This window comes from Psychrobacter sp. NZS113 (assembly GCF_015864825.1).
Classification (GTDB): Bacteria; Pseudomonadota; Gammaproteobacteria; order Pseudomonadales; family Moraxellaceae; genus Psychrobacter.
This window is the reverse complement of the sequence record NZ_JADYWL010000004.1, coordinates 1-57,671: the sequence shown is the minus strand read 5'-3', so window position 1 is coordinate 57,671 and position 57,671 is coordinate 1. Positions and strand designations below refer to the sequence as shown.

Here is a 57,671-nt window from a genome sequence, read left to right as displayed (position 1 = left end):
GACGACTGTCGTTGATTTATACGCTGGTATGTGTGAATCTGGCGCATGCGTGTCTAAGTCAAATAAATCATTACATTCAGGGTAGTAGGCGGCAACAGCATTGGATGCAATGTCCATTTCAGTCAATACCAGTGGCCCTAGTGTACGCGGCTGGCTAGTGCCATTTGGGTTGCCTTGTCGAGATACCATGACACTATCACCTGCGTGCCAGCCCAAGCGGCCAATTTCATCGGGATGCATAAACAAAACATCACGGCGATTGGTTTGACGATAGCGATCTTCAAATCCGAAAATCATAGTATTAAATTGATCATGGCTACGGACGCTGGTCAATTGCCAAATCTTCTGTCCATTATTTTGACCATCATCAACGCTGCCATCTTTTCTCGCATTGTCTTCAAGACGTGACGTTGTTTCTGCCATCTGTGCGGCGACATAAGTAATTGGGTATTGTGGTACTTCAAACTGTGCTTTGCCACTGTCAGTATTCCATACACGATGGCGAGCGGCATGATATAAATGAAAGCCACGTTCAGCAGTGCGAATACGATTATTAAAACCTTCAAAACCGTCGATAGCTTGGGCAACATAGTCACGAACGATGTCAAAATCCTCACTCATGGCTTGCCAAGGAATGGTAGAGTCAGGGCCAAGCACATGAGTGGCTATGTCTGCCACAATCTGTGATTCAGATTTCAAGGTATCACTGACAGGTTTGAGCGTGCCTTGAGTGGGTACTACCTGACACATCGAATCTTCGATGGTCGCAAACTGCTCACCTTTAGCCGTAACGATGCGTTCAGTACGCCCTAAACACGGTAAAATCAGATTATTTTCGCCCGGATATAGCATAGTCTCATTTAGCTTAGTGCCTACGAATATATTAAGCTGAGTTGTGGTTAAAGCTTGTTCAATGGCGCTGGTATCAGGTGCTGCCACAGCGTAATTACCACCCATTCCCATAAAGATTTTTAATTTACCAGCGATAAGTGCTTTGGCCCCAGTAACCACGTCATAGCCATGCTCTTGTGGCATAGGATGCTCAAAGACACGCTCGAGACTGTCTAGTAAGCTTTTGCTAGGGCGTTCATGGATACCCATGGTGCGATCGCCCTGTACATTAGAGTGCCCACGAACAGGAGATGCGCCTGCGCCATCAATACCAATCATTCCCATCAATAGTAATAGATTGGTAATCATCGCGACATTGTCATCACCTTGCACATGCTGAGTGATGCCCATACCCCATGTGCAAATTGTTGCAGGACTAGCCGCAACCAGTTCGGCAAGATTTATAATGTCTGTTTCTAGAATACCGCAACCAAGCTCGATATCTGCCCATGACTGCTCTGCCAACCACTGTTTTATTGGCTCAAAACCTGATGTATGAGTGGTAATGAAATCGTGGTTGATTTTATCGTTTTCAATCAGCCATTTGGCGATACCTGTCAATAACGCCGCATCGCCACCGATCTGAAGTTGAACGACTTCATCGACCATCTCATCACTTTGGCCTGCTGCCATATGTGTGGGTTTTTGCGGGTTTCTAAATTTACTTAGACCTTGTTCGCGCATGGGATTGATAGAAATAATTCGACATCCTTGCTCGTGAGCATGGGCGAGCATCTCAAGCATCCGCGGATGATTGGTCGCTGGATTTTGTCCAAACATCAAGATAAGTTTGGCTTGCTCAAAATCTTCTAACTTGACCGTTGCTTTACCAATACCTAGCTGCCTACCTAGCATGACCGAGGTTGGCTCGTGACACATGTTTGAGCAATCAGGTAGGTTGTTAGTACCGAAACAGCGTACGAATAGCTGATACATAAAGGCTGGCTCGTTGGTAACACGGCCCGAGGTATAAAAGAGCGCCTCATCTGGCGAGCTCAGCTGTTTAAATTGCTCAGCGATACGTTGGTAAGCCATCTCCCAAGAGATCGCTACATATCGGTCTTGCGCGGCATCATAATATAGTGGCTCTGATAAGCGGCCACTGTGCTCTAGCTCATAGCCAGACCACCCTTGTAGTTCAGTGACGGTGTGTCGCGCAAAGAACTGGGCATCTGCTTTTTTGGTCATGGTTTCACTAGCGATGACTTTGATACCATTTTCACAGACGTCGATAGCTTTGTGTGATTTGTGGTCAGGCCAAGCACAACCTGGGCAATCAAACCCGCCTTGAGGTTGGTTGCTTTTGAATACGCTGACACTGCCACGCAAAAAAGTTTGATAGTCCATCAGTTTACGAGTAGAGGAAAACAACGCAGGCCAACCAGCAGCAGGGTGGGAGTAGACAGGAATTTTGCGCATGACAGACCTCATAGATAAATGGTGATGGCTAAGTTATTGTTATAGACAACAACTATATAATGGTGAACATGAAATTTGTAGAATCAGTAACTATAGATAACAAAAAACCTTTGAGAGGATTGAGTGTTCTCAAAGGTTGATAAGTGACCTATGCTGTCAAATCTGTAGACATTCACTTGGGAGATTTTAGTTACGTAGCCTGATAATAAAAGTCAAACCACATCTGTCTTGGCGTTCTATAGCCTAAATCCATAAAGTGAGTAATACCGAGCACCTTTTCGAAGAGGGTTGAATCTCATATAGTCAATTTTCTCGGAATATTAAGTTTCCGATAAAGTTGGGGCGGTTCATCTTACTCAATATATTTTTTTACTTATAACAAAATGCAAGTATTGGCGAAATATCACGATATAATTTCTATACGCATTGCAAAGTTTCCATAAACTGCATTTTGCTATTCAGCATCTCTTTTTTCAGCCAATTTTTAAACACCACCTTTCTCTCATCTTCGTAAAAAGGGTGATAAGACAATAAATGATAAGACGAGCTGTCTGCCATTGGAGGATGGATTAATTCTAAAAAGTGATGCGAAAGTTCTTTTTCCACCATAAACATTGAAACAATAGCGGTTCCCAAACCAGCTAAGCATCCCTCAATACATAAGTAAAAGTGCTCTAACACCATAGTCTCGTACGATAAAATCTCGCTACTGACTAACTTAGATTTATTTATGTGATGCCAAAAATTTGGTCGAGAAGAAGTCAGTAATAGGGTATTCGTTGGTTCAGTTCTAGGGTTGCGGACAGCGACTATGTATTCTTCAATAATTTTCTCATGAAATATATTTTTGTCCCATTCAAAATCATTTCTGCGCAAAGCAATATCGATAGATTTCCCTTGAAAGTCTACTATTCCGCCACCCGTCAGTAATACAATTTCAAACCCATAGTTTAATGAATTAAATTCAGCCAAACGTGGTATTAACCATTTCATTGAAATAGTGGGTTCACAGGAGAGTACCAGTTGCTTTTTTCGATGATCTTGTCTCGTTAGATCTACAAGACAGTCATCTAATTTCGCAAAAATTTGCTGACAACAAGAAAAAAGTAGATTGCCATTGGCTGTGAGTACCAGTTTCTTATTGACTCGGTTAAATAAAGATACACCTAAAGCATCTTCCAAATTCTTAATCTGTTTGCTCACTGCACTTTGTGTCACAAACAGTTTCTGAGAAGCAAGCGTCACACTATTATGCTCTGCAACGTAGTAAAAGAACCTTAATGAATTCAACGATATTTTTTCTATCATGCCAAAAACTCATAGATGATGATGTAATAAACTCAATTTTAGTTTATCTGTAAATGTAGGAGAATGCACTTAAATTAATAATATGAAAAAACTAATATAAAGATAAAACTCTTTATATATTGGTATTTTCTTTATAGAGTTCATTAAATGACAGAATTTTTTACCGTTATCATGATTACCATTCTTGCTGTGATTAGTCCTGGGGCTGATTTCGCTATTGTTACTAAGAATAGCTACCTATACGGGCGTTCAGTCGGTGTGCTAACGTCTATTGGTATAGCGCTAGGTGTCTTAGTGCATGTGACTTATACGTTAGTAGCTGTTGCGATTGTCATGAAGCTTGCGCCAAATTTTTTGACAATCATAAAATATCTTGGTGCACTTTATCTTATTTATATTGGTTATAAGACATTCACACAAAAGCCTGTACATGACGTCGGCGCTTCTGCGCGCATCAGTTCCGGACAAGCATTGCGCTATGGTTTTTTTACCAATGCTTTGAATCCCAAAACTACATTGTTTGTCATTAGTACGTATACACAGATTGTTAGTGCTAGTACCCCAAAGTCTATTTTAATCGGTTATGGATTGTTTATGTCTGTGGCTCACTTCATGTGGTTCGCCTTGGTGGCTTTATTGTTCTCTCAACGGACGCTAAGAGAAAAAATGCTAAAGCAGCAAGTCGCAATTAATCGTGTCATTGGTTTTATATTAGGTCTATTAGGTGTGTTCTTGCTCTTTGCAAACTTAAACTAAAGGAATTAAATATGAATAAAGTTGCCTTTATCGATATGGAAGGGGTTTTAGTTCCGGAGATATGGAAATTAATGTAAGCATTGCGGCTGATAGGTATTAAAAGCTTTTGCGCAAAGTAGAGAAGTGTCTCTATTATGCTTATTTATTCTTAAATCACCTAGGGTGTGTCATCGATTAGATTATGAGGCTTAAAATGAGAAAAATTGTAGATAAATAATGTATTAATTGATAACACACCCTAACACTCTAATAACTTTAAGGTTTAACTTTCATGACGCTACAAATTGATCATATCTCACTATCGGTTGCCAACTTAAATAATGCTGAAAAATTTTACGATGCTATTATGCCTATTTTAGGTGCTAAGAAAGTAGAGGGTTCAGCCGAGGCTTTAAAATACGGCGTTCGGAACACGCCAGATGCTCATCATAATAGCTATCTGACTATCTTTGAGGCACAAGACTTCACTCGTAACCATGCTAACCATTGGTGTTTTCAAGTCGATAAGAGAGATAGAGTTAATTCCTTTCATGTTCAAGGCATTGCTAATGGTGGATATGACGCTGGGCAGCCAGGACTTCGAGCTGAGTATCATGAGGGTTATTATGCCGCTTTTCTAATCGATCCTTCAGGGAACAAGATTGAAGTCGTTTGTCATTCTTTATAAAATTTATATAATGACTATGATGATTAAAAATGAGGAGGGTAGATCACGCCAAGGATAGCCGACACGCATACGATACAGTACGCCTTCGACCGTTATTCCCTGTGTCATAGATATTAAGCTCTAGTAATATAGACCTTAGTCTTGTCCAGTGTTGCTCTTTGAGCAAGGCATAGCAAACGACGTCTTTTTTGTGTGAGAACTTAAAGATTACTCGTTTGCTATTTTTTTGCTCCTAATGTTCAACACGCCCATTTAACAGGCGTTTTTTATTTAGCATTCAAATGCAGCTGTTTTGCGGATTAGCTTAAAATCAAGCTGTCATCTTCGACTTTTTCGCCACGAGTTTGCTCAAACATATCGAGTAAATCATGTACAGTCATGCCTTGGCGTTTGTCGCCTGACACATCGAGTACGACTTGGCCTTGATGCAACATAACAGTACGTGTGCCATGCGCCAATGCTTGTTGCATCGAGTGCGTGACCATCATCGTGGTCAGCTTATTGTCCGTTACAATTTTATCGGTCAATTCTAAAACGAAAGCCGCTGTCTTTGGATCAAGTGCCGCTGTATGCTCATCAAGTAATAGAATTTTAGACGGTTGCAATGATGCCATTAGTAGACTGACGGCTTGTCGTTGACCACCAGACAACAGTCCCATACGGTCAGTCAGTCGATTCTCTAGTCCAAGCTTTAGGACTGAGAGTTTCTCTCTAAACAAGTCTCGGTTGCTTGGGTTTAGCGCAAAGCTCAACCCACGTTTGCCGCCGCGCTTATAAGCAAGCGCCATATTTTCTTCGATAGTGAGCGCTTCACAAGTTCCTGCCATTGGGTCTTGAAACACACGAGCAACCCAATGAGCACGTTGATGCGCAGTCTTTTTGGTGACATCAATACCGTTTAACAGGATTGAGCCACTATCGACGCGCGTGGTACCACTGACTGCGTTTAGAAAGGTCGACTTACCAGCACCATTAGTACCGATGACAGTCACAAACTCACCATCTGCAATGTTTAAATTGATACCGCGTAGTGCAGGGTTTTCAATGGGCGTTCCAGGATTAAAGGTCAACCGCAAATCTGTAGCTTGCATCATAATAATTATTCCTTATGGTTGCACATTGACATTAAGCTCGAACTTTACGACTTAAGAATTTATTTTTAGCTTTTGGCAATACCAAGGCAAATACGACGAGTAGCGCTGTAATCAAGTTCAAATCCTGCGGGCCAAAGCCAATACTACGCAGTGTATCGCTCGATAGCGCAACCTGAATAAATAGCTTGTACAGCACGGCACCGACGACCACGGCAAAAGTAATCAGCCAAATACGCTTGGCCGGAATGATGGTTTCACCGATGATGACCGCTGCTAGACCAATGACAATCGTACCGATACCGATCGAGATATCTGCACCGCCCTGAGTTTGAACAAACAATGCACCCGCTAAAGCGATCAAACCGTTAGACACTGCCATACCAACGATGGTCATCCATGAGGTATTAATACCTTGAGCCTGCGCCATTCTTAGGTTTGAGCCAGTGGCACGCATCGAAAGACCAGTTTCGGTACTATAGAACCAGTTTAAAAACAGCATGGCAAGTATCACAACCATACCAATAATCAAACAGCGCATCCAATAGCCATTACCATCGGTCACCAAGGTGCTAAACACCGTGGTTTCGCCCAATAGTGGTAAGTTTGGCGCCCCCATAATACGTAAATTGATAGAATATAGGGCAACCATGACTAAGATACTGGCAAGTAATTGCAGTATGCCAAGTTTGACATGCAACCATGCAGTAACGACACCAGCGACGGAGCCTGCTAGCATACCAAACGCACAGGCCAACCATGGGTTAACACCAGCGATGATGGATATACCGGCGACTGCGCCACCTAGCGGAAAGCTACCATCAGCGGTCAAGTCGGGAAAGTCGAGCGTACGAAATGAAATCAGCACGCCAAGTGCAACAAGGCCATAAATTAGACCGCTTTCAAGCGCACCAAAAAAAGCAATTAAGGACATAAGATATTAGTCGGTTATCATCAAGCGTTTAGCGATTATTATCACAAGCAAAAAACAGCAAAGGTATGAAGCATGCTGCCTATAAGCCCATATAACCCAAACGGCTAAGCGGTGAATTTAACAGATTAAGCAATCTGCGGTTAGGGTAAACCAAAACATCTTCCTATGAGGAATGAGCATAAAATACCTTGGTTCGAAATTCGGTTTTAATGCTTATATCACATTAGAAATAACCCAGCTCATATACCAGTAGCTGGGTCATTTTTATACTGAAATAATAGCAGTAAATATAAGCAACAATCTATGATTAAACCATCAATGTAATCGTTTAACGTGATGCTTACATTCAGAGGGCGCTATTCTACCACTTCTTTTGCTTTATCGATAACTGCTTGTGGCAATGTGATGCCTTCAGCTGTGGCATTTTTTGGACTGACATACAAATCAAGTGCTTGTGGCGTATAAACAGGGATATCGCCTGCTTTTTCACCATTCAAAATACGCACTACAATTTTACCTGTTTCGCGACCAAGTGCATAATAGTCAACGCCCAATGCAGCAATGGCACCGCGTGCAACAGAACTGGTGTCTGAAGCAATCAGCGGGATTTTGCTTTCTTTAGCGACTTGGAACAGCGACTCGTAAGCAGATACCACGTTGTTATCGGTTGATGTGTAAATCATATCGACTTTACCTTCGAGGCTACGTGCCGCCATCGCGATGTCGGTACTACGCTGGGCAGGGGCTTCATGTACAGTGATGCCCATTGGTGTCAGCTTTTCTTTGAGATTTTTTAGGATGATGGTAGAGTTCACCTCACCTGGGCTATAAACATAACCTACGTTTTTTAAGCTTGGAATAATTTGGCGCATTAAGGCAATTTGTGGTTCATAAGGAAGCGCATCAGAACCGCCAGTTACATTGGTGCCAGAGCCATCAAGCTTTGATACCAATTTGGCTTCTACTGGGTCGGTCACGGCAGAGAATACCAAAGGAATAGTGCTAGTAGCAGCCGCAACCGACTGTGCTGATGGCGTACCAATGGCAACGATAACATCTGAGTTGTCTGCAACAAATTGCTTGGCAATCTGCCCAGCTGTTGCGGTATTACCTTGTGCGCTTTGGAAGTTAACGGTTAAATTCTCACCGTCTTTAAAGCCGGCCTCATTTAGCTCATCGATGACGCCTTTGCGTACGTCATCAAGCGCTGGATGCTCAACAATAGCCGTAATAGCGACGTTTTTCATCTCTGTTGCGGCATCGCCAGTGGCGCTGTCAGTGCTACCAGTGTCTTGTGCTGATTGATTACAACCAGTCAATAGAGCGGTACAAACACCGCCTAATAATAATGCCTTACTAAAATTGAAATGACCAAAACGATTTTGATACAACATGGGTCTCACTCCTGAAAATAATAATGTGTCCGTACATTATTTAATAAATAAAAATGATTGCTAGCGGTTCTTATAGGGCATGTTATCAATTAGATTGTGAGGCTTAAAATTTAGCCATTTTAAGGCCACTAAACGTATTAACGTGCTAATTGATACAATGCCTTAGATAGGTAACGATTACTTATTTAGCACTCTTTGCTTCTTTGTCGACATTGATGGCATTTTTTAGCAGCTCATCGGTCAAACTCACACCTTGCTCAGCCGCATGTTTTGGGCTGGCATACAAGGTTAATGTATTCATGACTTCGGGCTTGATCGTATTGACGGCTTCGCCACTTAATACTCGATACACCATTTTCCCTGTGGTACGACCAAAGTCATAGTCATTGACACCAAGCGCCGCAGTGGCACCGCGTCTCACACTAAACTCGTCTGAAGCAATGACGGGAATATCAAGCTCATTGGCAGCACCTGCCATCGCTTCAAAGGCAGAGACGACATTGTTGTCTAAAGATGTATAAATGATATCAGCACGACCAGATAAGCTACGCGTCGCCATAGCAACGTCCGTTGGGCGATTGGCGGTGACTTCTAATATTTTAAGACCACGCGCGGGTGCAGCTTTTTTCAGTTGGTTGAGTACTGATACAGAGTTGACCTCACCTGGGCTATAAACGTAACCAATGGTCTTAGCATTAGGCGCAATTTTTTGAATATTGTCTAATTGCGGCTCGATAGGCAATTCGCTAGATAAGCCTGTCACATTAGATTGGATAGGCACAGCGTTTGCATCGATAAGCTTCGCCGCGACAGGATCTGAGATAGCAGTATAGATGACAGGGACGGTTTTAGTTGAAGCCACGATTGATTGGGCAGAGGGCGTTGAGATGGCCACGATGGCATCTGGGTTGTCTCCTGCGAATTGCTTGGCAATCTGACCTGCTGTCGCTGTGTTTCCTTGAGCGCTTTGGAAGTTAATTGTTAGGTTTTGGCCTTCGACATAACCGTTGTCAGCCAGCTCATCTATGATACCGCGGCGCATCTCATCTAACGAAGGGTGTTCGACAATTTGCGTGATGGCCAATGTTTTGGCGGGCTTGCTAGCATCAGCAGTGGCGCTGTCATCAGTTGCAGTAGTGTCTGTAGTATTTGAGCAGCCGATCAGTCCGAGAGTGGCACTGATAGCAGCACCGTATAGGCTTAAGCGTAAGGTAGAAGCAATAGTCATTATTAGGTTAACTCATAGGTTATATCAATCGTAAAAACCAAGTAGATAACGTTAGATGTGTTTAGTCTATATATAAGAGACCTTATTCGTCTTCGTTATGCTTGGGTTTTAAACATGATATTGGAAAATGCAGGTTAGCCGAGTCAATGCTATGTTGATGCCAAAATAGCAGGCTAACAATAAAGTAATCGTTCCATCGATCATTATGTTCATATTATGACAGTAATGTAAGTTATCGCAATAAAAAATTCAGTCGTATTCGTCATAGGTGTTAATAAGGAGTAGGTCGTCGATTTTATTCGATAGCTGCTTATTTATTTTATCTATGAAAAAAATGCCGTTATAAGGCTGTTCTATTCGATAAAATCACCATCAAAAATATTACAAGCTAGCAACTCATCTATTACGAACTCCCTTCATAATTAACGTAAGCTAATGTTTATACGAGAATTTTTAATATAAAAATCAGAGTGAGCCCTAAATACGCATGACTATTACGCTGACGTGGTGAACGTATAACTTACTTTGATCTCTACTTAATATTGTTCAAATGAATATTCTGAACGCAATCTTATAAAGGTAAAATTATGAACACTACTAATCTCAAACTATTAACCATCGCTGGTATTACTGCTACCTCCTTGATTTGTTTGCCTGCTGTGGCAAAAGATGGTCATGGAAACGGGCACGGTAATGGACATGGAAACGCAAAGGGTAATTCTGCCCATATCAGTAAAAACTATAAGCATAATGGCAATGCCCACCCAAATATCAATGCTTATCGCAATGCTAGCCCTAACGCCTCATTTAAGCGTGATCTCGATAGATACGGTTATAGAGTGGTCGGCAAGATTGATAGAAGGAATTATGATCGTTCAGTCATTTTAGACCGTTATAACGACCGTTACGTTCGTATTCGTACGCCAGAAAATAATATTGTGACGGTAATTAGTGATACGTTGCAAATCATTGATATTTTAAATAGGTAAAGCGTGGTTTTTATTCATTTAATAAATTAACCATAAAAAAAGATGCCACTAGAGCATCTTTTTTATTTTTTACTACTAAAAATAACCGTTAAGCTAATACGTCACCAACGACACAAGCATCAGGTAAAGTAACGACCGTTAAGCCTGTCTTTGGCTCACCAGTTGATAGTACCATGCCTTCTGAGATACCAAATTTCATCTTACGCGGGGCAAGATTGGTTACACAAATGACCTTTTTATCAACCAATTGTTCAGGCTCATAAAACTTACGAATACCGCTGAACACGTTGCGTGGCTTGTCTTCACCAACATCTAACGTAAACTGTAAAAGCTTGTCCGCGCCTTCGACGTGGTTGCAGGCCAAAACATGTGCCACCTTCATCTCAACTTTAGCAAAATCTTCGATACCAATATAGTCAGCTTGCTCAGCATTCGTATCGGTATCTTTGGCTACTGGCTTGCTGTTTGTGACAGCAGCTGGCGCTGGCGCGTCTATTTGTGCGAGAGAGGCTTTTGAGTCTTCCACCATGGCTTCAATATCTTTTTCTTCGATACGCTGCATCAATGGTTTGAACTTATTGATTTTATGGCCTAGTAACCACTGGTTACGACTGGCGAAATCTAAGCTGTCAATGTTTAAGAATTCTTTGGCATTATTGGTCAGCTCAGGCAGTACAGGTGCAAGGTAGACCATCAATTGACGGAAGATATTAATCGCGACCGAGCAGACATCTTGAACTTCTTGTTCAGTGCCTTCTTGTTTAGCAAGTGACCATGGTTTTTTCTCATCAATATACTCATTGGCTTTATCTGCACACTGCATGATTAAGCGCATGGCACGTGAAAACTCACGGTTTTCATAGGCAGCAGCAATTTCATCACCCGTTTTGGTGATGTCTTCTAACAGTTCTGGCTCTGCACAAACTTCTGACAGCATGCCGTCGTACTTCTTAACCAAGAACCCAGCACTGCGACTGGCGATATTGACTACTTTTCCAACCAGATCAGAGTTGACCTTTTGCATAAAGTCTTCTAAATCTAGATTGATATCTTCGACTTTGTCAGACAGTTTACTGGCGAAGTAATAGCGCAGGTACTCAGGGTGTAAATGCTCAGCGTACGTTTCGGCCTTGATAAAGGTACCGCGTGACTTACTCATTTTTTCGCCATTGACCATCAAGAAGCCGTGGGCAAAGACGCCTGTTGGTGTACGATACTCGCTGCCCGCAAGCATTGCTGGCCAAAACAACGCATGGAAGTAAACGATATCTTTACCAATGAAGTGGTAAACCTCGGTTTTGTGCTCGTTTTCTTGTGCCCAATAGCGGTCAAAATCAAGCGCTTGCTCTGTACCTGCACGTTTGTCGCATAGATTTTTAAAACTTGCCATATAGCCGACTGGCGCATCTAGCCACACATAAAAATATTTATCTGGCTCATCGCTTGGGGTATCTGGAATTTGAAAGCCAAAATAAGGCGCATCACGTGAGATATCCCAAGTCGCTAGGCCTGCCTCAAACCACTCTTGCAATTTATTGGCCACTGACGTTTGCAAACGGTTGTCACTGCGTGTCCAGTCTTTTAAGAATTGCTCAAACTCTGGCAAATTAAAGAAATAATGCTTAGAGGTTTTGAGTACGGGCGTTGAACCAGACAGCGTAGACTGTGGATTTTTAAGTTCAGTGGCATTGTATGTGGTGCCGCATACTTCACAGTTATCACCATATTGGTCTGGACTATCACATTCAGGACAGGTGCCTTTGACAAATCGATCGGCTAAAAATAACTGCTTTTCAGGATCGAATAATTGTTCAACGTCTTTAGTGCTGATGTGCCCAGCGCTACTAAGACGACGATAAATAAGCTCGGAAAACTCTTTATTTTCTTCTGAATGAGTAGAATGATAATTATCAAAATTAATCAAAAACTTAGAAAAATCAGCTTCATGTGATGCTTTCACTGACGCAATTTGTTCTTCAGGTGTCACGCCATTGGCTTCTGCTTTTAGCATGATGGCGGTGCCGTGTGCATCATCTGCGCAGACATAAGTGACCTGATGGCCTTGCGCTTTCATCGCACGTACCCAAATGTCTGTCTGAATATACTCTACAAGATGCCCCAAATGGATATAGCCATTGGCGTAGGGCAGCGCACTGGTTACTAGAATCTCACGCACTTTCATCACCTATATTTTTATATAAACGGGTTAGTTATCAAACGTCTTAAGCAGCTTATGGCCATTGGACGCGATGTTATCAATGCTAAAAACTTCCAAAAATAATGAAAATTTAAAAAGTGTGCCTATGATACCGTAATTCGGCTAAATTTGTGATATTCCTTGGTAATTACTTCTCATTCGTTAGGCATCTACTAACCATAAACAATAGGCTTGCATCGAATTTAGACGTTATCAGCTGGCCATAAAAAACCCACCGAGCAATCGCTAAGTGGGTTTTTGGTTAGGTACTGTTGTTTTAGACTTTATTATTAAAAGCTAAAACGAACCAAACATAGTACCTAAAGTGATAACGGTGACCACTGCTACCAGAGGAATAGCCATTGTGACCATGGCAACGTTTAGATATGACTGCTTGTGGGTCAGACCACAAATCGCTAGCAAGGTAATAACCGCACCACTATGTGGCAAGGTATCCAAACCACCGGCTGCCATGACAGCGACTCGATGCATCAGCTCTGGATCGATACCAGCATTGACGGCCATTCTGAGATAATCTTCACCCAAAGTGGATAGAGCAATACTCAAACCACCAGACGACGAACCCGTAATACCTGCCAGCGTGGTCATTGCCACCGCTTCTGAGATGAGTGGGTTTTCAGGGCTTAGGTTTAGGATGCTATCACGAATGATAAGGAAGCCTGCCAACGAGGCGATGACCGCACCATAGCCTACTTCCGATGCCGTGTTAAAAATCGGCAACATAGAGTCGTAAGTACCACGGTTAATGGTTTTCTGTAGATTGTTCCAATGTCCGATACGTAGCAAGATTAATACCACACAAGCCACAACCAATGAGAGAATAATTGACCATAATCCGAGTGAGCCTGCGATATTTAAGTCAGGAAACTGTGTCTGTAGAGCGCTAAAGTCCATCGATGGAAAGATAGCATACGTCAATATAGCGTTTAAACCGATGACCAATATTAATGGAATCATCGCAACGGTAAATGAAGTGTGATGCGTGTTTAATGCTTCAGTTTCTTTTGCAGTTGAACTGATACCGCCCACATCCTCTTCATCATGCTGACCATAGCCTTCACCTGCTGCATTGGCCTTTCTGGCGCGTGACTGCAACCACAACCAACCACCAATAAACATAACCAGACCACCGATGATACCCAGAATAGGCGCGGCAAATACATTGGTATTGTAATAAGGAATTGGAATGGCGTTCTGAATGGCAGGCGTACCTGGCAATGCTGTCATCGTAAAGGTGAATGAACCCAAAGCAATCGCTGCTGGTATCAAGCGCTTAGGAATATCGGCAGCTTTGAACAAGTCTTTGGCGATTGGATAAATAGCAAATGCCACGACGAATAATGACACACCGCCATAGGTCAAAATAGCACAGACTAAGATAACGGCCAAAATGGCTTTGCTAGCACCAAGCTTTTCAACCACAGTATTGGCAATCGCTGTCGCTGCACCAGAGTCCGCCATCAAACGCCCAAAGAGCGCGCCCAATAAGAAAATAGGGAAGAACTTGAGTAAAAATCCACTCAAAGCACCCATGAAGACATCGGTATAGGCGGGAATACTGCTTAAAAAATCACCTGAAAGAAATACGGCTAACGTCGCCATAATCGGTGCTAAGATAAGCACAGAATAACCGCGATAAGCAAAGAACATGAGTAATAATAGGGTAATGACAATAGCAAGCGTACTAAACATGATGGCCCTCCTTGGCAAAAAATAAGGCAGCGAGTATGCCGTGCTTATCGGTATAGGTCAATAAAATGAATCAAAATAGGTCTATTTCGCCTGTTTTATCAAACATAAATCTAGACTAATACACTATTTACCATTAATATCCTGCCGATCTATATACTGCGCGGCGTTGACTCACATGCGCTGACTGTTATTTTCTAGTCGCTACGAAAATAATATGTTAAGTTAGCATAAGTATTTCATGCATGATATAGCGATGTAAAATGTATTGTTATGGACAACAATATAAAATACAATGTTCGCCATTTATTAGATGTAGTAAACAGTAATTATTCTCAAATCTGATAATCGTTCAACAAAGCTCTAACAATAATTCTTAAAACCAAACATCAAATTTACAAGGAATGTGAATATGTTTAGTGCCATCACTAATATGAGCGTACAGTTAGTCAATCGCTATCTACCATCCCCATTTGTGTTTTCGATCGTTTTGACCCTCATCGCGTTTGCTGTAGGATTGGCTACTACTGGCCAAGATATGATTGCGATGGCGGGGCATTGGGGCAACGGACTGTGGTCACTGCATAGCTTTGCCATGCAAATGGCGTTGGTTTTAGTGACAGGCTATGCCTTTGCCAGTGCGCCATTCATTCAACGCTTACTGGACAATCTGGCTAGTCGTGTTCACTCTCCTACGACCGCCATTATCGTATCGACCTTGGTGGGATTGGTTGGTTCATGGATAAACTGGGGTTTCGGTCTTATCATCGGTGCTATCTTTGCGAAAGCACTAGCTAGAAAAGTGGCCAACGTCGACTATCCTTTGCTGGTCGCGGCCGCGTATTCAGGTTTTGTGATTTGGCATGGTGGTTTTTCAGGGTCGATACCGCTGACACTCAGTTCAGGCGGTGAGACACTGCTGACGTTATCAGGCAATACCATGACTAAAGCAGTGCCTCTGTCACAGACGGTATTTGCAGGCTATAACTTGTTGCTTGTAGGTTTGCTCATCATCATTTTGCCACTCGTCAATCGTTTTATGCATCCCAAAAACCCTACGGTTATTGATCCTAAACTTATCAAACAAGAAGTGTATATCGCGCCTCAGAGAGACACGCCTGCACAAAAACTAGATGACAGTCGCATTATTGCGGTTATCCTATTAGCCTTGGCACTGATGTACTATATCAGCGAGTTTGGCAGTAACGGTTTTAACCTCGGGCTAAATATCGTCATTGGGCTGTTTTTATTTATAGGGTTGCTATCGCATGGCACGTTAGAGCGTTATTATCGTGCCGTACACTCAGGGATAGGTGGTATCACGGGTATTGTGCTATTGTTCCCGTTCTACGGCGGTATCATGGGTATCATGACTGGCGCAAATGCGGATGGTATCTCTATCAGTACGCAAGTGACCGAATTTTTTGTCAATTCTGCCTCCGCAGACAGCTTTCCAATCTTTGCCTTTTTAAGTGCAGGTTTGGTCAATGTCTTTGTACCATCAGGTGGTGGTCAGTTTGCCGTACAGGGCCCTGTTATGATTCCAGCTGGCATCGAGTTGGGTGTCAATCCAGCAATCACTGCGATGGCGATTGCATGGGGTGATGCGTGGACCAACATGATTCAGCCGTTTTGGGCCTTGCCATTGCTGGGTATCGCAGGTTTAGATGCGCGAGCCATTATGGGTTATTGCCTGATCGTACTGGCGGTATCTGGTGCTGTTATCATGGGTGTGTTTTGGCTATTGGTATAGTCATTCCACTATAAAAGTATTACTGCGTTAACCTCGCTTGAAGTATTTAATATACATCTACACGCGGTTGCCTTGTACTGTTTTTAAATTTAATCGAATCGACTATACAAGGTTATAACGCTCAAAAGAAAAACAAGCATAATGAGTTTTCACTGTTAGTTTTTATTAAAAGCAACAATCAAACGGATAATTGATACATCTAATTCAGCATTAGTTTATGCACGGATTAAAAATATAAATGATAATCATAGGAGACAAGCATGAGTCAATCAAAAATATATAGCAGTGCCGAAGAAGCGCTAAAAGGCGTCGTAACTGACGGGCAAACACTTGCTATCGGCGGTTTTGGTCTATGCGGTATTCCAGAATCGTTAATCGAAGCATTGCGTGATAGCAAGGTTAAAGGCTTGACCTGTATCAGTAATAACGCAGGCGTCGATGACTTCGGTCTTGGGCTGTTACTACAGACTCGCCAAATCAAAAAAATGATTTCATCATACGTCGGTGAAAACAAAGAGTTTGAGCGTCAATATTTGGCTGGTGAGTTAGAAGTTGAGTTGACTCCGCAAGGTACATTGGCTGAAAAATTACGCTCAGGTGGTGCAGGTATTCCTGCATTTTATACCGCAACGGGTGTTGGTACACTTGTCGCTGAAGGTAAAGAGACACGTGATTTCGATGGTCGCACTTATGTGTTAGAGCATACACTACGTGCTGATGTAGCATTGATCAAAGCGCAAAAAGCAGATAAAGCGGGTAATCTAATCTTTAACAAAACCGCTCGCAACTTTAATCCAGATTGCGCAATGGCAGGTAAAATCACCATCGTCGAAGTCGAAGAAATCGTTGAGACGGGCACCTTTGATCCAGATGAAGTGCATCTGCCAGGTATCTTTGTTCAACGTATTGTATTGAATAATAGCCCTGAAAAACGTATCGAAAAAACCACGACTAAAGCTTAACTGTGTTTGAAACTAATAATCAGTTTTTATATTCATGACAGTTTAGATAGCTCATCGTTTAGATAAGTAAAAATAGAATATCGTAAAAAATAAGGAAATCAGCATGGCATGGACAAGAGAGCAAATGGCGCAACGCGCCGCACAAGAATTACAAGACGGCTATTACGTGAACTTAGGCATTGGTCTGCCAACGTTGGTCGCCAACTATATTCCTGAAGGCGTGGATGTGTGGTTACAATCAGAGAACGGCTTACTAGGGATTGGCGAGTTTCCAACAGCAGATAAAGTCGATGCTGACTTGATTAATGCTGGCAAGCAAACCGTGACAGCAGCGCCAGGCTCCAGTTATTTTAGCAGCTCAGAGTCTTTTGCGATGATTCGCGGTGGTCATGTTAATTTGGCGATATTAGGCGCAATGGAAGTCTCAGAAAAAGGCGATCTTGCTAACTGGATGATTCCCAAAAAGATGGTCAAAGGCATGGGCGGCGCGATGGACTTGGTTGCAGGCGTGCAGCGTGTGATTGTCCTAATGGAACAAGTCAATAAACACGGTGACCCAAAAATTCTGGCCAATTGCGAGTTACCACTGACAGGCAAAGGCGTGGTTGATCGTATCATCACTGAGCTTGCCGTATTAGACGTGACTGACAGCGGGTTAAAATTGGTTGAATTAGCAGACGGTGTTAGTTTTGAAGCGTTACAAGAAAAAACGCCAGTAAACATTATCCAGTAAACTTTGTACAGTAAGCTCTTTACTGTCATGTAACTGTTTTAACATCAATGAGCTTCATCCCTCAGATAAATACGCCACTATGATTATAGTGGCGTATTCATTCAGTTCTATTTTTATAAAATTCAAATAATATTTTAGACCATTATAAGGAATATGTATGGCGACTCAATTACAACAAGATTTGACAGGCAAAGTAGCGTTAGTCACTGGCTCTGCAAGTGGTATCGGACGTGACATCGCTGAGACTTATGCAAAAGCAGGGGCCGCGGTTGGTATTGCAGATATTAATTTAGAAGCGGCACAGAAAACCGTTGATGCGATTGAAGCCGCTGGTGGACGTGCTCTCGCGATTGCCATGGATGTGACGTCAGAAGATGCAGTCAACGAAGGTGTGCAGCAGCTAGTAGATACCTTTGGTGGTATTGATATTCTGGTCTCTAATGCTGGTATTCAGATCATTGACCCTATTGATAAAATGGCCTTCAGCGATTGGAAAAAAATGCTTAACATCCATTTGGACGGTGCATTTTTAACCACCAAAGCAGCGATTAAGCACATGTATAAAGGCGATAAAGGTGGCACAGTCATTTATATGGGTTCTGCTCATTCACATGAGGCCTCATTATATAAAGCCCCTTATGTGACCGCCAAGCACGGACTACTAGGTTTGTGCCGTGTATTGGCCAAAGAAGGTGCAGAGCATAAGGTACGTTCGCATGTAATTTGTCCAGGGTTTGTCAAAACACCTTTGGTAGAAAAACAAATTCCAGAGCAAGCGGCTGAAAAAGGTATCAGTGAAGAGTCTGTCATTAACGATATCATGCTAGTTAACACGGTAGATAAAGAATTTACGACAGTAGAAGACATTGCTCAATTGGCATTATTTTTAGCAGCTTTCCCAACCAATGTATTTACCGGTCAATCTATCGTTGCCAGCCATGGTTGGTTTATGAACTAAGGAATTAGTAACTATCCATTTGATGAAGTAGACACTCGATTTCTTTTAGATTCTCATTTGATGAAGTAGACACTCGATTTCTTTTAGATTCTCATTAGATCAATATCTTGCCTTATGTCTATTAGAGCCAATTAGATTGGCTCTTTTTTATTGCTTATTCCTGTCTATTTTTAACTAATGGTTGAGCCAATCCAAGGAATAGCCGTTAGTAAACATAGCCTATCGTAAAACATATGTAGCAAAGTTCAGTCCTACTGGCGTTGTGGTTTTTTTATGCTTGTAATTCAGCTACACTATCACGATAAAAGGTCTGGCTAAACGCTCATATATTATATAGTCAATCCTCTATAAATTGGATACGGTGTCAGGCTCGCTTAGTCTACGGCTTGTAGTACTTTCACTCGCCTTCCTTGTATCTAAATTATATTGAACCGACTATATGGTTTATCATATCTACTATGGTGTTGAACGAGTTGTTTTAGCATACCAACCCACTTGTATAGGCAGTAATGGTCGCTATGTTTAACTTTATGAAGAAAACTCCCACTAATAAACCAGAAACACCAGAGCAGCGGGCGGCTCGAGATAGTGCCGTGGATAAAGTATTGCTTGGTTATGAAGTTGGTATGGTCAGTATTGCGACGATGGTAACGGGTCTCAGTCGCGATGGTGATCAACTCACGTTAGACTTGCGTCTGCCACCAGAGAGTAAGCCTGAAACCATTCAGCAAGAGCTTGGTCAGCTGCTGCATCCGCATGGTATTACGACGATTCATATGAATGTACGTCTGCCTGCACCAGCGAAAGGGGCTGGTTCAAGCTTACCAAAGAAAATGCCAAAGACGACCAATGCTATGGATAGTCAGAGCAAGCCTACAGCCAATCCTGATGACAGTAGTAATAATGATAATAATGCTGAACCACCGATTACTAAAGCGGCACCGACACAAGCATCGCTAGCGGCACATCCACGTATTCGTCACATTATCGTAGTAGCATCAGGCAAGGGCGGCGTTGGTAAGTCTACAACGACAGTCAATATCGCATTGGCATTACAAAAGCTTGGCAATCGCGTTGGTGTGCTTGATGCTGATATTTATGGTCCTAGTATGCCTACGATGTTGGGCGTCGCCGATGTAAAACCACAATTAGAGAACGAGCAATTCGTACCTGTTGATGCACATGGCATAGCGATGCTGTCTATTGGTAGCTTACTCGATGGAGATAATACTCCTGTCGCATGGCGTGGACCTAAAGCGACCGGTGCTTTGATGCAGCTTTATAATCAAACTAACTGGCCACAGCTAGACTATTTAGTGATTGATATGCCACCCGGTACTGGTGATATACAACTGACATTGGCACAGCGTATTCCAGTCACTGGAGCCGTGATTGTGACGACACCTCAGCATGTCGCGCTACTGGATGCGCAAAAAGGTATCGAGATGTTTAACAAAACCAACATCCCTGTACTCGGTGTGGTTGAAAACATGGCACTGCATACCTGTAGCAACTGTAATCATACCGAAGCGATCTTTGGTACGGGTGGCGGCGAAAAAATCGCTGAACAATATCAAGTGCCGCTATTAGGGCAGCTCCCCCTTGCCAGTGGTATTCGTGCTCAAGTGGATAAAGGCGAACCAAGTGTATTGGCCGATGATGAGTTTGCACCATATTATTTGAGCATTGCTAAAAATATCGAAACCAATATTAATAAATTTGCAAAGCCTGTCGATGACAAGCGGATTTTCTGATGGTGGAGAAGTAACCTAAGGCGTGTCCTCATTTTAAACATGGAGCTAAAAATGAGGATATGGCCTAGAGTATCTTTAGAAAAATTTGGCTAGGATGCCGCAACGATGAATCAAAAGTGTAATGAACAAGGTAAACAACACTTAGCTAGCAGTACTAAACCAGTTGTTCTTAACGAGCTTATTCAAAATGGTCAGCCTGCTTTTGGTGTTTTCTCCCAAGTCAAAAGTATCAATTACTTAGACTATTATAGCCATCTCATTTCACAAAAATCCTTACCCAACTGGCGAAAAGAAATAAAAGCCAACCAATTCTGCTTTATTCAGATTCTTCAGCCCCCTTATCGAGTTTGCCTCGCGCTCGCAACGATTAAGCTTGCCACTAGCGCTTTCGTCTATATTTATCATGAGGATACTCAGCAGTTGAAAGTCTGTGATGTGCTACAGCCTTTGACTCATCGTACGCACTTAGACGGTGATAGTTATCAAGGGCAGATGGCGTTTGCACATACAAAGCTCACCATCACCTTGGATTTTAGCCCTGCCCAAATAAATATTGCGCTAGACAGTCAGTATATTGCAATAACAGCAGCGTTAGCACGAAGCACACAACCTTTAGCCATATGTACGCCGACTGGTAGGCGCGGTTGGACGTTTACGCAAAAAGAGCCGTTGACCGCATTATCTGGGCATTTACTTATCAAAACCCATTCAAAATTTGATGCCAATACTCCTGATGCTCAACCTCAAAAAATAACCTTCACCGATGCCACTATTGCCAATCTAGATTGGACGCTTGGCTATATGCGTCACGAGACCAATTGGTTTTGGAGCTGTATCACTAGCTATTTGTCAGATGGTCGTCACTTTTTGCTTAATCTTTCTATGGGTGTTAATGAGACTGGAGCCAGTGAAAATGCTTGCTGGCTTGCTGGGCAGATAATTTATTTACCACCCGTTATGTTTGCTCGTGAGGGCTCAAATAGTCAATCAGTAAATCAAGAAAATTCTGAGCCAACTGCGGAGATGGGCACAGGTGAGAGCGACCCGCAGCCATGGCGTATCCATCATCAAAATTTAGGTTGGAGTAATGTGAATATTGACTTAACTTTTACACCTATCACTGTTTATAAGAAAACTGACAACTTCGGTGTGATTGCTAGTGTTTTTGAGCAGTGGATAGGCTTCTATAGCGGTGAGATACGTTTAGCGGGGGAGGTTATTATCCTGGATAGAGTGATAGGACTAGCAGAAGATCATTTTGCCAGATGGTAGCCTATAAAATATAAGGTGAAGATAAATGAGATTACTGAACGTATTAATTTTTAAGTAGCCGCTCCACTATAAATTCAGCCGTCAATTCCGTATAATCATCGCTATCAAAATACTGTTATCATAACCGCTATTAAATATTTGCTAAGGAATAACAATGTCTATCAAATCTGATCGCTGGATTCGTAAAATGGCCGAAGAGCATGGCATGATTGAGCCATTTGAAGCGGGTCAAGTACGTTTTAATGATGCTGGCGAGCGTTTGGTTAGCTATGGTACGTCAAGCTATGGTTATGACGTGCGCTGTGCTCCTGAGTTTAAGGTATTCACCAATGTACATTCAGTCGTAGTAGATCCTAAAAACTTCGATGAAAAAAGCTTCATCGATATCGTTGGTGACGAATGTATCATTCCGCCAAACTCATTTGCATTGGCTCGTACCATGGAGTACTTCCGTATTCCACGTGACGTATTGACTATTTGCCTAGGTAAATCAACGTATGCGCGTTGCGGTATTATTGTCAACGTGACACCGCTTGAGCCTGAGTGGGAAGGGCATGTCACTTTAGAGTTTAGTAATACTACCAATCTCCCAGCGCGTATCTATGCCGGAGAAGGTGTGGCACAAATGCTGTTTTTCCAAAGTGATGCTGATGACGTTTGTGAGACCAGCTACAAAGACCGCGGTGGTAAATACCAAGGTCAACGTGGTGTGACATTACCAAGAACCTAGATTAGGTCTTAGGCAATACGCAGTACAAAAAAAGCCAGTCATATTTTATATGACTGGCTTTTTTTGTACAGAGAAATCGACTACTTTAAGACTTTTAAGCCGGCTCTGTTATCACGTTTTGGCTTAGGTGCAGCAGCGGGACTTTTCTTAACAGTAACGTCTGAGTCTTCTTCAGGTACATAATTATCATATTCGTTAGGATCAAAGAACATGCCTTGTGAGTTCTCTTTCGCATAGATACCCAATACGGCAGTCAATGGCACCCAAATTTCTTGTGATACACCACCAAAGCGCGCACTGAAGTTAATATAGTCGTTTCCCATACTCATATTACCAGTTGCACGGCTAGCAATATTGAGCACGATACGACCATCTTGCACATGCTCTCTTGGAATCTGTACTTCTTCAGCAGTGGCATCGACCATTAGATACGGGGTCAGGGCATTGTCTTCTATCCACTGATATAGCGCGCGCACCATATAGGGACGTGTTGGGGTAATAGAGGTAGTTTCGCTCATTTAATGATTTCCTATACGAATTATTTTTAATAGTGAACAGATACTTCTTGGAGTAGCTTATTCATTGAAAAAACCTAAATAAATGTTGCTCAGTTTCTATTCTAATAGTTTTTTATTCTAAACCAGCTGTCTAATCAACGCACACTTTTTTGAAAGCTATCGCGTTCAAAGACACGCTTTTGATAATCAAATAGTGGGCGACTAATGGCACGAGGCAGTTCTATATTCATCTCTTCAAGTCGCCACAATAACGGTGCTAACAGTATGTCACACCAGCCAAACTCATCTGCCATAAAATAAGGCTTGTGAGCAAATAGAGGCGATAAGGTAATCAGCGAGTCACTCAGCTGCTTTTTAGCAATTACTGCTTGTGCTTTATTAAAGCTATCTGGGTGTACGAGTAAGCGCTTACCAAGTGAGAGCCAATCACGCTGAATACGCCACGCCAGTTGCCTGAACTGTGCACGCTCTTGCGGGGTATCAGGCAGTAGCTTGTTTGTGTGATAGCGTTCTTCGAGATACTCAAAGATAACATTGATCTCATAGAGCGCAATCTCACGCTGCTGTAGGACAGGCAAGGTATGATAGGGGTTCAGCTCAGTCAAATCTTCAGGACGCTCAGAGTGTAAACGTGATAAATAGTAAGCGAGCTTTTTTTCTTCAAGTAATAGGCGTACCACATGACTGTCGTAGCCGTCATCAGCGTATAAAATCAGCTGACTACTTGGAATGTCGTTCGCATCAATCATGAAAGCCTAATGTTAATAGTAAAGACTATCATCGTAAACAAAGTTACCCTGATTATCAAGGCAACGTACGTAAACATTGCTTGTGAGCGCTTTATTTGTCTACTCCTTTGGCGATAACTCTATTATTTAATGGTTTATCAGAACAGAAAAAGGCACTACCGAAGTAGTGCCTAATATCATGCTTGTCTCTTATGTTTCTACTACTATCTTATTTTACGTCTTTCCAGAATTCTTTGTTCAATAAGTAAACTGGGATGAGTAGTACCAATAAGAATAGAATTACAAAGAAACCAATCACTTGACGGTCATGACGAGCAGGTTCGCCCATCCATGCCATAAAGTTAACCAAGTCACCAACCTCAGATTCAAATTCTTCTTGGCTCAATTTTTCTTGCATATTATGCAAAACATGAGGCATTGCAGCATTGGCTAGCACTAAGTTATTAGCGCCCCAAGGACGATTTGGATCTTCATAAAATGATAGCAAGTAAGTATAGACCCAGTCATCGCCGCGTAGTCTGGTTTCAAGTGACAAATCCGGAGGCGCTGCGCCAAACCAAGATGCTTGAACGTCAGAATCGATTTCAGCATCGATATGGTCACCAATTTGATCCGTCGTTACCATTAGATACTTTTCAACAAGCTCAGGCGGTATCTCTAAATCTTGGGCAATACGAGAGTGACGAACATACTCTGCTGAGTGACACCCAGCACAGTAGTTCATAAAGATTTTAGCACCGTTTTGTAGCGAGCCCTTATTGGTAAAATCAATAGGAGCTGTACTACAAGCCAGATGTTCAACAACGCCATCAGCATTAGTGAACGTACCACAGCCACTACCTTCAGCCATTGCAGTACCAGCAGTCAAAGTTAATGCCGCGCCCAAGCCTAGACCAGCTAGGGATTTAATTAGCGTGTTCATTAGTGACCTCCGGTAACGCGTTCTGGTGGCTGTTTACACTTCTCAATAGCAGTGTAGAACGGCATCAATAAGAAGAATAAGAAATACAAGATCGTAAATATACGAGCCATTAATGTTGCTGTTGGGGTCGTTGGTGTTGCACCCAAGTAGCCTAGTACGACAAAGCTAATAGCAAATACTGTTAAAGCAATCTTAGACAATATGCCTTTATAGCGTATAGAGCGTACTGGTGATCTATCAAGCCATGGTATCAAGAATAGTACGGCAATTGCAGCACCCATCGCGACCACACCACCTAGCTTATCAGGAACCGCACGTAAAATAGCGTAGAACGGCGTGTAGTACCATACTGGTGCAATATGTGCTGGTGTTTTCAGTGAGTTCGCTGTCTCAAAGTTTGGTGGCTCAAGGAAGAAACCGCCGCCTTCTGGGAAGAAAAATACCACTGCAAAGAAGCAGATGAAGAACACAACAATACCAACCATGTCATGCACAGTGTAGTACGGATGGAATTCGATACCGTCTAATGGTACACCGTTTTTATCTTTTAGCTTTTTAATGTCAATGCCATCAGGGTTGTTTGAACCCACGTGATGCAGTGCCACCAAATGCATAAATACTAAGCCTACCAGGACTAATGGAATAGCAACAACGTGTAGAGCAAAGAAACGGTTTAGCGTAATACCGGAGATAATATAGTCACCACGTACCCATTCAGCAAGACCGTCGCCAATTACAGGCAGAGCAGCAGGAAGGTTCAAAATAACCTGTGCACCCCAGAATGACATGTTACCCCAAGGTAATAGATAACCAAAGAAGCCTTCTGCCATTAGCGCTAGGTAGATACCCATACCGATGAGCCAAATAAGCTCACGAGGTTTCTGATATGAACCATATAGCAATGCGCGGAACATATGCAGATATACCACGACGAAGAACGCTGATGCGCCAGTCGAGTGCATATAACGGATGAGCCAGCCGCCTTTTACATCACGCATGATGTATTCAACAGATGCAAACGCCCCTTCGGCACTTGGGTTATACATCATCGTCAGCCAAATACCAGTCACCAATTGGTTAACCAGTACAATCATTGACAATACGCCAAAGAAGTACCAAAAGTTAAAGTTCTTTGGTGCATAGTACTTTGACATATGGTATTCATAGGTTTCGGTCGCTGGGAAACGCGCGTCCACCCAATGCATTAACTTTTTACCCATACTCATATTAAGCCTCCCCAACCGTCAAGATGGTACCATCCACGTTGTACTCTGGAATAGGTAAATTAAGCGGTGCTGGAACGCCACTAAAGACGCGACCGGCTAAGTCATACTTAGACCCGTGACATGGGCAGAAAAACCCACCATACCAGTCATTACCACCCAAATCAGCTGCACCAACATCAGGACGATAGTTCGGTGCACAGCCTAGATGCGTACAAACGCCTTCAACGACCAACACAGTTGGTTCTAAAGAGCGAGTAGGATTTTTGCAATATTCAGGTTGTAGAGACGCATCAGACTCAGGATCAGATAATAGAGGTTTGACTGACTCTAGTCCTGCAACCATGTCTTCGGTGCGCTTAACCACATAAATAGGTTTACCACGGTATTTGACAACAATCATCTGTCCTGCTTCAATAGAACCAATGTCTTGGGTCACTGCAGCCCCTGCGGCCTCAGCTTTAGCGCTTGGATACCAAGAACGGACAAAAGGTGTTGCCACAGCAGCGACTCCAACTGCACCAATCGCGGCAGTTGAGGCAATAAGAACTCTACGGCGTTGTACATTAACGCCTTCGGCTTGGCTCATTAATACTTCCTCCAGGTGAATGAAATGGGATTATCCCACACTGGGTTTGTGACTTATAAAAATATATAATATCAAGCCACTTTGGCTATGCCTAATTTTGCTAATTGTTGCTATTCTAAGCTATTTCGGTGATAAAATAAATTATTGCGTTAAAAATAAAGCAACCTTAATAGGATATATTATAGGGTTGAAAGCGATAACTTAAGTAAAGTAGATGTGTTATCGCTATCTAGACTCTATTTTTTAGCAAGGATTATAAATGCGGATGACCTTATAATTAATAAGGATATTTAGCAATAGCGAATGATACTTGAAATTAAGGTAACTTTCACTATCTAACTGCTTTGTAAGTCGCTATAAACGAATAATCACCACTTTATACAATCAAGTGGTGATTATTTTTTAATATTTAACTGCTTACCACTATAAGTGCTCATCAAATGAGCACTTATCAAAGAATCTAAAACGAATATCTAGCCCTCTAGCGTACTCCAACGTTCAAGCTTACTCATCATCTCATCTTCGATAGTCAATAGACGCTCACTAGCAGCAGTCGCCGCATCGAAGTCGCTATTGAACCAAGAGCCATCAGCTAACTTTTCTTGTAGCTCATTTTGCTCAGCTTCTAATGCCGCGATTTCTTTTGGCAAATTGTCTAGTTCGCGCTGGTCATTATAGTTGAGCTTTTTAGCAGTTTTGGTAGGCTTAGCAGCAACAGCTTGTGCTGACTTGTTAGCAGGCTTATTATTTGTAGCACCATTGTTGTTTGATCTAGCGGCTTGTGCGGCTTGCGCACGGTTTTTCTGTACTAGATACTCTTGGTAGCCACCGACATACTCGCTGACAGTACCTTTGCCATCTTCGTCTTCGCCAAATACCCATGTTGAGGTAACGACGTTGTCCATGAATGAACGATCATGACTGATGAGCAAAATCGTACCACCAAAGCTTGCTACTGACTCTTCTAACAGCTCAAGCGTCGCCATATCCAAATCGTTGGTTGGCTCATCGAGTACCAGAATGTTAGCAGGCTTTAATAATTGCTTGGCAAGTAGGACACGGTTACGCTCACCACCTGACAATGCTTTAACTGGTGTACGTGCACGCTCTGGGGCAAACAAGAAATCTTGCAAATAGCTCATGATGTGCGTCTTACGACCACCCACTTCTACAAAATCCGAGCCTTCTGAGACGTTTTGCGCCACGCTGGCTTCAAGGTCTAACTGATCACGCAACTGGTCGAAGAAAGCGATTTTTAGGTTGGTCCCTAATTCAACACTACCAGATTTTGTGACTTCGTCATCAGACATATCGAGTAGGGCTTTGATAAGGGTGGTTTTACCAGCACCGTTAGGTCCGACAATACCGATTTTATCGCCGCGCATGATAGTCGTCGTAAAGTTCTCAACCAATACATTGCCGTCATACTCAAGATGTAAGTTTTTAACTTTACAGACGAGCTTACCGCTTTTCTCGCCTTGACCCATCGTAATGTTGACATTACCAACTTGCTCACGGCGATCGCTACGCTCTTCACGTAAGGCTTTTAGCTCACGGACACGGCCTTCATTACGGGTGCGACGGGCTTTAATACCTTGGCGAATCCAAACTTCTTCTTGTGCCAGCTTTTTATCAAAGTTAGCATTATTCTTTTCTTCAGCCAGTAACTGTAGCTCTTTTAGCTCTTGGTAGCGTGCGTAGCCACCTTCGCCTTGAGTGACGTCATAGCTGGTCAGCTGACCACGATCAAGCTCGATGATGCGAGTCGATAGTTTGTTAACGAATGCTCTATCATGGGTGACGAATAACAATGTCAGACCTTGCCAATCTAATAGGAAACGTTCTAACCATTCAATACTATCAACATCTAAATGGTTGGTTGGTTCATCGAGAAGTAGTACATCAGGTTTGGTCACCAACGAGCGTGCTAGTAGTACACGGCGCTTACGACCACCAGATAACGAAGATAGATCATCGTCTGGGTTAAGCCCCATCGTTTTGATTAAGCGAGTGGCTTCGCGCTCTAAATCCCAACCATGTACCGCATCGATATCATGTTGCAAATCTGCCATACGCTCGCAGGCAACCATATCGCCATTTGCACATAAGTCAGTTTGGGCGTTATAGTTGATAAGCAGATCGGCCGTGCGGCGGCTACCACCCATGACGATGTCTAGGATACGTCCACTTGTCTCAGGAACGTCTTGTTCTAGCATTGCAACACGTACGCTACTATTGATAATGACTTCGCCACTATCAGGTTGTAATGTGCCGCTAATCAGTTTAAATAAAGTAGATTTGCCTTCGCCATTACGGCCAATTAGACAGACGCGCTCGCCTGCTTCGATAGCAAAATCAATGCCATCAAGAACAGGGGCGACGCCAAATGCAAGGTGAATGTCTTTTAAATGTATCAGTGCCATAGAATATCTTAAGCTTATATAATAGTGAGGTAGGGGTTGTTGCAGAATTGCTAGCAGTATAACATGCCACTACGTGACTGTAGTGCGTGTAAATGGTTTTATACACACTATTTATAGCACCTGTTTTAAAAGCCTTACTTTTTAATAGCGGCAATATACTGGTTAGTTATTTGCTTATGTAACCAATCCTACTAGCTTCATATTTACGTTAACTCAGAGAAAGACATGAATCAATCTAACACTCAAGACAATGCCCGAAATGATGCTCAAATCGATGAATCAGCTATGCAGGATGAATTACAAACACAACAAGTTATTGACTTGCAAATGAGCATGGCACATCTTGAGATGACAGTAGAGAGACTCGATGCGGTGATTGCACGTCAAGATAGGGATATTCAGACATTACAGCGACAATTGCAGCTGATTTATAAGCAAGTGGATAGTCAAGATACAGAAACTGGCATTGCACCGTTTGATGTGATGGCAGACAGACCGCCTCATTACTGATAGATATAAACATTGAACAATCCATAAAATTATATTCACATATTTACATAAAGGAGCTTTATTGTGACTATATGGTCATAATGAAGAAATAATGTATTCTTATAGTTGTTTTAATGTTCGAAAATCATTACTATTCTCTATCTCGGATGCTGTCTACTCGTCAAAAATGGGTATAGCAGTAAAACAATGCGGACGTTTGGAGACATATAATGCGCAACACCTTTCATTTAAAAACTCTTACAGTAGCTGTTGCTGCGCTTTCTATTACTAGCATTGCTAGTGCTGCTGGTCTTGATCGTTCAGGTCAGGATATCACTGCATTTTTACAAGATGGTACCTATGCCGAAGCCGTCTATACCTATATCGATGCTGATGTAACAGGCAATGACGCCTCAGGTAATAGTATTGGTGACATTGCAGAGTCTTATGATTCCTTTCGTTATGGTGTAAAAGCCGATATCAATGATACTTTCAGTGTTGGTATCTTATATGACGAGCCTTTTGGCGCAGCGGCTGACTATAGTGGTAGTAACAACTTCGTAGATGCAAGTGGTGAAGGTACGAATGTAGAAGTACGTACTGAAAACATTACTGGTATTGTTGGAATGAAGTTTGGCGAAAATAAAAATTTCCAAGTATATGGCGGTCCAGTGGCCCAGCGCGTTGAAGCTGATGTAAAGCTGCGTGGTACGGCCTATAGTGCCGCTAATGGTTATACGGCCCATATTGGTACAGATCAAGAATATGGCTATATCGCTGGTATTGCCTATAGCAAGCCTGAAATTGCATTGAAAGCTGCTTTAACCTATCGTTCAGAAATTGAGCATACGGCTAATGTTGCTGAAAGTTATCCTGCTGTAGCAGCGTTAGGACTTGGTACTAGAAGTGGCGATATTGATATTACTACCCCTGAGTCAGTAAACTTTGATTTCCAGACTGGTATTAATCCTACGACTTTAGTCACAGCAAAAGCACGTTGGGTACCATGGAGCAATTTTTCAATTGTACCGTCATTATATAATGACGTTAGCAAGCTGAACCCTGCTTATCAACCAGATGGCTTGCCACTAGTAAGCTATGATGAAGATCAATGGCAGGTAGAACTAGGTTTGGCGAAGCGCTTAGCGCCAGCTTTAGCAGTAAGCGGTACCGTTGGATGGGATAGTGGTGCTGGTAATCCTGTGACCTCTTTAGGCCCTACTGAAGGTTACTATAGTGCAGGTTTAGGTGCCAAGTATAATGTCACTGAAAACTGGGCAGTCTCAGCTGGTGGTAAATATTTGTGGCTTGGTGACGCTGATGGTCAAGTGCCAACTGGTGACACTGTTGCTAACTTTGAAAACAATGACGGTTTTGTACTTGGTGTGAAGGTTTCTTACCAAGCGCTATAAGAGATATGTCCATCATGTTGTTAAATGTATAATTTAACAGTAAAAAAAACGACCCATAATGGGTCGTTTTTTTGTGCCTGCATTACTATTTTTAGAGAAAGTAAGCGCAGGCTATAGTGGTTTGACTGCGGCCAAATTTGTATTTAGCTGCGATACCTTAGTAATAATGACAATAGTTTAAATAATCATCATATCTCAAAAATATATACCAGCATTATATTTATATGGTATTTGTACTGAACAGTCATAATTGGGAAATAAAGCACTTTAATTGTTGTTTTAGTGTCAAAAAGGCATTAGTATTCAACTTAGGACACGACTTTGATAACCTCAATGTTAAGCGCAACAATGCTATGTATTGATTGTTAAAGTAGTATTACAACAAGGACCGTTGGAGATATACCATGCGCAAGAACTTTCATCTAAAAACCCTCGCAGTAGCCATTGCTACTCTTTCTATAGCTAGCGTAACGAACGCAGCTGGTCTCGATCGTTCAGGTCAAGATGTCACCGCCTTTTTTCAAGATGGTATCTATGCTGAAGCGGTCTATACCTATATTGATGCTGATGTCAGTGGTTACGATAGCTCAAACAACAATAATAGTACCAACGAATATGTACAGGGCGATAAAACGGGTGATATCGCTGAAGCTTATGACTTTGCTCGTTATGCCGTAAAAGCGGACATTAATGACACTTTTAGTATTGGCGTTTTATATGATGAGCCCTTCGGTGCAGCTGCTGAATACACTCAAAGTAATTTTGTTGCAAGTGAGAGCTTTGGTGAGTCTGCCGGTAAATTAGTAGCCGATGGCGTTGATGGGCAAACTGCAGGTGCGATAGCAACAGCTGAAGCCACTGGTGCCGGTGAGCATACCAACGTTGAAGTACGTAGCCAAAGCCTTACAGGCATGCTTGGTATGAAATTTGGCGCTAACAAAAACTTCCAAGTTTATGGTGGCCCAGTTGCCCAACGTATTCAGGCAGAAACCAAGCTACGTGGACTGGCTTACGGCCCTGCTAGTGGTTATACCTCAACCAGTAATCCTGATATGGATTACGGTTACATAGCAGGTGTTGCCTATTATAAGCCTGAGATTGCTCTAAAAGCGGCGCTAACATACCGTTCTGAGATTGAACACAATGTAGATATAGCTGAAACCTATCCTATCAGATCTATTATTTCTGGAGGCGCACTGTCAGCTAGTCAGAGTAGTAATTATGAGATTACAACTCCCAAATCCGTCAACTTTGATTTCCAGACAGGTATTAATCCGACGACACTAGCCACAGCAAAAGTACGTTGGGTACCTTGGAGTGACTTTGTTATTACGCCACCATTATATAACGAAGTGAGTCAAGCGAATTATGGTCCAGATGGCCTAAATCTAGTTGAGTATGAGGATGATCAGTGGCAAGTGGAGCTTGGTTTGGCGAAGCGTGTAGCACCAGCACTTGCTATTAGTGGTACGGTGGGTTGGGATAGTGGGGCTGGTGATACAACGACCTCACTAGGTCCTATCGACGGCTACTATAGTGTCGGCCTTGGTGCAAAATACAATGTGACTGAAAACTGGGCAGTATCAGCCGGTGGAAAATACTTATGGTTCGGTGATGCTCAAGGCGCCTTACCAACTGACAAAATTGTTGCTGACTTTGAGGACAATGATGGCTTTATCCTGGGTGTAAAGGTTTCTTACCAAGCCGCACAAAGCTTTTAACGACAGATAGTACCATTTAAAGTAAAAAAAGCGATCCATGAGGGATCGCTTTTTTATAGCGTTTTTTATGTGAATTCTCCTATACATAGAGTGATAGAGAATAATAGAATATTATTTTTAGTATAAAAAATACTGATTGATGCAATCGATATAAATAAGTCTAAGGCAGATGATAAGTTACTGTGGGTTAGGTAGACTGAAGACATAGAAGGCTTAAGATAAACTGCAGTGTTTCAGTTTATACGTTCATGAGGTCATTTCCGAAGTGTACTACTCAGATTGGATGCTATAACGAGTTATTGATGAAGTTGTTATATGATAGTCCGAAAGGCTAGTTGTCGACTGTTTCTGTCCTCTCTCGATAGAGGTATTGTCCTTGTCATTGCAAGATTTTGGCATTGCCACTATATGGTAGGTCTGGAGCAATAAGCCCAAAGTGAATTGATTTAAGTTCTAGTTGCTTTTTATTTTCGTATTAATTCCAGTCAACAAAAAACCTCGCCAATCATGGCGAGGTTTTTTTATTGCGATAAGCTAAAAGTGCTAAACAAATTTATTTGTTTAGGTTCAGCTCCATCTCTTCGAACTTAGCAGATACTGAAGGTCTTGGCCCACCAGTCATAATACTAACAGCAAAGATTGCGATGGTACTTAATATAAAGCCTGGAACGATAGCATATAACCAGCTATTCAATGCCATACCATTCATCTCGAACGGACCATATATCCATAGGATAACGGTCAAAGCACCAATTACCATACCGGCAACTGCACCGTTGCGGTTCATACCACGCCATATCAAGCTAAATATAACCAATGGTCCAAACGCTGCGCCAAATCCAGCCCATGCATTAGATACAAGGCTTAATACAGAGCTTTCAGGATTAGACGCGAGTAAGATTGATACCAAAGCAACGGCGACTACAGAAATACGTCCAACCAATACTTGGCGAGCTTCAGGTGCTTCCTGATCAAAGAACAATTTGTACACATCTTTGGTTAGTGAGCTTGATACGACCAATAGCTGTGAAGAAATCGTACTCATAATAGCGGCTAAGATAGCAGCTAATAAGAAACCTGATACCAATGGATGGAATAAAAACTGAGTGAATACTAAAAAGATAGTTTCAGGATCGTCTAATGTCATGGCCGTCTTTTGTACATAAGCACGACCAGCAAAACCAGTCATCAATGAACCCACAAGACTGACTACCATCCAGCTCATACCTATATTACGCGCAGTAGGCACGTCTTTTACTGAGCGAATCGCCATAAAACGAACAATAATATGAGGTTGGCCAAAATAACCTAAGCCCCATGCCATCAGAGAAATGATACCAATAACTGTCATACCACTAGTAATGTCTAGCAAACTTGGATCAATGTTTCTAACAGCCGTTGTGGTAGCAGAAATACCGCCTAAGTCTGTAAAGGCAACAACAGGTACGATAACCATGGCAAAAAGCATGATAACGCCCTGCACAAAGTCGGTCATTGATACGGCTAAGAAACCACCAAATAAGGTGTATGCAACAACGACACTTGCTGTGACCCATAGGCCTGTGCTGTAAGAAAGGTTGAGTGAGCTTTCGAATAATTTACCACCACCGACTAAGCTGGCCGCGGTGTAAACAGTGAAGAACAAGATGATAACCACGGCTGAAATAACTCGTAGCATATGTGATTTATCTTCAAAGCGGTTGGCGAAGTAATCGGGTAGGGTAATAGCGTTGTCAGCCACTTCGGTATAAACACGAAGGCGCGGTGCTACGATGAGATAGTTTAAGAATGCACCAAGTGTCAAACCAAGGGCAATCCAAATACTGACCACACCATCGGCGAACATATAACCAGGTAGGCCAAGTAATAACCAACCTGACATATCTGACGCACCTGCTGACAATGCAGTAACTGCTGGTCCTAAATTACGACCCCCTAGCATATAGCCTTCAGTATCATTGGCTTGCTTAAAATAAGCGTAAATACCAATCCCAATCATCACTAAAAAATAGGCGCCGAGTGATATCAGCACGCCACTAGAAACTCCGTTCATATAAATGATCCTTAACCAACCATGTTGGCTGTAATTATTTTTAACTATAAATATTAAGTGTTACAAGACGATGTCCAAAACAATATCTAAAGACAAAAAAAGCCATTAAGTAGGACATAATGGCTTTTATTTAATATCTGTTGTTAGTTTTATATGATTGATGCTTTTCTAGGGCTAATACCAATTAAGCAGTTATCTGAGAGCAATAGAAATATTACGCTCTTTCCATCTGTCTTAATTACTCGCATCTGCTTGTTATATATCAATATCAGCCGCCTGTATAACCAATCATTTAAAACCATCAAACCTACTACTAACCATCATATCTTACTAGAAGTCTTCAATGTATGACTATCAGTGTTCTTATGGTAAGTTTTTGTTATATAGACAACGCCGAGTGTATTATAACGTATGACTGACGCAAATGCGAATAGCGTGTTTTTTTACCTGATTAATTGTCCCAATTGTAACTATGAAAATGTACTTTGAGAGTCACTTTTATTCGATAGGTGCAAGCAAGTCTAACAATGCCGTTACACTGCTAGATTGTGTAAGTTTTGGATTTATGACGACACCTAAATGACGCTGTAGCTCAACGTTATCGGCCATATCGATACGTTCCAAATCTTGACTGATCATGGTTTGCGGTAACACAGACCAACCAAGCCCAACAGAAACCAACATGCGAATAGACTCAAGTGGATTAGTGCTCATCGTGGCATAAGGTTTGAGATTGTGCTTAGCGAATTCAGCCAATGTAATCTGACTGGTAAAGGTGTTGGCTGATGGCAAAATAGCAGGATAACGTGCTAATTGCTCTAAAGTGACATTAGATTTGGTCGCTAAAGGCGATAAAGTGCCTGTCATAAAGTAGAGAGGATCTGACCATAGCGTATGGTAGGTCAAGCGCTTATCATAAACAGGTGGCAGCGTGACGAAGGCCAATGACAAATCACCATCTAACACGGCCTTATGTGCTTTTTCTGAATCGACAAAATGCACTTCTAATTGCACTGCAGGATAAGCTTGAATAAAGTGTTTAAGCACAGGCGCTAGATGATGTAAGCCTATGTGATGACTGGTACCGATGACCAGTTTGCCAGATACAATATGTTGAGAGTGTTGTAAGTTAATTTTGAAATTTTCATAATCTTCTAACCAACGTTTGGCATGTGGTAGCATCTCATTGGCGGCTTGTGTCGGTACAATCCCGCGTCCTACTGTGTCAAACAACGTAATATTAAATTCATCTTCTAGATTTTTGATGCGTTTACTGACAGCAGGCTGAGTGATAAACAGCTTTTCAGCCGCGCCTGAAATACTGCCTGTATGCATAACAGTGACGAATGTTGTTAGGTTTGTGGTGTTCAAGCGGATGTCCTTAGCTACTTATCGAGCTATAAATAAAAGTTGGCTGGCCTAATCACAATGTATTAGAAATAAAAGTTTGCGTCTGGTTAAAAATCATCAATTATTATTATAGGATTAGCCTGCTATAATCACAAGACATCAGGACGTATTGTGACATATTTATTAGATTAACTTGATAAATGACGCTATAAAACTTGTTTTGAGCCTCAATTGCAGCAATAAATATAAAAATATAGAAAATCATTATTTTTTATTTATAGAGTAGAAATGTTCTGATAGATCTATTTTGATGAAAGTATTGATTGAAAAGTGTCAGTTTTAAGCCAATAGGCATTGATAAGAAAATACCAGCAAGCCGTTATACATAAATTTTAAATAGAATCCTCGTTTATTATGGTGTAAGCCATCGAGTAATTAAGTAGCTAGCAACCAATAAAGGATAGCAACATGGCCAGTCAAACGTTATATGACAAACTTTGGAACGCTCACGAAGTCACTAAACGTGATGATGGTTCGAGCCTCATTTATATCGATCGTCATCTACTGCATGAAGTGACAAGTCCGCAAGCATTTGAAGGTTTGGAATTGGCCAATCGAGCGCCATGGCGTTTGTCTGCCAATATCGCGAGTCCCGATCACAACGTACCCACAGTGTCTAAAGAGCGCCTAGAAGGTGTATCTGGTATCAAAGATAAGGTATCACGCTTGCAAGTGGTCACATTGGATGATAATTGTACCAAATTTGATATCGCTGAATTTACGATCAACGACGCTCGTCAAGGAATTTTGCATGTTGTTGGTCCTGAGCAAGGTCTTGTATTGCCAGGTATGACAGTCGTTTGTGGTGATTCGCATACAGCGACCCATGGTGCCCTTGGCTGCTTGGCACATGGTATCGGTACGTCTGAAGTTGAACATGTATTGGCCACCCAATGCCTGATTCAGAAAAAATCAAAAAATATGCAAATTCGTGTGTCCGGTCAGCTAGGTGCTGGCGTGACCTCGAAAGATGTTGTATTGGCCATCATCGCAAAAATTGGTACAGCGGGTGGCACAGGCTACGCGATTGAATTTGCTGGGCAAGTATTTGAAGAGATGAGTATGGAAGGTCGTATGACCGTCTGTAACATGGCCATTGAAGCCGGTGCTCGCGTAGGGATGGTTGCGGTCGATGACATCACTATCGACTATGTGAAAGGTCGTCCTTATGCGCCAACAGAATCACAATGGCAACAAGCTGAAGCATACTGGCGCACATTGTATTCAGATGATGATGCAGTATTTGACAGCGTGGTCGAGATTGATGGTAGCCAAATAGCACCGCAAGTGTCATGGGGTACGTCACCTGAAATGGTCGTCGATATTACTCAGTCAGTACCAACACCTGACCAAGCTGTGGATGAAGCGCAAGAAGAAGGTTGGTTACGTGCCTATACTTATATGGGTTTAGAAGCAGGTCAAAAAATTACCGATATCCAGCTAGATCGTATCTTTATTGGGTCGTGCACCAACTCACGTATCGAAGATTTGCGTGATGCAGCAGCGGTGATTAAAGGTCGTAAAGTGGCTGACAATATTAAAGAAGCTATTGTGGTTGCTGGTTCTGGTCAAGTGAAGTTACAAGCAGAAGCAGAAGGTTTGAATACCTTGTTTACGGATGCTGGATTTGAATGGCGTGAGCCGGGCTGTTCTATGTGTTTAGCCATGAATGCCGATAAGCTTGAGCCACAAGAGCATTGCGCCTCTACGTCTAATCGTAATTTTGAGGGTCGTCAGGGTAATGGTGGTCGTACGCATTTGGTTAGCCCAGCGATGGCAGCAGCAGCAGCATTGGCCGGTCACTTTGTAGATGTACGCACATTCTAAGACGGATACGCATCAATAAAAATATCATTGATAGGGAATTTTATGCAAGCTTATAACACCCAAACCGGTATCGTTTGCCCTTTAGATCGCGCAAACGTCGATACCGATCAAATTATCGCAAAACAGTTTTTAAAATCTATTAAACGTACAGGGTTTGGCGTCAATTTGTTTGATGATTGGCGCTATCTCGACGAAGGCTATCCAGGTCAGGACAATAGCACACGAATTATCAACCCAGACTTTATTCTCAATCAGCCACGTTATCAGGGCGCTAATATCTTGCTGGCACGCAGAAACTTTGGCTGTGGCTCTAGCCGTGAGCATGCACCGTGGGCGCTTTCAGAATATGGCTTTCGTACGGTTATTGCACCAAGCTTTGCCGATATTTTTTATAACAACTGTTTTAAAAACGGCATGCTCCCAATTGTATTGGCGGAAGACATCGTCGATACGTTGATGAAAGCGACCGTTGCCAATGAAGGCTATGAGCTGACGGCTGATCTTGAGCGTCAGGTCGTTATTACGCCAACAGGTGAAGAGTACGCTTTTGAAGTGGACGATTTCCGTAAACACTGCTTGCTAAATGGTCTTGATGATATCGGCCTTACCTTGCAGCAAAGTGATGCTATCAAAGAGTATGAGCAACAAATGAAGCAAAAAACGCCTTGGATCTTTAACGAAGTGCGAGCTTAGACAATCAATTGATAGTTATTGCCTATAAAACTGCTGAACAACAGTAATGTGGCGTTGAGTTATGGCGGCGAACTGGCTAAAATGAAGTATGGTTTTGTAAAGTATTTTATTATTTCACTTATGAATAGTAGCCGTCATTATGAATAAAAAACGTTATGTTTTATGGTCAAGTACAATTGTTGCTGCCAGCTTGTGGTTGTCAGGCTGTCAGCTCATGAGTGGCTATCAGAAAATAGATGAGGCAGAAAACGCAACAGCGTGGGCAGGTAAGATTCAACCTGTTGCTGGTGAGGTGAATATTGCTTGCATAGGCACTTATCATTGTGAAATTGCGCGAATAGATAAAGTACCAGTAATAGGTACTGATACTCATGAGCCTATTAACTCTGCGATGGTTGTTGCGATGACAGCAGCGAGTGATAATGGAACAAGTGGTAGTGGGACAAATTATAATAGTAATAAACCTGCAAAAGTCACTATGAAAATGGACATGACACCGATAGCTCATAAAAACGAGATAAAAATTGTCCCTTTGTCTGCATCAGGTATCGCAGGTCTAACCAATTATTATGCACGGGTAAAGCCAGCCAAACGAGAAGTACAAGTGAATTTTTATCCAGAAAACAACTTGGGTTACGTTGAGCGTTTTGCGATGATTCATGATTTTGTAGAGGCGGATACTTATCAGCTTCGAGCTTATCAAAAGAAATCTAGCGATAACTCAGGTAGTTTATTAGACACTGCATCACCAGAACCTCTGTGTGTCGATCTATATCAAGGAAATAGTGTAAAGCGCCGCTTTTGTAAAGAAATTGGTGCTGAGCATCAAGGCGAGTTTGTAGAAACGCGTCTCACTAATGCTATGCCTGCACCGTCAAAAGCGAAAGCTTAACAGTTAGTAAAGTCAGTGCATTAGTCTCTTAATATTAATGCGGATAATCATGCAAGCAGATATATCGCAATTTTTGCGTAGCTCATCGCATGAGTGGTTGATTTTAAAAAATATCATTAGCTTATAGCAATATTATAAATAAAACTTACTTACCCCCAAGGATCAGTATGGCAACGATTTTAACATTAGCAGGCGATGGTATTGGCCCTGAAATCATGACTCAAGCCATTGATGTGCTTAATGCTGTGAACGATAAATTTACATTAGGTTTGATACTTGAGTCTGGATTGATTGGTGGCGTGGCTATTGACGCCACTGGCGAGCCTTTACCCGATGAGACTTTGGCGCGCGCACGTGCTGCAGATGCCGTATTGCTAGGCGCTGTTGGCGGCCCTAAATGGGATAGTATTGAACGTAGCAAACGTCCTGAACGTGGTCTGCTGAAGATTCGTGGTGAGCTTGGTTTGTTTGCTAATCTACGTGTGGCAAAGCTTTATCCACAGCTTGCTAATGCATCTAGTATCAAGCCTGAAATTATCTCAGGTTTAGATTTGCTTATTGTTCGCGAACTAACAGGTGGTATTTACTTTGGTGAGCCGCGTGGTATTCGCACATTAGAGAATGGCGAGCAGCAAGGCTATAACACCATGGTGTATAGTACGAGTGAGATTCAACGTATCGGTAAAGTGGCTTTTGAATTGGCAAAAACACGTGCGCAAGCAGCAGGTACAGCGCCGAAAGTTTGCTCAGTGGACAAAGCAAACGTATTGGAAGTCACAGAGCTGTGGAAGCAGACGATGATCCAGATGCAACAAGCGGACTATAGCGATGTAGCGTTATCGCACATGTATGCTGATAATGCTTGTATGCAACTTATTAAAGACCCTAAGCAGTTCGACGTGATGGTGACGGGCAATATGTTCGGTGATATCTTATCTGATGAAGCGGCGATGCTAACGGGCTCTATCGGTATGTTGCCATCAGCCAGTCTAGATGTGGCAGGTAAAGGGATGTATGAGCCATGCCATGGCTCAGCACCTGATATCGCAGGACAAGATAAAGCCAACCCATTGGCGACCATCTTATCTGTTGCGATGATGCTGCGTTATACCTTTAAGCAAGAAGAAGCCGCTAAAGCCATTGAGCAAGCGGTCAGTGATGTGCTTGATGATGGTCTACGTACGCTTGATATTTTAGACAGTAGTGAAGCCGGACTTAAGCAAGTAGGTTGTATAGAAATGGGTCAAGCAGTATTGGCTAAACTGGTTTAACCCATGCCTTTGTGATGTAGCTTGAAATTTTCTTCGTCTGATTTTTAGACTGTATCATTTTAACCTTCATAGATTTTTGTATTTGCAAACCCATAATTTGCTAAGCAGATTATGGGTTTTTTCGTGCTTGTCTGAGATTTTTACTAGCCGTAACATACTAGTTCACCAAGTCGTAAAAAAGCACTTGTTTTAACACAGCTACCGTCAGGCAAGGCTTCCATTAACACAAAGCTGTTATATGCTCACAGAAGAATATGGCAATATTGACGAATGATAAATAGATAGAGGTATTTATCACATTATAAGGAGATCAATAGAAAAAGTTTTATAACCATTAAAATTTCGAAAGTCTAAAAATAATAGCGTATTCATAATAAAAACTGAAAACAAAAAAAATTTTATCAAAAATCAGGAGTGTTACATGTACCAATTAAAAAAATTAAGCACAGCGATAGCAATGACTGGACTCTGTGCAGTCGTTTTTATGGGGCAAAGTATTGCAGCAGAACCAACTAATAGCATGATTGCAGATAATAGCGCTACAGCTCCAACAGAAGTGAGTCCAGTGACTAATGGGATAAGCCAAAAGTTAACAGGAGATAGCAAAGCTGTGACATCACTAAATAAGCTATTGCCTACCATAAAATACACAACTGAAAATCTATCAGACACTGCAAAAAAAGTGAATGCTATCAATTGGTCTGCAGGTGCTGCCGTAGATCGTAACATGGGAACAAAACTGCAAGCCTTATTGAATTGGCATCACAATGGGGTAGGATCTGTCGATGGATACTGGGGAAAAAACACCCGCAAAGCCATGCAGGCATTTCAAAATGCGAATGGCCTGACCGTAACTGATACGTTGAACAATGAAACGTGGCAAGCACTGATTAAAAATGAAAAACTTATAGCCCAACCAGTATTAGTAAATTATCAGCTAACTGATACAGATGTAAACGTCAAGACCACGACTATACCGGCTGATTCTGTTGCCAAATCCAAGCTTGAAGGAATGTATTATGAAAGCCTCACTGAAGCGCTCGCAGAAAAATTCCATATTAGTGAGAGGTATCTAAAATCTCTCAATCCTAATGCCAGCTTTACTGCTGGTGAAATAATTACAGTATATAACCCTGGCAACCCGAATACCAAGCCTGTTAGCCGAGTAGTCGCCGACAAGGACACTGAAACACTCTATGCTTATGATGAAGACAATAAATTAGTCGCTAGTTATCCGACGACAGTGGGTAGTACAGCGACACCGTCGCCCACAGGCACGCATACAGTAAAGGTGAAGGTGAACGAGCCTAATTATACCTATACAGGCAATGACGGCCGTAAGTCTATAATTCCGCCAGGCCCTAATAATCCAGTTGGTTCGGTATGGATTGGACTGAGTAAACCAACTTATGGTATTCATGGTTCACCAGACCCTGATCGTATCAGTCGTCAGGCTTCAGCTGGCTGTGTGCGTTTAACCAACTGGGATGCACTTAGTCTGTTAGGTGTGATCAAGAACGGCGCAACCGTCGAATTTAGTTAAAAATAAAGAAGCTAAATCATAAAAAACAGACAAAAAAATACCGCTGATATTGAGCGGTATTTTTATGGTAAAAACAAACGTCAAACAACTAAAATATTGATAGGCAATAATGAGTAGGTTAGCATTTTCATTATTATTATCAGTTAAACTACTCAAACATTTATACCAGTGATAAAAGTGTCATTCGACAGCTGGCTGTGTTTATATAAATGCTTTTATAACCGTTTTAGTTGGTAAGAAATTAGTTTTTGCCACGATAAGTAATACGACCTTTAGACAGGTCATAAGGCGTCATTTCGACCTTAACTTTATCACCAGTCAAGATACGGATATAATGCTTACGCATTTTACCAGAGATGTGCGCAATGATTTCATGTCCGTTTTCTAAACGAACTTTGAACAAAGTGTTAGGAAGGGTGTCAATGACTTCGCCTTCAAATTCGATAATATCGTCTTTTGCCATAATTTGTATCAATCAATTAAAAATAAGCCCATATTATACGTAAGTTAGCAGGTTAAAGCAATACGGAACCGGGTTTTGACTTGACAGTCTGTAAGTGATATGTATGCCAGTTCACATTAATTTAGTTAGGCAAATTTAGCCAAATAGGCGTCAAAGGTACCTTCGGTAATATCTGCTGGAAACGTTCAGGGTAATAAGCGTTAATGAAGTACAAGCCATCACCAGAGGCTGTTGGCGGTGCAATCGTACGATCTTTTTTATGCAAAATATTCATAAAATCATCTGGCACTAACTCATGCCTACCGATGGCATATAAAGTACCCATCAAATTACGAACCATATGATGTAAGAACCCATCCGCTTGAATATCAAACACAATAAACTGACCGTGTTCAAAAAGTCTAGCATGGCTGATGGTCCGCACTGGCTGATTAGATTGACAAGCTGCGGCACGGTAACTACTAAAATCGTGAGTACCAACGATATCGGCTGCCGCCAGTTGCATTGCTGCTAAATCGAGCGGCTCATAGATATGAGTGACTTGATGATTGAGTATCGCAGGGCGCTGTGGTTGGTTGAGAGTAATGTACCGGTAACGACGGGCAATGGCGCCAAAGCGCGCATGGAAGTCAGCAGGCATCGGTTGAATCCAGCGTAGAGCAATGTCGTCAGGTAGCAAGCTGTTCACGCCACGTAACCAGTTATGAGTAGGGCGATAAGCGTGCGTCGTAAAATGAGCAATCATATTACTGGCATGGACGCTTGCATCAGTACGCCCAGCTGCGATGACTTCTACTGATTCGTTGGCAACTTTGCTAATAGCCGTTTCTAGTGCTTCTTGTACACCCATTACTTCTCGTTGTCGCTGCCAACCATGATAATGTGTGCCCAAAAACTCAATAGCAATCGCTAAGGTATAAATTGGTGAACGTTCAGACTCGATGATTTCAGTTTCAGACATGGTGGTTTTTAAACTTATAAAATTAAGGTTATTAAGAGTAGGTTATCGCTTTTTAATGCTTGTGCCAGTCTGACTGACATTGTTCAACCACCGTTGTTTGCGTCTTGCTGGAGTGTCGTAGCGTAATAGCAGCCATAATAATCGTGCATAAATTGCCGGAATGGTCAGACGTCCACCCGCAATGACATGATGGTCATATTGCCAACTACCAGCCGCATAGCTATCGCTCACACCGCCGAATGGGCATTGGCTAGCACATATTACCATGTGCCCTTTTTTATGAATCAGTTCTAATGTTTCTGCTAGTGCTGCGGAATGAGGAACATTGCCAGCCCCAAATCCCAATAGAATAATACCAGAAGGTGGCTGTGATAAGAGTGCTTGTAGCTGATTATTAATGATTTCGGTATCATTAGGCAAGCAATATAGGGCGTGGACGCTGCTAGATTCAGCACGCGCTTGAATGCTGGCAAGCAAGGATTGCTGGTCATCAAGCCAATGCTGGCGACGGGTATCTGGTAGATTTTTGATATAGCTATTTGCCGGATAGGCAGCTCGAGAGTGACCAGTAAATGCCATCAAATCATGACTATGAATCTTTTGTACCGTTTGTGCGGGCCAAGATTCACCACCAAAACTGATTTTGACACCTGACTCACCTGCCGCTGCCAGTTTCAACGAATGATTGAGGTTGTCCCAAGCATCACTGTGAGTGTCGATAGTGTAGGACTGCAGCACCTCACTATCTAACAATGGCCGCATACTACCAGTGACGATGACACAAATATCGCTACCTGCAAATGCTTCTGCCAAAAATGCCCCTAAGTAGCTTAAGGTATCTGTACCAGTAATTAACACAAAGCGTCTATCACCTTGTGCATAAGCTGTCAGTAACAGCTGATAAAAGTGAATAAAGTTACTCGGGGTGAGTTGGCTACTGTCTTTAATCAATGAATTATCTAACCAAGAGATACATGGGAGCTTGGCTGAACTATCATGATTAAGCATCAGTACTTGCAGCGTTGGCAAAAACACATCTGCTGATAAAGGAGCTAAAGGTCGTCCATAGCTACCAAAAGTACCACCAGCATAAACCAGTTGAATAGAATTAGATATTGTCGTTGTCATAGTAGAAGATGGCATAGTATTGGTGTAATAATTAAGTATAAAAGAAAAGGAGGTCTAGATTGTACTCAATAAGCTCTATTAATAATAAATAGTATAAAGGTTAAACGCAAAAAAAATCAGCAAGTATTCTATGACGATAGAATGCTTGCTGATAATAAAACGGGTTGTTTACTATGCAGTGCGCTCAAGGAGTATTTGCGCTTGGCTCTGCTGTTCACTATCACCATGGGCAATCACTTCATTAAGCAGGCGTTTGGCGCTGTCGTACTCACCCAGTTGCAAATATTGGCCAGCCAAGTCTAGCGTCACTTGATTGCTATCTAAAGACTTTACAAAGTCAAAATCTGCTGCAAAACGTGACGAAAACTCTTCTGCAGTTCCAGGACTTTCAACTACTTTGTCAGCTGCAATATCAGTCTCGATATCGACCGGAGTAGCTGCAGTCAAAGGTTCTACAGCAAACTCATCATTTATTATGCTGTTATCATCGAACAGGGATATATCAGTTGGTGTGGCATCAAGACCATTGATAAAAATATCTTGTAAGTTGGTGTCGTCGAACAGATTCTCTTCAACATTAGTTTTTTCAAGATCTTCTGCTTCAGAATCACTGCTTTCAGACTTAGGTTCATCAAAAACAGCATCTTCTTCAAGGACAGTCTCTTCAAAAACAGTCTCTTCAAAGAGAGATTCTTCGGGGTTAGGCTCTCCAAAACTGCTGTCTTGAAGAACGAAGTTATCGCTATTGTCCTCAAAGACCGCTTTTTCGTTTTCTAATGATGCTTCTATATCGTTTGGCGTATCAATATTGTCTAAAGATAAGGCGAAATCTTCTTCTGTATCCTGTTCGAATGAATCGACAACCAATTCTTCAACAAGGGTTTTTTCAGTATTTTGATTAACATCAGAGGACAAGTCGTCGAAATCTAAGACAAACGCTTCATTGTCTAAAGGCTTGTCTTCGGTGATATTGTCAGAGATAGCCGAAGCGATAGAGGGTTCAGTTGAGGTGCTTGTTTCTTCAGGTGAATCAAAGCTAAAGTCAAAATCGATAAGCTCGCTATCTTCGGTAGTAGTATCGGTAGTAGGTGCATCTTCTGTCATATCTGATGCGACAGGTGCTGTACTAGTTGCAGCAGGTTCGCTGAAGCTGCTCTCTAAGTCATTTAACGTAAGATCAAAGCTATCCTCTACATTATTGTTAGTAGCAGTTGCCTCTGGAGAGTCATCTAAAAGTGATGAACTAACAATAGATTCACTACTTAACGTATCGTTGTTGCTATCGCTTTGGTCGGTCGGTAAGTCAAAATCTATGCTTTCAAAATTGCTATTATCTTCTACTGGTGCTTCTTTTGCTGCGACTTGATTTTGTTCTTCAGAAAACAAACCTTTTAAATCATCAGCTAGCGCGATACTCTTTGAGTCGCCTTGAGTTTTGATGGAATCATAAACTTTATTGAAGTTCTCTGGCTGATTGATAGTCGCGTATATGCTAAGTAGTTTGAGTGACAGGTCACCATCACTTGGATTTTCTCTTAGATCACGGTTGAGTGTTTCAATCGCTTTGTCATAGCGTTGTTGATCCATAAAGCGTTGGGCAATTATAATAGGATTGAATTTATCTTCAGCTTTGTCGATTGGGGCAGGAGTGGACGTAGCAGTGCTTTTCTCCGACTTTGTAAGTGGTTGTAGTGATGATTTTTGCGCTTTGTTCTTGCGCAGTACTAAACCAACTACTAGTAGAATAAGTACCAATCCGGCGATGATATATAGCATATTGTCCATAGTTACTCCCACGCCTGTGACTACGGCGTATTGCATTGGTTAGTCAGGCAATTATTGATTGCGTAATTTTTTGAGACGAGCTTGTAGCTCAGCCAGTTTTTGGTTCTGTAGTTGAATTTTTTTAGTATAGCTATCAAGGGCACTACTGGTTTTTGACAAGCGCTCAGCTTGTAATGCGGCGTTTTCTCTTGATGCTTTGAGTGTAGCTAATACATCTGTACTAAGACCATTACCTGTTGTCGAAGCAGATTTTTCTTGAGTACCGTCTGCACTGCCATTACGACCAGGAGCTAGCACAGAAAACTGGGCTTTTGGTAACGTTTGTGTTTTCGTAATCATTGGTTTTTTACGTTGTGTCGCTGCTTGAGATTTCTCAGCGGTTTTTTTAGCCGGAGCTTTAGCTGTCTTTTTTACTGTAGGCGTGTTTGCTCTGCGGTTGTATTGTCTTTGTGCGCTAATTGCCGCTTCTAATTTCTGTTGTGAAGGCACGACATCATAGCTAGGTAAGCTAAGCTTGGCATCTGCTTTTAATTGATCGGCATCTTTGTTAATGAAAGCATCAGGGTTTTGTGATTGAATCTGTTTCATCACGGTTTGCACATCGAGATCATTTTCTTGTGCGATCTGCTGAGCAATGACCCATAGGCTATCGTTCCGCTGTACCTGATACTGGGCAGCCGTAGTACTGGTTGCCGTATTGTCAGAATCATTGTTGGCAACACTGGTATTGGCTGATGCAGGTGCAGCAATGTTAGCGGGTATATTATTTGTCGGAGTAGCTGTGGCAATGTTATTGCTAGTGTCGAGATCGGGCGTGGATACGTTTGCTTTATTACCGTTTGATGCAGGCGCCATAGGTACAGCAGTCATTATGCTATTACCTGGTTTACTACTTGGCTGTATTTGGCGAGTAATTTGTATATTTAAAATATCGAATTTTTTGTCAGCGAGGGCTGTAATCGACGTGTCTTTATTATCATTAATGTCGGTATTATTGGCGCCGATTGTCGTAACATTATTATCTGCACTCAAACGACCAGTGTCTAATCGGCTTGCTGAATTTGGCTTATTGTCGTTAGTATTGGTATTATTTATCTCAACGCTGTTGCCCAGACGACCATTATCTAAACGACTCGGAGCATAAGCAAGATTGTTGCCTTGTGACGCAGTATCTATAATAGTAGGTAACTGCATGCTCGGCGCTGGTAATCTAGAGGCGACTAACTCGCTCGTGGATACTGTAGGCGCTGATATTAATGGTGGTGGCGCGCCTTTTCTGACGGTCAATGGCTCGGAAATACTAGCGGATACACTTGGTAAATTGGGTTTTTGTGCACCAGTAACGGTATTCTTGGCTGCTTTAATCGGTGCATTATCATTAAGCGGCATCAACAATGTTTTAGGTACGACATTGTTCTTACCCTTATCATTTAGGGTCAAAACCACATCGGCAAAGGGCTTAGATACTGGCTGTGACGTCGTGATAACTACTTGGCCACTGGTCGCTGAAGTAGGCTGAAAGCGTACACTCATCGAGTCAGTCTGGGTCAAACCCATCTGTTGATAAATAGTAGAGTTTGCCAAGCTTGCTGAAAAATCAGCCGCTCTAATATCTGAAACAGCAATGCTTGCTACCAAAGGCTCATGCTGAGCAGAAGTAACAACAGTCTTTCCTATCATTGCAGCTTGCGCACTCGACACTAAGGCGGCATACCCTACAGAATAAAGTAGTGCTATCGATACTGCGCGATGTATATTAGTCAAGCGATGAGATAAATGACCAGACATGTGCCGCCCTTTAAAATATTAGTTATCTTTGCTGTTATAACAAAATACTGCTTAGTTTACCAGTTTATTTCACAACTGTTGTGAACAATACAAAAAATGTTTAAGTAATGTTTAATCCGATTTCTTCTCAAGCAGCATTGCGTCACCGTAACTAAAGAAGCGATATTGCTCTTTAATAGCATGTTGATAAGCATGTTCTATCGTGTCTTTACCCGAAAATGCTGACACTAGCATCAGTAACGTGGATTTAGGTAAATGAAAATTGGTTAACAGTTTGTCTATTACACCAAACTTAAATCCTGGATAAATAAATATATCAGTGTCACCTGACCAACTAGATAAGGCCTGTCCATCATTGGCTGTTTTTTGATACGCCGTTTCGAGCACGCGAGTAACCGTCGTACCAATAGCGATAACCTGCTTACCATTAGCATGCGTCTGATTGATTAGGTCGGCAGTGGCTTGTGGTAGATGTGCGTACTCACTATGCATAGTGTGATTGAGGAGATTGTCTGTTTTTACAGGAGCAAATGTACCAGCGCCGACATGCAAAGTGACAAAGGCAGTATTAATGCCTTTTTCAGTCAGTTTACTGAGTACCAAGTCATCAAAATGTAAGCTTGCAGTAGGGGCTGCTACGCTCGCTAGCTTAGTTGGGTCATGAAATACCGTTTGATAGCGAGCATTGTCTGTATCATCAGCATGGCGCTCAAAATAGGGCGGGATAGGCAACTCACCATAAAGCTCTAAGTGCGGCAAGATAGGCGCATCAAAAGCTAAAATAAATAAATTGTCTTGACGACCAATCATGGTGGCACTCATATGACCATCGGCGAGTTGCAAGCGTTGTCCAAGTTTAAGTGCTTTACTAGCTTTTACATGACAAAGCGCAATATGCTCTTGATTGATTGGCTTATCATTCGTGTTCTCTAAATGCAGTGCTGCTGTATCCAAATCCGAAACAACAACCAACCGCTCAATGAGTACCTCAAGTTTGCCACCAGTGTCTTTTTGACCGAACAATCGCGCTTTCATCACTTTAGTGTCATTAAATACGATGAGGTCTCCAGCACTTAAAAGGTCAGGCAGCTCAGCAAATAAACGATCCTCTACAGTAGTGTCGGTTTTCTGTTGGTTGGCAGGCAAGTATAGTAGTTTGGAGGCAGAACGTTGTGACAACGGATAGCGTGCAATTAGGCTATCCGGCAACTCATAATCGTAATCATCAACGCTTAAATAATCTAAGCTATCATTATCTTTATTAGTATCAATCAAAGTGTTGGTATCAGAGTTTACAGCGTGTATATCGATCATAATGAGTCTTTAAATAAATATAAATTTTGATGTAATTGTAACAGAAATGAGATTGTGAAAGGACAGTTTAATAACGACTCATGCGCATACAAGTAGAGTAGCTGCTTCAATAAAGAGCCTAAGCAATAATATAAATAATTACTATTAATCATCATCAAAAGAACAATTTAATGTCAGTCGTCCATAAAGTTATTCAAACAAGTTTAACTGAGGGAGTAATTGTGCAGCGGGCGCAAGTGAGGAGAAGGTGACACCCACTAGGCGAATGGGTAGCTCACGAGGGATATCTAGAAACAGCCTGTCCAACCAATAATGTGCAGATTTGGCACTATCAAAAGCGGTGGATAATGTGTGAGAGCGTGTTATTTGAGTAAAGTCCGCATATTTCACTTTAAGAGTGATGGTATAGGCGATCAGCTGTTTTTTCTGCATCTGACTAAAAGCATCTTCATTTTGCTCATAAATCTGCACTCGTAACGCATTATCATCGGTTAGATTGTCTCTAAAGGTAGTCTCTGAGCCAATAGATTTATGCTTACGCTCAGATTTGACAGCACGATCATCACGTCCATGTGCGATATCGTGATAAAACTGACCACGTTTGCCAAATTCCTGTACCAATACTGCTGCTGACGTCTGCCGTAGATCGGCACCAACGTTCACGCCCATCGCGTGTAGGCGTTTAGCAGTTGCTTTGCCAATACCGTGAAAGCGCTCGATGGGTAAGCTGCTAATAAAAGCATCGGCATCTGTTGGCGTGATAATCGCTATGCCATCGGGTTTATTAATATCAGAAGCAATTTTGGCCAGCATTTTGTTAAATGAAACGCCAGCAGACGCCGTCAATCCTGTGTGCTCTAGTATCTGAGCTCTCAGCCAATTGGCCATCAACGTCGCTGATCCTTTATGGACTTCTAGCCCTGTAACATCTAGATACGCTTCATCTAGCGATAATGGCTCAACATGTGGGGTTAAGAGGTACATAATGCGGCGAATTTCATGGCTCACTGTTCGATAAACTTCAAAACGTGGCCTTACAAATATTACTTCTGGACAACGTTTGCGTGCCTCATAGCAAGACATGGCAGAACGTACGCCAAATTTACGTACCTCATAACTGGCTGCTGCTACGACACCGCGACCACTAGGATCGCCACCAACGACCAATGGCTTACCGCGTAATTCAGGAAAATCACGCTGCTCCACACTGGCATAAAAAGCATCCATATCTATGTGAATGATTTTCCGAGGATTAGGGGTTATAGCAGTTGTCATAATCGTTATTGTACCTGATTTGACTGTTATGATTTATGATCAAAGGTTAGGTATTGAGATAAGATTTTACAATAAATTATTGGGTAAAGTGGCGGAGAGATATAGTTAATTTTATCTTCTACAAATCTTATATATCATGGACTTGGAGCACTATAGTCATCTTATCTTGCGTCTCTTAGTGAACATGTGTTTTATTTTAGTCGATCTAAATATAGTGTGTATAAAAAATATTTGTTTAGTCATACCACTTGTCGTAACAACTTCACCGTTTGTCATGAATTTTATGTTTATATGTTACAGTTTTGATTCTGGTGTTTTACAATATATTATCCGCGCTAATGTATGACTGTTAAATAATAAGCAATGCTTTATGCACTTCCATAATCATTCAAAAAGAGACGTTGCTTATCGTTCATATCGAAATAAAAGATTCGGTACTATTGAAATTAATATTTTAAGAACACGTTGCTTTTAGAGAATTTAGAATGACTAAGGAGCTGATAATGTATAACGAATTAAAAGGGAGTGATCTAACACGGGCAATGCTAGCACGAGGTGATAAAGATATATGGTGTGCAGTTTGTGATGAAAATGATGAACAAGCCATGATGGATCATTATGGTAATGACTTTACGGCGTATATTGTATCTTATAGTGACGGGTATTTTTATTGCAGTGCTGGCATGCCATGGAGGTTTGCTGTACCAATTAAGATATGTGCTGTCATGCAATACGAAACAGCGATGTAAGTATCGCAATAAATATTACCAGCATAAAAAACCTCCTTATAAGGAGGTTTTTTTGTTTTGAAATTAATATCAATAATGGGGTGCTATTTCATACACACAAGCTGAATATTGGATTAAGATAGGAATGCTTGCTGAATCTAATCCCAATATGTCTTATAACCAAATTATCAATGAGCAAATGAAACAAGCTGATATTAATGTAAGGAACCTTATAGATGGATAAGGTAATACTTAAAAATGCAGCGCAATTGGAAATCATGCGCGAGTCAGGAAGGCTTCTAGCCTCTGTCTTTGATTATCTAGATGGAAAAATCACAGTCGGTATCTCTACGATGGATATTAATGATCTTGCCGAGCGTTATATTGTCGATCAGCTAGGTGCACGCCCAGCCAGTAAAGGTCAGTATGGTTATCAGTATGCATTAAATACCTCGGTGAATAACGTGGTCTGTCATGGCATTCCTTCAGACCAGCAAATACTTAAATCAGGTGATATTGTGAATGTGGATATTACCCTAGAACAAGGTGGTTTTATCGCTGATTCTAGCAAAATGTATTTGATAGGTGAGGTGTTACCCCTTGCAAAACGTTTAGTTGATAAGACCTATGAAGCTATGTGGGAAGGAATACGAGCAGTGAAACCTGGAGCGACGCTAGGTGATGTTGGTCATGCTCTTCAAAGCTATGCTGAGAAGCAGGGTTATTCTGTAGTACGGGAGTATTGTGGTCACGGTATTGGACGTGAAATGCATGAAGAACCGCAAGTGCTTCATTACGGACATTTGGGAAAAGGTCTAGTTCTACAAGAAGGTATGACATTCACCATTGAGCCTATGATCAACCAAGGCAAGGCTAAAGTTAAAGTCAAAAAAGATGGTTGGACGGTAATTACCAACGATAAAAAGTTATCTGCTCAGTGGGAGCATACGATAGCTGTCACGTCTGATGGTTACGAGGTTCTTACTCTGCGAAGAGATGAAGCTATTTCAACCGTTTAATATTTAAAAGGGTAGCAGGCGTTTCTATACCTAGCGAGCTATTCTATTGACATGAAATATCTCAATGCTTACGACAGCCTAGCCATCGTAACATAAGATTGTGTTCCTCGCATTTTAGGTTACATTGCATGATGTTTTTTAGTCATCATAGTAGCTTAATCGCTGTTTGACCTTGATCTAATACCGGTAGTTCCTGCTCATCTTTTAACTCAACTCCAGATAACTTGAGCTCATAAGATTTTTCCATTAATGCTAAGAGACGGCTTGCTGCCACTCTGGTTGGCAGGCCAGCACTGCGCACATTAGAGATGCAGTTCCTCATAGCATCATGACTCGAAGATTGAGCATCCCAAGTATAATAAATACCTAAGCTATCAGGAGAGCTCAAACCTGGACGCTCTCCAATCAGCATGACCAGCATTTTGGCATGAAGACGCTCTGCAACCTCATCCCCTAAAGCGACACGGCTACCAGTAGCAATAACTAAGGGGGCGATAGTCCAACCTTTATCATTAAAAAGCGAGAGAAGTTCTGCAACAAGTTTTGGAGCATTCTCAGCGATGGCTCTCGCTGATAAGCCATCTCCCATAACAATAGCAACATCGTAAGACTTGTCCTTACCGAATATTTCCAATTGCTTAGCGGATTCAATACTAAGCAGTCTGCCCCAATCCGGACGTTTAAGATACTCCGATTTATCTTGCGCTTGGCTGGAGACTCTCAGTATTTTTAAGCTATCACTGACATGATCGTCTTGGCTATTTATATGATCTAACCCATCTGTAACCAGTTTTAAATCTAGCTCGACTATAGAGGAGCGGCAATGTTCAGACAGCTTCACGACTAAAGAATCAACATCTAAATCCTGCAATACAGCATCTTTTGCCTCAGCGTGATCAAGCTGAAACTTGAGCAAGGGCTTAGTGGGAACACTACAACCTACACGTCCCAAAGCAATTCTAGAGTCTGTATATTGTTTTAACTTCTCCCAAGGGTCTAAATGCACTAAATCACTAGCACTGTTTGTATTCGATTTGACAGTCAATGATGTCTTATTTTGTGAGTAATCAATGGACATAGCATTTCTCTTTATAGTGTATCGACGTTTTCTATACTCTCGCTTAAGTAAGCTTGCTACCCATTATCCCTGACAGTAAGGCAGATGGCTTATCTGACCAATTGATACTATTGCCAGATTGAGTATAGATGTCGTTATTACTCAGCCAAAGCGCAAATTCAGGGGCGGGGGAGAGACCAAGAAGTTGTCTAATGTATAGAGCGTCATGAAATGAAGTTGTCTGATAATTCAGCATGACATCGTCCGAGCCTGGGATACCCATGATGAAGTTAATGCCAGCATTGGCAAGCAACGTCAGTAACGTATCCATATCATCCTGATCTGCATCAGCGTGATTGGTATAACAAATATCACAACCCATGGGTACGCCAAGCAGCTTGCCACAAAAATGATCTTCTAATCCTGCTCGAATGATTTGTTTACCATCGAAGAGATATTCAGGCCCGATGAAACCAACCACAGTATTGACCAACAAAGGGTTAAACTCTCTAGCCACAGCATAAGCTCTGGCTTCAAGCGTCTGCTGATCAGCGCCAAAGTTAGCATTACTGGATAACGCACTACCTTGACCTGTCTCAAAATACATGACGTTTTGACCTACTGTGCCACGATTAAGACTCGTGGCAGCGTCATAGCCTTCTCTTAACATCGCTAAGTTTATGCCATAGCTGGTATTCGCTTTTTCACTACCTGTGATGGACTGGAAAACCAAATCGACAGGTACGTTTTTATTGATTAACTGTATAGCGGACGTGATATGAGTTAAAACGCAAGATTGAGTAGGGATTTGATATTCGGAGATGACATGGTCTAGTAGTTTCAATAGTTCAGACAGGTTTTGGATGTTATCGGTAGCAGGGTTGATACCAATGACCGCATCACCATTGCCATACATCAGTCCATCAATGATGCTTGCAGAAATACCCAATAGGTCGTCGGTTGGGTGATTGGGCTGTAATCGTGTGGACAGCGATCCTTCTAAACCGATGGTATTACGAAATTTAGTGACAACGCGACATTTTTTCGCTACCAAGATAAGATCTTGTACCCGCATTATTTTACTAACGGCTGCTACCATCTCAGGTGTGAAAGCGTATTTTAATTCTGATATGGTCTCTGTAGTAGCTGACTCTCCTAAAAGCCAGTCTCTCAAATCTCCAACAGTAAAACTGGATATTTCAGAGAACGCTTGAGAGTCGTGCTGCTCCATGATTAAACGAGTGACTTCATCTGTCTCATAGGGTATTAGAAAGTCATCTAGAAAGTCAGTTAATAGGCAGTCTGCTAACGCCATTTGTGCTGCTACGCGCTCAGTTGCATCGTTAGCTGCTACTCTAGCTAGCTCATCACCCGAACGCCTTGGCGATGCTTTTGCAAGTAAAGTTTTTAAGTCTTTAAATTGGTAGCTTCGCTGTCCTACGGTATGTTTATATGCCATGTTAACCACCTTTATTGCGTAATCACATTACTCAACTTTGATATGTGAGTTGCCAACGAAACTATGTATTATGTATTTCAAATTATCATGACTTTAAGTTTTAACCAATTTGAAACTTAAAGTCATGTGAGAAATGTCTAATTACTTTATACAACATCGTAATCAGTGACTTTATAATTAGGGCGTGTCCTCATTTTAAAAATGGTGATAAAAATGAGATAAATTGCAGTCAAACAAGGAAAATAGTGCAGATAATATCGAAATATTAGTCAGCTGTTTGACGCTGTTTGGCAAGATTTAGCCATTTTCAACCCATTTAGATGACTATCGACTGAATTGAGGACATGCCCTATGCTTTTAACTCAATTCATCAGCTGCCGCTTCTATTTGCGCGAACTCTTCTTCTGGTGTACCACTGACTAGATGATGCCGACTAAATATCACAAAATATAGAATAAGTACGACATAAATACCAGCGGCCATAAACCATACTTTAGGATCTACCATTAACCCTGCTATGACAGCAAGTAATGCCAATACTAAAGCCACACCTGAAGTAAAAATCCCACCAGGTGTTTTATATGGGCGAGCAAGGTCAGACCGAGATAAACGTAATTTGATATGAGATGCCATCATGAGAACATAAGAAACGGTTGCACCAAACACAGCCATGAGAATAAGCAGATCACCTTCACCTGTGAGCGATAACAGGAAGCCTATGACTCCAGGAACGATAAGCGCTAAATAGGGGGCTTTATTATTGTTGGTTAATGATAATTTCTTAGGTAGGTATCCTGCACGAGACAAGGCAAATATCTGTCTAGAGTAGGCATAAATGATGGAGAAAAAGCTGGCAATGAGACCCGCTAAACCAACAAAGTTTACAAAACTTGCTAACCAAGAATTGCTTCCATATACAGAAGCCAAAGCATCTACTAAGGGTGCGCCTGAGTCTTTTAACGCATCAGCACCAGCTGCTCCTGGGCCTAAAAATAGGATCAGAATGGCGAATGTTGCGAGTATCAACATCGAGCCAATCAGTCCACGTGGTAATGATTTAGCAGGGTCTTTGGCCTCTTCAGCTGCTAAGGGTACGCCTTCAACGGCTAGAAAGAACCAAATGGCATAGGGCACAGCCGCCCAAATTCCGACATAACCGTAGGGTAAGAAGGTGCTTGCACCAGCTTGATTACCAACTGCGATATCAAAAAGATTTTTACTGTCGAAATGAGGAATCATGGCTACTATAAACACACCCAATGCGATACAAGCAATAGCTGTGATAATAAACATAATTTTTAAAGCTTCGCCAGCACCTTTCAAGTGAATCGCTATGAAGACAATATAGCAAGCGAGATATACCATCCACCCACCAACGCCAAATAAAGACTCACAGTAAGCGCCGATGAATACAGCAATCGCAGCTGGTGCAATCGCATATTCGATTAAAATGGCTGTACCTGTTAAATAACCGCCCAAAGGACCAAAGGCGGTTCGGGCAAAGCTATAACCGCCACCCGCGGTAGGTAACATCGTCGCCATTTCTGACATAGATAAGCACATACAAAGGTACATTATGGCGACCACAATGGTGGCAACAAACATCCCGCCCCAACCACCTTGAGCAAGCCCAAAGTTCCAACCTGCAAAATCTCCAGAAATAACGTAGGCAACACCAAGGCCTATTAATAACACCCAGCCGACCGCACCTTGTTTGAGTTGTCTTTTAGCAAAATAGTCTTTTTCAGCCTGAGTATTTCCTGCTACGCCATTTATCTGGCCATTAGCGTTTGTAGACATATCGTTCTCCGAAGCTCAGCCAATGAATAGTGAATTGGTAAGCTATTATCAAAATATATTAAGTGCTTTATAAGTAAAGACAACATACCCTTTTCGGTTAAAGCGTGACCAACATCGTCATACTTTCATCAAAGGCAAATTTTGTGCCATACGAAAAACGGTCTTCTCCAATAAATTAGGTAGGAAAAGCACTATTTTGATACAACTGTTTGCGTCATTTCGGTGCCCTATCAGGAAAAAAGCATATTTTTAGAACATATATTTTAAAATTAAAAGAACCCCATTTTTTTAGGATCGTAAGACACCAGCATGTTTTTGGTTTGCTGATAATGATCTAGCATCATCAAATGGTTCTCACGGCCGATACCAGACTGCTTATAACCACCGAATGCAGAATGCGACGGATAGATGTG

Annotated in this window: 48 protein-coding genes (1 of these 48 running past the window's edge); 21 read left to right on the top strand and 27 right to left on the bottom strand. The window is 41.9% G+C overall.

All coding sequences use genetic code 11. The features are described 5' to 3' along the window. On the bottom strand, positions 1–2,310 hold the 5' portion of the coding sequence (locus I6E61_RS07085; protein WP_197132233.1) for an FdhF/YdeP family oxidoreductase. Its footprint begins 39 nt before the window's first position; 2,310 of the gene's 2,349 nt are visible here — the first part of the coding sequence; its start codon is at positions 2,308–2,310; the stop codon falls past the left edge of the window. A 417-nt stretch (positions 2,311–2,727) separates the two neighbouring features. After that, entirely contained in the window at positions 2,728–3,618 is an 891-nt protein-coding gene (locus I6E61_RS07080; RefSeq protein ID WP_197132229.1) for a LysR family transcriptional regulator, read from the bottom strand. Positions 3,619–3,765: 147 nt separating this feature from the next. Between I6E61_RS07080 and I6E61_RS07075 the strand changes: the two genes are divergently transcribed. Both I6E61_RS07075 and I6E61_RS07070 read left to right on the top strand, forming a co-directional pair. Beyond that, on the top strand, positions 3,766–4,374 hold the full coding sequence (locus tag I6E61_RS07075) for a LysE family translocator (RefSeq protein ID WP_110922504.1): 609 nt from the start codon (positions 3,766–3,768) through the stop codon (positions 4,372–4,374). 271 nt (positions 4,375–4,645) lie between these two features. Next, on the top strand, positions 4,646–5,041 hold the full coding sequence (locus I6E61_RS07070; protein WP_197132226.1) for a VOC family protein: 396 nt from the start codon (positions 4,646–4,648) through the stop codon (positions 5,039–5,041). A 299-nt stretch (positions 5,042–5,340) separates the two neighbouring features. Here the strand turns inward: I6E61_RS07070 and I6E61_RS07065 are convergent, their stop codons facing one another. The 4 genes from I6E61_RS07065 to I6E61_RS07050 all read right to left on the bottom strand — a co-directional run bounded on the left by I6E61_RS07065 (position 5,341) and on the right by I6E61_RS07050 (position 9,688). Further along, complete coding sequence (locus tag I6E61_RS07065) at positions 5,341–6,135, bottom strand: ABC transporter ATP-binding protein (RefSeq protein ID WP_197132223.1); 795 nt, start codon at positions 6,133–6,135, stop codon at positions 5,341–5,343. A 31-nt stretch (positions 6,136–6,166) separates the two neighbouring features. Then, positions 6,167–7,066 carry an ABC transporter permease gene (locus I6E61_RS07060; protein WP_197132220.1) on the bottom strand — a complete coding sequence of 300 codons (900 nt, stop codon included), beginning with the start codon at positions 7,064–7,066 and terminating at the stop codon, positions 6,167–6,169. Between the two features lie 356 nt (positions 7,067–7,422). Beyond that, the gene (locus tag I6E61_RS07055; protein ID WP_197132217.1) at positions 7,423–8,460 is read right to left on the bottom strand and encodes an ABC transporter substrate-binding protein; all 1,038 of its coding nucleotides are present in this window, start codon (positions 8,458–8,460) and stop codon (positions 7,423–7,425) included. A 181-nt stretch (positions 8,461–8,641) separates the two neighbouring features. Then, a complete protein-coding gene (locus tag I6E61_RS07050) occupies positions 8,642–9,688 on the bottom strand; it encodes an ABC transporter substrate-binding protein (protein ID WP_197132215.1) in 1,047 nt (348 codons plus the stop codon). Between the two features lie 587 nt (positions 9,689–10,275). On the opposite strand from I6E61_RS07050, the gene I6E61_RS07045 reads away from it, so the two are divergent. Continuing rightward, positions 10,276–10,677 (top strand): hypothetical protein, encoded by a 402-nt coding sequence (locus I6E61_RS07045; RefSeq protein WP_197132211.1) that lies wholly within the window; start codon positions 10,276–10,278, stop codon positions 10,675–10,677. 88 nt (positions 10,678–10,765) lie between these two features. Here I6E61_RS07045 and metG read toward each other — a convergent pair whose 3' ends face one another. Both metG and I6E61_RS07035 read right to left on the bottom strand, forming a co-directional pair. Then, on the bottom strand, positions 10,766–12,859 hold the full coding sequence (gene metG, locus I6E61_RS07040) for a methionine--tRNA ligase (protein ID WP_197132208.1): 2,094 nt from the start codon (positions 12,857–12,859) through the stop codon (positions 10,766–10,768). A 312-nt stretch (positions 12,860–13,171) separates the two neighbouring features. After that, positions 13,172–14,587, bottom strand: a complete 1,416-nt coding sequence (locus I6E61_RS07035) for a GntP family permease (RefSeq protein WP_197132191.1) — start codon at positions 14,585–14,587, stop codon at positions 13,172–13,174. Between the two features lie 409 nt (positions 14,588–14,996). Here I6E61_RS07035 and I6E61_RS07030 point away from each other — a divergent pair, with 409 nt between their 5' ends. The 7 genes from I6E61_RS07030 to dcd all read left to right on the top strand — a co-directional run bounded on the left by I6E61_RS07030 (position 14,997) and on the right by dcd (position 22,746). After that, positions 14,997–16,337, top strand: coding sequence for a short-chain fatty acid transporter (locus I6E61_RS07030; RefSeq protein ID WP_197132188.1), 1,341 nt, complete (start codon positions 14,997–14,999; stop codon positions 16,335–16,337). Positions 16,338–16,597: 260 nt separating this feature from the next. Then, positions 16,598–17,299, top strand: coding sequence for a CoA transferase subunit A (locus I6E61_RS07025; RefSeq protein WP_197132185.1), 702 nt, complete (start codon positions 16,598–16,600; stop codon positions 17,297–17,299). Between the two features lie 103 nt (positions 17,300–17,402). Beyond that, on the top strand, positions 17,403–18,032 hold the full coding sequence (locus tag I6E61_RS07020; RefSeq protein WP_197132182.1) for a 3-oxoacid CoA-transferase subunit B: 630 nt from the start codon (positions 17,403–17,405) through the stop codon (positions 18,030–18,032). Between the two features lie 157 nt (positions 18,033–18,189). After that, positions 18,190–18,990, top strand: coding sequence for a 3-hydroxybutyrate dehydrogenase (locus tag I6E61_RS07015; RefSeq protein WP_197102776.1), 801 nt, complete (start codon positions 18,190–18,192; stop codon positions 18,988–18,990). 518 nt (positions 18,991–19,508) lie between these two features. Continuing rightward, positions 19,509–20,744, top strand: coding sequence for an iron-sulfur cluster carrier protein ApbC (gene apbC, locus I6E61_RS07010; protein ID WP_197132179.1), 1,236 nt, complete (start codon positions 19,509–19,511; stop codon positions 20,742–20,744). A 105-nt stretch (positions 20,745–20,849) separates the two neighbouring features. Then, positions 20,850–22,016, top strand: a complete 1,167-nt coding sequence (locus I6E61_RS07005; protein WP_197132176.1) for a DUF2804 domain-containing protein — start codon at positions 20,850–20,852, stop codon at positions 22,014–22,016. A 154-nt stretch (positions 22,017–22,170) separates the two neighbouring features. Beyond that, on the top strand, positions 22,171–22,746 hold the full coding sequence (gene dcd, locus I6E61_RS07000; protein WP_010199897.1) for a dCTP deaminase: 576 nt from the start codon (positions 22,171–22,173) through the stop codon (positions 22,744–22,746). A gap of 80 nt (positions 22,747–22,826) precedes the next feature. On the opposite strand, the gene I6E61_RS06995 is transcribed toward dcd, so the two are convergent. From I6E61_RS06995 to I6E61_RS06970, 6 genes are all read right to left on the bottom strand, one after another. Next, the gene (locus I6E61_RS06995; protein WP_197132173.1) at positions 22,827–23,264 is read right to left on the bottom strand and encodes a ClpXP protease specificity-enhancing factor; all 438 of its coding nucleotides are present in this window, start codon (positions 23,262–23,264) and stop codon (positions 22,827–22,829) included. 134 nt (positions 23,265–23,398) lie between these two features. After that, positions 23,399–24,013, bottom strand: a complete 615-nt coding sequence (locus I6E61_RS06990) for a glutathione S-transferase N-terminal domain-containing protein (RefSeq protein ID WP_197132170.1) — start codon at positions 24,011–24,013, stop codon at positions 23,399–23,401. A 208-nt stretch (positions 24,014–24,221) separates the two neighbouring features. After that, positions 24,222–24,935 (bottom strand): cytochrome c1, encoded by a 714-nt coding sequence (locus I6E61_RS06985; protein WP_197132166.1) that lies wholly within the window; start codon positions 24,933–24,935, stop codon positions 24,222–24,224. Beyond that, positions 24,935–26,140 carry a cytochrome bc complex cytochrome b subunit gene (locus I6E61_RS06980; protein WP_197133176.1) on the bottom strand — a complete coding sequence of 402 codons (1,206 nt, stop codon included), beginning with the start codon at positions 26,138–26,140 and terminating at the stop codon, positions 24,935–24,937. Before I6E61_RS06980 ends, I6E61_RS06985 begins: the two co-directional genes overlap by 1 nt. A gap of 22 nt (positions 26,141–26,162) precedes the next feature. Further along, positions 26,163–26,747 (bottom strand): ubiquinol-cytochrome c reductase iron-sulfur subunit, encoded by a 585-nt coding sequence (gene petA, locus I6E61_RS06975; RefSeq protein ID WP_197132164.1) that lies wholly within the window; start codon positions 26,745–26,747, stop codon positions 26,163–26,165. A 473-nt stretch (positions 26,748–27,220) separates the two neighbouring features. Further along, the gene (locus tag I6E61_RS06970; protein WP_197132162.1) at positions 27,221–29,170 is read right to left on the bottom strand and encodes an ATP-binding cassette domain-containing protein; all 1,950 of its coding nucleotides are present in this window, start codon (positions 29,168–29,170) and stop codon (positions 27,221–27,223) included. Between the two features lie 225 nt (positions 29,171–29,395). Here I6E61_RS06970 and I6E61_RS06965 point away from each other — a divergent pair, with 225 nt between their 5' ends. The 3 genes from I6E61_RS06965 to I6E61_RS06955 all read left to right on the top strand — a co-directional run bounded on the left by I6E61_RS06965 (position 29,396) and on the right by I6E61_RS06955 (position 32,792). After that, entirely contained in the window at positions 29,396–29,680 is a 285-nt protein-coding gene (locus I6E61_RS06965) for a SlyX family protein (RefSeq protein ID WP_197132150.1), read from the top strand. A 209-nt stretch (positions 29,681–29,889) separates the two neighbouring features. Next, positions 29,890–31,071 carry an OmpP1/FadL family transporter gene (locus I6E61_RS06960; protein ID WP_197132147.1) on the top strand — a complete coding sequence of 394 codons (1,182 nt, stop codon included), beginning with the start codon at positions 29,890–29,892 and terminating at the stop codon, positions 31,069–31,071. A gap of 404 nt (positions 31,072–31,475) precedes the next feature. Beyond that, the gene (locus tag I6E61_RS06955) at positions 31,476–32,792 is read left to right on the top strand and encodes an OmpP1/FadL family transporter (RefSeq protein WP_197132145.1); all 1,317 of its coding nucleotides are present in this window, start codon (positions 31,476–31,478) and stop codon (positions 32,790–32,792) included. 553 nt (positions 32,793–33,345) lie between these two features. Here I6E61_RS06955 and putP read toward each other — a convergent pair. Together putP and I6E61_RS06945 are read right to left on the bottom strand one after the other, a co-directional pair. Continuing rightward, positions 33,346–34,845, bottom strand: coding sequence for a sodium/proline symporter PutP (putP, locus tag I6E61_RS06950; protein ID WP_197132143.1), 1,500 nt, complete (start codon positions 34,843–34,845; stop codon positions 33,346–33,348). A 498-nt stretch (positions 34,846–35,343) separates the two neighbouring features. Then, the gene (locus I6E61_RS06945) at positions 35,344–36,216 is read right to left on the bottom strand and encodes a LysR family transcriptional regulator (protein ID WP_110922529.1); all 873 of its coding nucleotides are present in this window, start codon (positions 36,214–36,216) and stop codon (positions 35,344–35,346) included. 447 nt (positions 36,217–36,663) lie between these two features. Between I6E61_RS06945 and leuC the strand changes: the two genes are divergently transcribed. The 5 genes from leuC (at position 36,664) to I6E61_RS06920 (ending at position 42,481) form a co-directional block, all read left to right on the top strand. Then, positions 36,664–38,082: a 3-isopropylmalate dehydratase large subunit gene (gene leuC, locus I6E61_RS06940; protein WP_197132141.1), complete on the top strand. Its 1,419-nt coding sequence runs from the start codon at positions 36,664–36,666 to the stop codon at positions 38,080–38,082. Between the two features lie 42 nt (positions 38,083–38,124). Further along, positions 38,125–38,775: a 3-isopropylmalate dehydratase small subunit gene (gene leuD / locus I6E61_RS06935; RefSeq protein ID WP_194197110.1), complete on the top strand. Its 651-nt coding sequence runs from the start codon at positions 38,125–38,127 to the stop codon at positions 38,773–38,775. Positions 38,776–38,914: 139 nt separating this feature from the next. Further along, entirely contained in the window at positions 38,915–39,667 is a 753-nt protein-coding gene (locus I6E61_RS06930; protein WP_197132138.1) for a hypothetical protein, read from the top strand. A 167-nt stretch (positions 39,668–39,834) separates the two neighbouring features. Then, positions 39,835–40,938, top strand: coding sequence for a 3-isopropylmalate dehydrogenase (leuB, locus tag I6E61_RS06925; RefSeq protein WP_197132135.1), 1,104 nt, complete (start codon positions 39,835–39,837; stop codon positions 40,936–40,938). A 421-nt stretch (positions 40,939–41,359) separates the two neighbouring features. Continuing rightward, the gene (locus tag I6E61_RS06920; RefSeq protein ID WP_197132133.1) at positions 41,360–42,481 is read left to right on the top strand and encodes a L,D-transpeptidase family protein; all 1,122 of its coding nucleotides are present in this window, start codon (positions 41,360–41,362) and stop codon (positions 42,479–42,481) included. A 241-nt stretch (positions 42,482–42,722) separates the two neighbouring features. Here I6E61_RS06920 and infA read toward each other — a convergent pair whose 3' ends face one another. The 7 genes from infA to dinB all read right to left on the bottom strand — a co-directional run bounded on the left by infA (position 42,723) and on the right by dinB (position 51,195). Next, a complete protein-coding gene (gene infA, locus I6E61_RS06915; protein ID WP_021814850.1) occupies positions 42,723–42,944 on the bottom strand; it encodes a translation initiation factor IF-1 in 222 nt (73 codons plus the stop codon). Positions 42,945–43,065: 121 nt separating this feature from the next. Beyond that, complete coding sequence (truA, locus tag I6E61_RS06910) at positions 43,066–43,905, bottom strand: tRNA pseudouridine(38-40) synthase TruA (protein ID WP_197132131.1); 840 nt, start codon at positions 43,903–43,905, stop codon at positions 43,066–43,068. A gap of 42 nt (positions 43,906–43,947) precedes the next feature. Then, on the bottom strand, positions 43,948–45,033 hold the full coding sequence (locus I6E61_RS06905; protein ID WP_197132129.1) for an asparaginase: 1,086 nt from the start codon (positions 45,031–45,033) through the stop codon (positions 43,948–43,950). A 171-nt stretch (positions 45,034–45,204) separates the two neighbouring features. Continuing rightward, the gene (locus I6E61_RS06900; protein ID WP_197132126.1) at positions 45,205–46,818 is read right to left on the bottom strand and encodes a FimV/HubP family polar landmark protein; all 1,614 of its coding nucleotides are present in this window, start codon (positions 46,816–46,818) and stop codon (positions 45,205–45,207) included. 51 nt (positions 46,819–46,869) lie between these two features. Beyond that, on the bottom strand, positions 46,870–48,606 hold the full coding sequence (locus I6E61_RS06895; protein ID WP_197132124.1) for a FimV family protein: 1,737 nt from the start codon (positions 48,604–48,606) through the stop codon (positions 46,870–46,872). A 111-nt stretch (positions 48,607–48,717) separates the two neighbouring features. Beyond that, positions 48,718–49,920 carry a tRNA preQ1(34) S-adenosylmethionine ribosyltransferase-isomerase QueA gene (gene queA / locus I6E61_RS06890; RefSeq protein ID WP_197132122.1) on the bottom strand — a complete coding sequence of 401 codons (1,203 nt, stop codon included), beginning with the start codon at positions 49,918–49,920 and terminating at the stop codon, positions 48,718–48,720. Between the two features lie 189 nt (positions 49,921–50,109). Then, complete coding sequence (gene dinB, locus I6E61_RS06885; RefSeq protein ID WP_197132120.1) at positions 50,110–51,195, bottom strand: DNA polymerase IV; 1,086 nt, start codon at positions 51,193–51,195, stop codon at positions 50,110–50,112. A 503-nt stretch (positions 51,196–51,698) separates the two neighbouring features. Here dinB and I6E61_RS06880 point away from each other — a divergent pair. From I6E61_RS06880 to map, 3 genes are all read left to right on the top strand, one after another. Next, a complete protein-coding gene (locus tag I6E61_RS06880) occupies positions 51,699–51,944 on the top strand; it encodes a hypothetical protein (protein ID WP_197132110.1) in 246 nt (81 codons plus the stop codon). An 85-nt stretch (positions 51,945–52,029) separates the two neighbouring features. After that, a complete protein-coding gene (locus I6E61_RS14400) occupies positions 52,030–52,167 on the top strand; it encodes a hypothetical protein (protein WP_369074424.1) in 138 nt (45 codons plus the stop codon). Continuing rightward, the gene (map, locus tag I6E61_RS06870) at positions 52,160–52,942 is read left to right on the top strand and encodes a type I methionyl aminopeptidase (RefSeq protein ID WP_197132107.1); all 783 of its coding nucleotides are present in this window, start codon (positions 52,160–52,162) and stop codon (positions 52,940–52,942) included. Before I6E61_RS14400 ends, map begins: the two co-directional genes overlap by 8 nt. Before the next feature lie 145 nt (positions 52,943–53,087). Here the strand turns inward: map and eutC are convergent, their stop codons facing one another. From eutC to I6E61_RS06850, 4 genes are all read right to left on the bottom strand, one after another. Further along, complete coding sequence (gene eutC / locus I6E61_RS06865; RefSeq protein ID WP_197132105.1) at positions 53,088–54,020, bottom strand: ethanolamine ammonia-lyase subunit EutC; 933 nt, start codon at positions 54,018–54,020, stop codon at positions 53,088–53,090. Between the two features lie 43 nt (positions 54,021–54,063). Then, positions 54,064–55,458, bottom strand: a complete 1,395-nt coding sequence (locus tag I6E61_RS06860) for an ethanolamine ammonia-lyase subunit EutB (RefSeq protein WP_197132102.1) — start codon at positions 55,456–55,458, stop codon at positions 54,064–54,066. Positions 55,459–55,815: 357 nt separating this feature from the next. Then, the gene (gene eat, locus I6E61_RS06855; RefSeq protein ID WP_197132100.1) at positions 55,816–57,258 is read right to left on the bottom strand and encodes an ethanolamine permease; all 1,443 of its coding nucleotides are present in this window, start codon (positions 57,256–57,258) and stop codon (positions 55,816–55,818) included. 269 nt (positions 57,259–57,527) lie between these two features. Continuing rightward, a partial coding sequence (locus tag I6E61_RS06850; RefSeq protein ID WP_197132098.1) for an aldehyde dehydrogenase family protein occupies positions 57,528–57,671 on the bottom strand: 144 nt, incomplete at its 5' end.

Excerpts from the sequence above, each read along its gene's own strand:
- I6E61_RS07005 (WP_197132176.1), top strand. The coding sequence starts at position 20,850 with ATGAATCAAAAGTGTAATGAACAAGGTAAACAACACTTAGCTAGCAGT.
- I6E61_RS07075 (WP_110922504.1), top strand. The coding sequence starts at position 3,766 with ATGACAGAATTTTTTACCGTTATCATGATTACCATTCTTGCTGTGATT.
- I6E61_RS06900 (WP_197132126.1), bottom strand. The coding sequence starts at position 46,818 with ATGGACAATATGCTATATATCATCGCCGGATTGGTACTTATTCTACTA.
- I6E61_RS07080 (WP_197132229.1), bottom strand. The coding sequence starts at position 3,618 with ATGATAGAAAAAATATCGTTGAATTCATTAAGGTTCTTTTACTACGTT.
- I6E61_RS06980 (WP_197133176.1), bottom strand. The coding sequence starts at position 26,140 with ATGCATTGGGTGGACGCGCGTTTCCCAGCGACCGAAACCTATGAATAC.
- I6E61_RS06960 (WP_197132147.1), top strand. The coding sequence starts at position 29,890 with ATGCGCAACACCTTTCATTTAAAAACTCTTACAGTAGCTGTTGCTGCG.
- I6E61_RS07045 (WP_197132211.1), top strand. The coding sequence starts at position 10,276 with ATGAACACTACTAATCTCAAACTATTAACCATCGCTGGTATTACTGCT.
- I6E61_RS06860 (WP_197132102.1), bottom strand. The coding sequence starts at position 55,458 with ATGGCATATAAACATACCGTAGGACAGCGAAGCTACCAATTTAAAGAC.
- I6E61_RS07030 (WP_197132188.1), top strand. The coding sequence starts at position 14,997 with ATGTTTAGTGCCATCACTAATATGAGCGTACAGTTAGTCAATCGCTAT.
- I6E61_RS07055 (WP_197132217.1), bottom strand. The coding sequence starts at position 8,460 with ATGTTGTATCAAAATCGTTTTGGTCATTTCAATTTTAGTAAGGCATTA.
- I6E61_RS07065 (WP_197132223.1), bottom strand. The coding sequence starts at position 6,135 with ATGATGCAAGCTACAGATTTGCGGTTGACCTTTAATCCTGGAACGCCC.
- I6E61_RS06990 (WP_197132170.1), bottom strand. The coding sequence starts at position 24,013 with ATGATTGATGCGAACGACATTCCAAGTAGTCAGCTGATTTTATACGCT.
- dinB (WP_197132120.1), bottom strand. The coding sequence starts at position 51,195 with ATGACAACTGCTATAACCCCTAATCCTCGGAAAATCATTCACATAGAT.
- leuC (WP_197132141.1), top strand. The coding sequence starts at position 36,664 with ATGGCCAGTCAAACGTTATATGACAAACTTTGGAACGCTCACGAAGTC.
- leuB (WP_197132135.1), top strand. The coding sequence starts at position 39,835 with ATGGCAACGATTTTAACATTAGCAGGCGATGGTATTGGCCCTGAAATC.
- leuD (WP_194197110.1), top strand. The coding sequence starts at position 38,125 with ATGCAAGCTTATAACACCCAAACCGGTATCGTTTGCCCTTTAGATCGC.
- apbC (WP_197132179.1), top strand. The coding sequence starts at position 19,509 with ATGTTTAACTTTATGAAGAAAACTCCCACTAATAAACCAGAAACACCA.
- I6E61_RS07025 (WP_197132185.1), top strand. The coding sequence starts at position 16,598 with ATGAGTCAATCAAAAATATATAGCAGTGCCGAAGAAGCGCTAAAAGGC.
- I6E61_RS07020 (WP_197132182.1), top strand. The coding sequence starts at position 17,403 with ATGGCATGGACAAGAGAGCAAATGGCGCAACGCGCCGCACAAGAATTA.
- petA (WP_197132164.1), bottom strand. The coding sequence starts at position 26,747 with ATGAGCCAAGCCGAAGGCGTTAATGTACAACGCCGTAGAGTTCTTATT.
- I6E61_RS06985 (WP_197132166.1), bottom strand. The coding sequence starts at position 24,935 with ATGAACACGCTAATTAAATCCCTAGCTGGTCTAGGCTTGGGCGCGGCA.
- infA (WP_021814850.1), bottom strand. The coding sequence starts at position 42,944 with ATGGCAAAAGACGATATTATCGAATTTGAAGGCGAAGTCATTGACACC.
- putP (WP_197132143.1), bottom strand. The coding sequence starts at position 34,845 with ATGAACGGAGTTTCTAGTGGCGTGCTGATATCACTCGGCGCCTATTTT.
- eat (WP_197132100.1), bottom strand. The coding sequence starts at position 57,258 with ATGTCTACAAACGCTAATGGCCAGATAAATGGCGTAGCAGGAAATACT.
- I6E61_RS07015 (WP_197102776.1), top strand. The coding sequence starts at position 18,190 with ATGGCGACTCAATTACAACAAGATTTGACAGGCAAAGTAGCGTTAGTC.
- I6E61_RS07050 (WP_197132215.1), bottom strand. The coding sequence starts at position 9,688 with ATGACTATTGCTTCTACCTTACGCTTAAGCCTATACGGTGCTGCTATC.
- I6E61_RS06880 (WP_197132110.1), top strand. The coding sequence starts at position 51,699 with ATGTATAACGAATTAAAAGGGAGTGATCTAACACGGGCAATGCTAGCA.
- I6E61_RS06970 (WP_197132162.1), bottom strand. The coding sequence starts at position 29,170 with ATGGCACTGATACATTTAAAAGACATTCACCTTGCATTTGGCGTCGCC.
- eutC (WP_197132105.1), bottom strand. The coding sequence starts at position 54,020 with ATGTCCATTGATTACTCACAAAATAAGACATCATTGACTGTCAAATCG.
- map (WP_197132107.1), top strand. The coding sequence starts at position 52,160 with ATGGATAAGGTAATACTTAAAAATGCAGCGCAATTGGAAATCATGCGC.
- I6E61_RS07060 (WP_197132220.1), bottom strand. The coding sequence starts at position 7,066 with ATGTCCTTAATTGCTTTTTTTGGTGCGCTTGAAAGCGGTCTAATTTAT.
- I6E61_RS07070 (WP_197132226.1), top strand. The coding sequence starts at position 4,646 with ATGACGCTACAAATTGATCATATCTCACTATCGGTTGCCAACTTAAAT.
- queA (WP_197132122.1), bottom strand. The coding sequence starts at position 49,920 with ATGATCGATATACACGCTGTAAACTCTGATACCAACACTTTGATTGAT.
- I6E61_RS06920 (WP_197132133.1), top strand. The coding sequence starts at position 41,360 with ATGTACCAATTAAAAAAATTAAGCACAGCGATAGCAATGACTGGACTC.
- I6E61_RS07035 (WP_197132191.1), bottom strand. The coding sequence starts at position 14,587 with ATGTTTAGTACGCTTGCTATTGTCATTACCCTATTATTACTCATGTTC.
- dcd (WP_010199897.1), top strand. The coding sequence starts at position 22,171 with ATGTCTATCAAATCTGATCGCTGGATTCGTAAAATGGCCGAAGAGCAT.
- I6E61_RS06995 (WP_197132173.1), bottom strand. The coding sequence starts at position 23,264 with ATGAGCGAAACTACCTCTATTACCCCAACACGTCCCTATATGGTGCGC.
- metG (WP_197132208.1), bottom strand. The coding sequence starts at position 12,859 with ATGAAAGTGCGTGAGATTCTAGTAACCAGTGCGCTGCCCTACGCCAAT.
- truA (WP_197132131.1), bottom strand. The coding sequence starts at position 43,905 with ATGTCTGAAACTGAAATCATCGAGTCTGAACGTTCACCAATTTATACC.
- I6E61_RS06905 (WP_197132129.1), bottom strand. The coding sequence starts at position 45,033 with ATGACAACGACAATATCTAATTCTATTCAACTGGTTTATGCTGGTGGT.
- I6E61_RS06955 (WP_197132145.1), top strand. The coding sequence starts at position 31,476 with ATGCGCAAGAACTTTCATCTAAAAACCCTCGCAGTAGCCATTGCTACT.
- I6E61_RS06965 (WP_197132150.1), top strand. The coding sequence starts at position 29,396 with ATGAATCAATCTAACACTCAAGACAATGCCCGAAATGATGCTCAAATC.
- I6E61_RS06895 (WP_197132124.1), bottom strand. The coding sequence starts at position 48,606 with ATGTCTGGTCATTTATCTCATCGCTTGACTAATATACATCGCGCAGTA.
- I6E61_RS06930 (WP_197132138.1), top strand. The coding sequence starts at position 38,915 with ATGAATAAAAAACGTTATGTTTTATGGTCAAGTACAATTGTTGCTGCC.